Source organism: Pantoea sp. AS-PWVM4 (assembly GCF_000468095.1).
GTDB lineage: Bacteria > Pseudomonadota > Gammaproteobacteria > Enterobacterales > Enterobacteriaceae > Pantoea > Pantoea phytobeneficialis.
This window is the reverse complement of sequence record NZ_ASZC01000017.1, coordinates 57672-115342: the sequence shown is the minus strand read 5'-3', so window position 1 is coordinate 115342 and position 57671 is coordinate 57672. Positions and strand designations below refer to the sequence as shown.

Annotated in this window: 58 protein-coding genes and 3 tRNA genes (2 of these 61 cut by a window edge); 38 read left to right on the top strand and 23 right to left on the bottom strand. The window is 50.5% G+C overall.

The features are described from left to right. From sufD to L579_RS16105, 4 genes are all read left to right on the top strand, one after another. On the top strand, positions 1 to 1200 hold the 3' portion of the coding sequence (sufD, locus tag L579_RS16120; protein ID WP_021185256.1) for a Fe-S cluster assembly protein SufD. The gene continues 78 nt to the left of window position 1, outside the view; only the last 1200 of its 1278 coding nucleotides appear in the window; its start codon lies beyond the left edge, outside the window; it ends in the stop codon at positions 1198 to 1200. Next, a complete protein-coding gene (gene sufS, locus L579_RS16115; protein WP_021185255.1) occupies positions 1197 to 2420 on the top strand; it encodes a cysteine desulfurase SufS in 1224 nt (407 codons plus the stop codon). The genes sufD and sufS overlap by 4 nt, the downstream gene beginning before the upstream one ends. 19 nt (positions 2421 to 2439) lie before the next feature. Further along, complete coding sequence (sufE, locus tag L579_RS16110; protein ID WP_021185254.1) at positions 2440 to 2856, top strand: cysteine desulfuration protein SufE; 417 nt, start codon at positions 2440 to 2442, stop codon at positions 2854 to 2856. Between the two features lie 65 nt (positions 2857 to 2921). After that, a complete protein-coding gene (locus tag L579_RS16105) occupies positions 2922 to 3956 on the top strand; it encodes a L,D-transpeptidase family protein (protein ID WP_036626935.1) in 1035 nt (344 codons plus the stop codon). Positions 3957 to 4016: 60 nt separating this feature from the next. On the opposite strand, the gene L579_RS16100 is transcribed toward L579_RS16105, so the two are convergent. From L579_RS16100 to L579_RS16075, 6 genes are all read right to left on the bottom strand, one after another. Next, on the bottom strand, positions 4017 to 4253 hold the full coding sequence (locus L579_RS16100) for a major outer membrane lipoprotein (protein ID WP_007374746.1): 237 nt from the start codon (positions 4251 to 4253) through the stop codon (positions 4017 to 4019). A gap of 304 nt (positions 4254 to 4557) precedes the next feature. Beyond that, positions 4558 to 5970, bottom strand: coding sequence for a pyruvate kinase PykF (gene pykF, locus L579_RS16095; RefSeq protein ID WP_021185252.1), 1413 nt, complete (start codon positions 5968 to 5970; stop codon positions 4558 to 4560). A gap of 342 nt (positions 5971 to 6312) precedes the next feature. Beyond that, positions 6313 to 6389 (bottom strand) — tRNA-Val (locus L579_RS16090). A gap of 31 nt (positions 6390 to 6420) precedes the next feature. Next, positions 6421 to 6497: transfer RNA gene (locus tag L579_RS16085), tRNA-Val, on the bottom strand. 3 nt (positions 6498 to 6500) lie between these two features. Then, positions 6501 to 6577, bottom strand: a tRNA-Val gene (locus L579_RS16080). Positions 6578 to 6730: 153 nt separating this feature from the next. Then, positions 6731 to 8104, bottom strand: a complete 1374-nt coding sequence (locus tag L579_RS16075; RefSeq protein WP_021185251.1) for an MATE family efflux transporter — start codon at positions 8102 to 8104, stop codon at positions 6731 to 6733. 202 nt (positions 8105 to 8306) lie between these two features. Between L579_RS16075 and L579_RS16070 the strand changes: the two genes are divergently transcribed. After that, positions 8307 to 8957 (top strand): riboflavin synthase, encoded by a 651-nt coding sequence (locus tag L579_RS16070; RefSeq protein WP_021185250.1) that lies wholly within the window; start codon positions 8307 to 8309, stop codon positions 8955 to 8957. 76 nt (positions 8958 to 9033) lie between these two features. On the opposite strand, the gene cfa is transcribed toward L579_RS16070, so the two are convergent. Together cfa and punC are read right to left on the bottom strand one after the other, a co-directional pair. Then, positions 9034 to 10182: a cyclopropane fatty acyl phospholipid synthase gene (gene cfa / locus L579_RS16065; protein WP_021185249.1), complete on the bottom strand. Its 1149-nt coding sequence runs from the start codon at positions 10180 to 10182 to the stop codon at positions 9034 to 9036. A gap of 308 nt (positions 10183 to 10490) precedes the next feature. Then, positions 10491 to 11693, bottom strand: coding sequence for a purine nucleoside transporter PunC (punC, locus tag L579_RS16060; protein ID WP_021185248.1), 1203 nt, complete (start codon positions 11691 to 11693; stop codon positions 10491 to 10493). A 108-nt stretch (positions 11694 to 11801) separates the two neighbouring features. Between punC and punR the strand changes: the two genes are divergently transcribed. Beyond that, a complete protein-coding gene (gene punR, locus L579_RS16055; RefSeq protein ID WP_021185247.1) occupies positions 11802 to 12713 on the top strand; it encodes a DNA-binding transcriptional activator PunR in 912 nt (303 codons plus the stop codon). Here punR and purR read toward each other — a convergent pair. Then, a complete protein-coding gene (gene purR, locus L579_RS16050) occupies positions 12710 to 13735 on the bottom strand; it encodes an HTH-type transcriptional repressor PurR (RefSeq protein WP_021185246.1) in 1026 nt (341 codons plus the stop codon). The two genes, punR and purR, sit on opposite strands and share 4 nt — an antisense overlap. A 285-nt stretch (positions 13736 to 14020) precedes the next feature. Between purR and L579_RS23825 the strand changes: the two genes are divergently transcribed. Further along, the gene (locus L579_RS23825; RefSeq protein ID WP_150105780.1) at positions 14021 to 14110 is read left to right on the top strand and encodes a cytochrome bd-I oxidase subunit CydH; all 90 of its coding nucleotides are present in this window, start codon (positions 14021 to 14023) and stop codon (positions 14108 to 14110) included. Between the two features lie 62 nt (positions 14111 to 14172). Here the strand turns inward: L579_RS23825 and L579_RS16045 are convergent, their stop codons facing one another. Next, the gene (locus L579_RS16045) at positions 14173 to 14958 is read right to left on the bottom strand and encodes a C40 family peptidase (RefSeq protein WP_021185245.1); all 786 of its coding nucleotides are present in this window, start codon (positions 14956 to 14958) and stop codon (positions 14173 to 14175) included. Between the two features lie 363 nt (positions 14959 to 15321). Between L579_RS16045 and L579_RS16040 the strand changes: the two genes are divergently transcribed. After that, a complete protein-coding gene (locus L579_RS16040; RefSeq protein ID WP_021185244.1) occupies positions 15322 to 15654 on the top strand; it encodes a Grx4 family monothiol glutaredoxin in 333 nt (110 codons plus the stop codon). 35 nt (positions 15655 to 15689) lie between these two features. Here the strand turns inward: L579_RS16040 and rnt are convergent, their stop codons facing one another. The 5 genes from rnt to eptA all read right to left on the bottom strand — a co-directional run bounded on the left by rnt (position 15690) and on the right by eptA (position 20392). Next, a complete protein-coding gene (rnt, locus tag L579_RS16035) occupies positions 15690 to 16358 on the bottom strand; it encodes a ribonuclease T (protein WP_021185243.1) in 669 nt (222 codons plus the stop codon). A gap of 111 nt (positions 16359 to 16469) precedes the next feature. Further along, on the bottom strand, positions 16470 to 16877 hold the full coding sequence (gene gloA, locus L579_RS16030) for a lactoylglutathione lyase (RefSeq protein ID WP_021185242.1): 408 nt from the start codon (positions 16875 to 16877) through the stop codon (positions 16470 to 16472). 95 nt (positions 16878 to 16972) lie between these two features. Beyond that, the gene (locus L579_RS16025) at positions 16973 to 18070 is read right to left on the bottom strand and encodes an alkene reductase (protein WP_021185241.1); all 1098 of its coding nucleotides are present in this window, start codon (positions 18068 to 18070) and stop codon (positions 16973 to 16975) included. A 48-nt stretch (positions 18071 to 18118) separates the two neighbouring features. After that, the gene (locus L579_RS16020) at positions 18119 to 18715 is read right to left on the bottom strand and encodes a TetR/AcrR family transcriptional regulator (protein WP_021185240.1); all 597 of its coding nucleotides are present in this window, start codon (positions 18713 to 18715) and stop codon (positions 18119 to 18121) included. A 39-nt stretch (positions 18716 to 18754) separates the two neighbouring features. After that, positions 18755 to 20392, bottom strand: coding sequence for a phosphoethanolamine transferase EptA (gene eptA / locus L579_RS16015; protein ID WP_021185239.1), 1638 nt, complete (start codon positions 20390 to 20392; stop codon positions 18755 to 18757). Positions 20393 to 20593: 201 nt separating this feature from the next. On the opposite strand from eptA, the gene L579_RS16010 reads away from it, so the two are divergent. The 4 genes from L579_RS16010 to L579_RS15995 all read left to right on the top strand — a co-directional run bounded on the left by L579_RS16010 (position 20594) and on the right by L579_RS15995 (position 23027). Further along, positions 20594 to 20863: a DUF1289 domain-containing protein gene (locus tag L579_RS16010; RefSeq protein WP_021185238.1), complete on the top strand. Its 270-nt coding sequence runs from the start codon at positions 20594 to 20596 to the stop codon at positions 20861 to 20863. A gap of 72 nt (positions 20864 to 20935) precedes the next feature. Continuing rightward, positions 20936 to 21832: an aldo/keto reductase gene (locus L579_RS16005; RefSeq protein ID WP_021185237.1), complete on the top strand. Its 897-nt coding sequence runs from the start codon at positions 20936 to 20938 to the stop codon at positions 21830 to 21832. An 80-nt stretch (positions 21833 to 21912) separates the two neighbouring features. After that, positions 21913 to 22431, top strand: a complete 519-nt coding sequence (gene sodC / locus L579_RS16000) for a superoxide dismutase family protein (RefSeq protein WP_021185236.1) — start codon at positions 21913 to 21915, stop codon at positions 22429 to 22431. Positions 22432 to 22559: 128 nt separating this feature from the next. Next, complete coding sequence (locus L579_RS15995; protein ID WP_036626931.1) at positions 22560 to 23027, top strand: hypothetical protein; 468 nt, start codon at positions 22560 to 22562, stop codon at positions 23025 to 23027. Here the strand turns inward: L579_RS15995 and L579_RS15990 are convergent, their stop codons facing one another. Genes L579_RS15990 through L579_RS15980 form a run of 3 tightly spaced genes read right to left on the bottom strand, consistent with a single transcriptional unit; the run spans position 23028 to position 26137 of the window. After that, positions 23028 to 25028, bottom strand: a complete 2001-nt coding sequence (locus tag L579_RS15990) for an FUSC family protein (protein WP_021185234.1) — start codon at positions 25026 to 25028, stop codon at positions 23028 to 23030. An 8-nt stretch (positions 25029 to 25036) separates the two neighbouring features. Continuing rightward, on the bottom strand, positions 25037 to 25894 hold the full coding sequence (locus L579_RS15985) for an efflux RND transporter periplasmic adaptor subunit (protein ID WP_021185233.1): 858 nt from the start codon (positions 25892 to 25894) through the stop codon (positions 25037 to 25039). Positions 25895 to 25900: 6 nt separating this feature from the next. Then, positions 25901 to 26137, bottom strand: a complete 237-nt coding sequence (locus tag L579_RS15980; RefSeq protein ID WP_021185232.1) for a DUF1656 domain-containing protein — start codon at positions 26135 to 26137, stop codon at positions 25901 to 25903. 152 nt (positions 26138 to 26289) lie between these two features. Between L579_RS15980 and slyA the strand changes: the two genes are divergently transcribed. After that, positions 26290 to 26727 (top strand): transcriptional regulator SlyA, encoded by a 438-nt coding sequence (slyA, locus tag L579_RS15975; RefSeq protein WP_021185231.1) that lies wholly within the window; start codon positions 26290 to 26292, stop codon positions 26725 to 26727. Between the two features lie 45 nt (positions 26728 to 26772). Here the strand turns inward: slyA and L579_RS15970 are convergent, their stop codons facing one another. Continuing rightward, entirely contained in the window at positions 26773 to 27375 is a 603-nt protein-coding gene (locus L579_RS15970; protein WP_152521894.1) for a response regulator transcription factor, read from the bottom strand. Between the two features lie 1007 nt (positions 27376 to 28382). Between L579_RS15970 and L579_RS15965 the strand changes: the two genes are divergently transcribed. The 18 genes from L579_RS15965 (at position 28383) to L579_RS15880 (ending at position 48149) form a co-directional block, all read left to right on the top strand. Beyond that, positions 28383 to 30926, top strand: a complete 2544-nt coding sequence (locus L579_RS15965; protein ID WP_051337981.1) for a two-partner secretion domain-containing protein — start codon at positions 28383 to 28385, stop codon at positions 30924 to 30926. Between the two features lie 55 nt (positions 30927 to 30981). Continuing rightward, complete coding sequence (locus L579_RS15960) at positions 30982 to 32640, top strand: ShlB/FhaC/HecB family hemolysin secretion/activation protein (protein ID WP_021185228.1); 1659 nt, start codon at positions 30982 to 30984, stop codon at positions 32638 to 32640. Positions 32641 to 32656: 16 nt separating this feature from the next. After that, complete coding sequence (gene acpS / locus L579_RS15955) at positions 32657 to 33025, top strand: holo-ACP synthase (RefSeq protein WP_021185227.1); 369 nt, start codon at positions 32657 to 32659, stop codon at positions 33023 to 33025. A gap of 21 nt (positions 33026 to 33046) precedes the next feature. Continuing rightward, on the top strand, positions 33047 to 33802 hold the full coding sequence (locus L579_RS15950) for an SDR family oxidoreductase (protein WP_021185226.1): 756 nt from the start codon (positions 33047 to 33049) through the stop codon (positions 33800 to 33802). 3 nt (positions 33803 to 33805) lie between these two features. Then, positions 33806 to 34354, top strand: coding sequence for a 3-hydroxyacyl-ACP dehydratase FabZ family protein (locus L579_RS15945; RefSeq protein WP_036626930.1), 549 nt, complete (start codon positions 33806 to 33808; stop codon positions 34352 to 34354). Between the two features lie 19 nt (positions 34355 to 34373). Continuing rightward, positions 34374 to 34658: a phosphopantetheine-binding protein gene (locus L579_RS15940; RefSeq protein ID WP_036626927.1), complete on the top strand. Its 285-nt coding sequence runs from the start codon at positions 34374 to 34376 to the stop codon at positions 34656 to 34658. A gap of 30 nt (positions 34659 to 34688) precedes the next feature. After that, positions 34689 to 35864 carry an aminomethyltransferase family protein gene (locus L579_RS15935; RefSeq protein WP_021185223.1) on the top strand — a complete coding sequence of 392 codons (1176 nt, stop codon included), beginning with the start codon at positions 34689 to 34691 and terminating at the stop codon, positions 35862 to 35864. 10 nt (positions 35865 to 35874) lie between these two features. After that, entirely contained in the window at positions 35875 to 38394 is a 2520-nt protein-coding gene (locus tag L579_RS15930; RefSeq protein WP_071783597.1) for a beta-ketoacyl-[acyl-carrier-protein] synthase family protein, read from the top strand. Positions 38395 to 38398: 4 nt separating this feature from the next. Then, on the top strand, positions 38399 to 39616 hold the full coding sequence (locus L579_RS15925; RefSeq protein WP_036626922.1) for a beta-ketoacyl synthase N-terminal-like domain-containing protein: 1218 nt from the start codon (positions 38399 to 38401) through the stop codon (positions 39614 to 39616). Positions 39617 to 39634: 18 nt separating this feature from the next. After that, positions 39635 to 40615, top strand: coding sequence for a hypothetical protein (locus L579_RS15920; RefSeq protein ID WP_021185220.1), 981 nt, complete (start codon positions 39635 to 39637; stop codon positions 40613 to 40615). A 22-nt stretch (positions 40616 to 40637) separates the two neighbouring features. After that, complete coding sequence (locus L579_RS15915) at positions 40638 to 41345, top strand: ABC transporter ATP-binding protein (protein ID WP_021185219.1); 708 nt, start codon at positions 40638 to 40640, stop codon at positions 41343 to 41345. Continuing rightward, positions 41329 to 41982, top strand: a complete 654-nt coding sequence (locus tag L579_RS15910; RefSeq protein WP_021185218.1) for a hypothetical protein — start codon at positions 41329 to 41331, stop codon at positions 41980 to 41982. Before L579_RS15915 ends, L579_RS15910 begins: the two co-directional genes overlap by 17 nt. After that, positions 41983 to 43302, top strand: a complete 1320-nt coding sequence (locus L579_RS15905; RefSeq protein ID WP_021185217.1) for an ABC transporter permease — start codon at positions 41983 to 41985, stop codon at positions 43300 to 43302. A gap of 4 nt (positions 43303 to 43306) precedes the next feature. Then, a complete protein-coding gene (locus L579_RS15900) occupies positions 43307 to 44071 on the top strand; it encodes an outer membrane lipoprotein-sorting protein (RefSeq protein ID WP_021185216.1) in 765 nt (254 codons plus the stop codon). Continuing rightward, positions 44071 to 45438 (top strand): hypothetical protein, encoded by a 1368-nt coding sequence (locus tag L579_RS15895; protein WP_021185215.1) that lies wholly within the window; start codon positions 44071 to 44073, stop codon positions 45436 to 45438. Before L579_RS15900 ends, L579_RS15895 begins: the two co-directional genes overlap by 1 nt. Before the next feature lie 9 nt (positions 45439 to 45447). Beyond that, positions 45448 to 46380, top strand: coding sequence for an ACP S-malonyltransferase (locus L579_RS15890; RefSeq protein ID WP_021185214.1), 933 nt, complete (start codon positions 45448 to 45450; stop codon positions 46378 to 46380). Next, positions 46377 to 47372 (top strand): hypothetical protein, encoded by a 996-nt coding sequence (locus L579_RS15885; protein WP_021185213.1) that lies wholly within the window; start codon positions 46377 to 46379, stop codon positions 47370 to 47372. Before L579_RS15890 ends, L579_RS15885 begins: the two co-directional genes overlap by 4 nt. A gap of 213 nt (positions 47373 to 47585) precedes the next feature. Then, the gene (locus L579_RS15880) at positions 47586 to 48149 is read left to right on the top strand and encodes a helix-turn-helix transcriptional regulator (RefSeq protein WP_161628642.1); all 564 of its coding nucleotides are present in this window, start codon (positions 47586 to 47588) and stop codon (positions 48147 to 48149) included. An 84-nt stretch (positions 48150 to 48233) separates the two neighbouring features. Here the strand turns inward: L579_RS15880 and slyB are convergent, their stop codons facing one another. Next, positions 48234 to 48701, bottom strand: coding sequence for an outer membrane lipoprotein SlyB (gene slyB / locus L579_RS15875; RefSeq protein WP_013508888.1), 468 nt, complete (start codon positions 48699 to 48701; stop codon positions 48234 to 48236). A 284-nt stretch (positions 48702 to 48985) separates the two neighbouring features. Between slyB and anmK the strand changes: the two genes are divergently transcribed. From anmK to pdxY, 5 genes are all read left to right on the top strand, one after another. Further along, the gene (anmK, locus tag L579_RS15870; RefSeq protein WP_021185211.1) at positions 48986 to 50107 is read left to right on the top strand and encodes an anhydro-N-acetylmuramic acid kinase; all 1122 of its coding nucleotides are present in this window, start codon (positions 48986 to 48988) and stop codon (positions 50105 to 50107) included. 9 nt (positions 50108 to 50116) lie between these two features. Beyond that, positions 50117 to 50443 carry an MliC family protein gene (locus L579_RS15865; RefSeq protein ID WP_021185210.1) on the top strand — a complete coding sequence of 109 codons (327 nt, stop codon included), beginning with the start codon at positions 50117 to 50119 and terminating at the stop codon, positions 50441 to 50443. 23 nt (positions 50444 to 50466) lie between these two features. After that, positions 50467 to 51123, top strand: coding sequence for a pyridoxamine 5'-phosphate oxidase (gene pdxH, locus L579_RS15860; RefSeq protein WP_021185209.1), 657 nt, complete (start codon positions 50467 to 50469; stop codon positions 51121 to 51123). 139 nt (positions 51124 to 51262) lie between these two features. Beyond that, positions 51263 to 52537 (top strand): tyrosine--tRNA ligase, encoded by a 1275-nt coding sequence (gene tyrS / locus L579_RS15855; RefSeq protein WP_021185208.1) that lies wholly within the window; start codon positions 51263 to 51265, stop codon positions 52535 to 52537. Between the two features lie 52 nt (positions 52538 to 52589). After that, entirely contained in the window at positions 52590 to 53453 is an 864-nt protein-coding gene (gene pdxY, locus L579_RS15850; protein WP_200864673.1) for a pyridoxal kinase PdxY, read from the top strand. A 37-nt stretch (positions 53454 to 53490) separates the two neighbouring features. Here the strand turns inward: pdxY and gstA are convergent, their stop codons facing one another. Both gstA and L579_RS15840 read right to left on the bottom strand, forming a co-directional pair. Beyond that, the gene (gene gstA / locus L579_RS15845; RefSeq protein WP_036626969.1) at positions 53491 to 54096 is read right to left on the bottom strand and encodes a glutathione transferase GstA; all 606 of its coding nucleotides are present in this window, start codon (positions 54094 to 54096) and stop codon (positions 53491 to 53493) included. A gap of 71 nt (positions 54097 to 54167) precedes the next feature. Next, positions 54168 to 55076 (bottom strand): LysR family transcriptional regulator, encoded by a 909-nt coding sequence (locus L579_RS15840; protein WP_021185205.1) that lies wholly within the window; start codon positions 55074 to 55076, stop codon positions 54168 to 54170. A gap of 91 nt (positions 55077 to 55167) precedes the next feature. Between L579_RS15840 and L579_RS15835 the strand changes: the two genes are divergently transcribed. Both L579_RS15835 and L579_RS15830 read left to right on the top strand, forming a co-directional pair. Further along, a complete protein-coding gene (locus L579_RS15835) occupies positions 55168 to 55794 on the top strand; it encodes a glutathione S-transferase family protein (protein WP_021185204.1) in 627 nt (208 codons plus the stop codon). After that, positions 55778 to 56626 (top strand): pyridoxamine 5'-phosphate oxidase family protein, encoded by an 849-nt coding sequence (locus L579_RS15830; protein ID WP_021185203.1) that lies wholly within the window; start codon positions 55778 to 55780, stop codon positions 56624 to 56626. The genes L579_RS15835 and L579_RS15830 overlap by 17 nt, the downstream gene beginning before the upstream one ends. A 58-nt stretch (positions 56627 to 56684) precedes the next feature. Here L579_RS15830 and dtpA read toward each other — a convergent pair whose 3' ends face one another. Beyond that, positions 56685 to 57671, bottom strand: the 3' portion of a protein-coding gene (gene dtpA, locus L579_RS15825) for a dipeptide/tripeptide permease DtpA (protein ID WP_021185202.1). 519 nt of this gene lie beyond the right edge of the window; the window shows 987 of its 1506 coding nt (coding positions 520-1506); the start codon falls outside the window, past its right edge — the gene reads right to left on this strand; the stop codon is at positions 56685 to 56687.

Genomic DNA, 57671 nt, shown 5'->3' with positions numbered 1-57671 from the left:
TCTTTGCAGGCACAGCAGCACTGGCAGCAACTGATGCGTCTCGGCTTGCCGACGCGCAAGCATGAAAACTGGAAATACACCCCGCTGGAAGGTCTGCTGGGGCAGCAGTTTGTGCTGCCGCAACCGCAGGAAGTGACGGCGGAGCAGGTGGAAGCCCTGGCGCTGCCGATCGAAGCGGTACGTCTGGTGTATGTGGATGGTCGTTTCCAGGCCTCGCTCAGCAGCCGTGACACTGGCCTGTTTGAGATCCAGCATTCGCAGGCCGCTGAACGTCGTCCGTTGCCGGCCCCGATTCAGCCGGAAGTGTTCCTGCACCTGACGGAAAGCCTGGCAGAAGAAGCAACCAGCATCCGTCTGGCGCGCGGTAAAGCGGCGGCATTGCCAATGTATTTGCTGCACATTACCAGCGGCCAGGACGCGGGTATGAATACCGTACATCACCGCCACCATCTGCAACTGGAAGCCAGCGCAGAGGCGGAAGTGATTGAGCATTACGTCACCCTGAATGATGTCGCCCATTTCACCGGCGCACGTTTCACCTTTGACGTGGCTGAGAATGCCAAACTGTCGCATATCAAACTGTCGTTTGAGAGCGATAAGAGCTACCACTTCGCCCATAACGATGTGGTGATCGGCCGTGATGCGCAGGTCAGTACCACCAGCTTCCTGCTGGGTGCCGGGTTGTCACGTCACAACACCAGTGCACAGTTGAACGGTGAGAACACCAACCTTGCTATGAATAGCCTGGCGTTGCCGATTAACCAGGAAGTGTGCGATACGCGCAGCTACCTGGAACACAACAAAGGCTACTGCATGAGCCGTCAGATGCACAAAACCATCGTGCGTGACAAAGGCCGTGCGGTGTTCAACGGCATGATTAAAGTGGCTCAGCATGCGCTGAAAACTGACGGACAGATGACCAACAACAACCTGTTGATGGGGCGTCTGGCGGAAGTGGACACCAAGCCGCAACTGGAAATCTATGCTGATGACGTCAAGTGCAGCCACGGAGCTACCGTGGGCCGTATTGATGATGAGCAGATGTTCTACCTGCGTTCGCGTGGTATTGAAGAGTCTGCGGCTCAGCGTATGATTATCCATGCCTTTGCCGCTGAGTTGACTGAAAAGTTAGAGAATCCGGTTCTACGTCAGGCGGTGTTGCAGCGCATTGCTGCGCGCATCCCGGGAGTTGAGTCATGAGTTTCGATCTCGAACGAATCAGAGCGGAATTTCCGATTCTGAAACGCGAGGTCAACGGTCATCCGCTGGCTTATCTGGATAGTGCGGCCAGCGCACAGCGTCCGCTGGCCGTCATTAATGCGGAAAGTCATTTCTACCAGCACGGCTATGCGGCCGTGCACCGCGGCATTCACTCGCTGAGTGCCCAGGCCACTACCGATATGGAAAACGTGCGCACTCAGGCCGCGCGTTTTCTTAATGCCTCCTCCCCGGAAGAGATTGTTTTCGTCAAAGGCACCACTGAGGGGATCAACCTGGTGGCTAACAGCTGGGGTGGCAGTCAGCTGCAACCGGGCGACAACATCATCATCACCGAGATGGAGCATCACGCCAACATCGTGCCCTGGCAGATGGTTGCTGCGCGCACCGGTGCGGAAATCCGTGTGCTGCCCCTCAATGAGCAAGGTGAGCTGGCGCTGGAACAACTGGCAGGGCTAATCGACAGCCGTACCCGTTTGCTGGCGGTGACCCACGTTTCTAACGTATTGGGCACGGTCAACCCGGTGAAAGCCATTGTTGCCCAGGCGAAAGCGGCGGGTGTGGTGACGCTGGTGGATGGCGCCCAGGCGGTGATGCATCATGCGGTTGACGTGCAGGATATCGGTTGCGATTTCTACGTCTTCTCAGGGCATAAGATCTACGGTCCGACCGGGATTGGCGTGCTGTATGGCCGCAAAGCGCTGCTCGATATCATGCCTCCGTGGGAAGGTGGCGGTTCAATGATCGATCAGGTGCTGTTGCCCACCGGCACCACCTGGAATACCGCGCCCTGGCGTTTTGAGGCGGGGACTCCCAATACGGGTGGGATCATTGGTCTGGGTGCAGCCTTGAAATGGATCACCGATCTCGGGCTGGACACCATTCAGCAGCGTGAGTCGATGCTGATGCGTTATGCGCTGGATAAGCTGGCCTCGGTGCCGGATCTGACCATTTATGGTCCGGTCGAACGCAGCGGCGTGGTGGCGTTTAATCTTGGTAAGCACCATGCATTTGATGTGGGAAGCTTCCTTGACCAGTACGGCATCGCCATCCGCACTGGCCACCATTGCGCAATGCCGCTGATGCGTCATTATGCGGTACCCGCCATGTGCCGTGCCTCTTTTGCGCTGTATAACAGCGAAGAAGAAGCCGACCGTCTGGCGGCAGGTCTGACGCGAATTCATCGTCTGCTGGGCGGTTGAGCAGATTCAGGAGTATCAAATGGCAAATTTGCCAGATAAAGAGAGACTGGTGCGCAACTTCAACCGTTGCGCTAACTGGGAAGAGAAGTACCTCTACATCATTGAACTCGGGGCAAAATTACCAGAATCGTCCGAAAGCTTATATCAGCCGGAAAATGTGATTTCCGGGTGTCAAAGCCAGGTGTGGATCACCATGACTCCACAAACGGATGGTACTATTGCTTTTGAGGGCGACAGCGATGCCGCCATTGTTAAGGGCTTGATCGCCGTGGTATTTAGCCTGTATCAGGGGCTGAAAGCGGCAGAAATCCTGGACCTTGATGTGCGCTACTGGTTTGAACAATTAGCGCTCACCCAACACCTTACCCCCTCACGTTCGCAGGGGCTGGAAGCGATGATTCGCGCTATCCGTCATAACGCTCAGACCCTCAGCTAAGATACACTCTCCAGACCCCGGCCAACCTGACCGGGGTCTGTTTCTTCCGACAAAGAGAAAATTGCATGAGACCAGCTTTACGTTTGGCCGGTGCATTGCTGTTGTCCTGCTGGGGACTCTCTGCACCTGCGCTTGCCACGGAATACCCTCTGCCCGAGGCGGGCAGCCGTTTAATTGGTGAAAATACCCTGACTGTGGTGCCGGATGATAAGCGGCCACTGGAAAGCATTGCCAGCCACTACAAGATTGGTTTGCTGGGGATGCTGGAAGCAAACCCTGGCGTTGATCCCTGGTTGCCGAAAGCCGGGACTCAGCTCACCGTCCCTTTGCAGATGCTGTTGCCAGACACGCCGCATGAAGGGATTGTGATAAACCTGGCTGAGTTACGTCTTTATTACTATCCCAAAGGGGAAGACCGGGTCATTGTCTATCCGATTGGCATTGGTCAGCTCGGCGCAGCGACGCCGGTAATGGTAACCAGCATCAGCCAAAAGATCCCCAATCCGACCTGGACACCCACACCCAATATCCGCAAACGCTACGCCAAAGAAGGCATTACCTTGCCGGGCGTGGTCCCTGCCGGGCCTGATAACCCTATGGGGCTGTTTGCCATGCGTCTGGCACGCGGTACCGGGCAATATCTGATTCACGGTACCAATGCGGATTTCGGCATTGGTATGCGCGTTAGCTCCGGCTGTATCCGCTTACGTCCGGAAGATATTGAAGCGTTATTCGCCAGCGTGCCGAAGGGGACGCGTGTGCAGGTGATCAATCAGCCGGTGAAATATGCCATCGAACCGGATGGTAAGCGCTATATCGAAGTGCATCAGCCGCTCTCTCGCACCGATAAAGACGATCCACAGACTATGCCGATTGCCTTAACTGCGCCGATGAAGACCTTCATTAATAGCCCGCAAAGCGATACTGCGTTGATTAAGGCTGCGCTGGAACGACGTTCAGGGATGCCGGTGCTGGTAAGCAGCGGTGAACCGGTGACGCAGGATACGGCGATGCCGCAGGTGGTGCAGTCTCAGCAGGGGAATGAAGCGGGGCGTGCGACCATCAGTGAGGCCAGCGGAACGACAGTGACCAAACCCTGACGGTGAATTCAGTACAAAAAAAATGGCGCCATAACGGCGCCATTTTTAGTACCAGAACTCTTACTTACGGTAAGAGTGAGCCTGGTTGTCCAGACGCTGGTTAGCACGAGCTGCGTCATCTTTAGCAGCCTGAACGTCAGAACGGATTGCGTTCACGTCGTTGCTCAGCTGGTCAACTTTAGCGTTCAGAGTCTGAACGTCTGAAGACAGCTGGTCGATTTTAGCGTTGCTTGAGCAACCAGCCAGCAGAGTTGAACCCAGGATTACCGCGCCCAGTACCAGTTTAGTACGATTCATTATTAATACCCTCTAGATTGAGTTAATCTCCATGTAGCGTTACAAGTATTACACAAAGCTTTTTGAGTTGAGAATAAATTTTTGCTGAGAACACGCTTAAACTTGATCGTTCGCTCAAAGAAGCATCGTTTAGCAGAAGATGATAAAAATATTTAGCTAAAACAGAGATATTTAATCGGATTAGCCTTAATTTTCTGGGTTTTTGAATAGTTATTATCGATTGGTAATTTCGTGCTTTTGTATTAGACCCGGAATAAAAAAAGCGCCCGAAAAGGGCGCTTTTTAATAAACATTCAAGCGAAAATCAGAGTACGTGTACTGATGCCGTGTTGGTGGTGCCGCTTGGAACCAGTGCACCAGAAACCATCACTACCACGTCGCCTTTTTGCGCATAACCGCTCTCAAGCGCCATTTCTTTGCCAATACGATAGAAATCGTCAGTTGAGGCAATTTCGTTAACCAGGTGGGTTTCAACGCCTTTGCTCAGAATCAACTGGCGTGCGGTGGTGGCATTGGTCGTCAAGGCCAGGATGGTCGCATCCGGGAAGTATTTTCTGATGGCTTTGGCTGATTTGCCGCCTTCAGTGGCGACGACGATCAGCGGAGCTTCCAGCTTTTCAGCGGTCTCAACGGCACCACGGCACACGGCTTCAGTGATCCGCAGTTTGCGTGAGTCCTGGAGCGAATCAATGCGTGATTTCATCACACGGTCGGTACGTTCACAGATGGTCGCCATAATAGTGACCGATTCCAGCGGATACTTACCTTTGGCGCTTTCACCAGACAGCATCACCGCATCGGTACCATCGAGGATGGCGTTCGCCACGTCGCCAGCTTCAGCACGGGTTGGGCGTGGGTTTTTGATCATGGAATCGAGCATCTGCGTGGCGGTAATCACCACTTTGCGTGCTTTGTTGCACTTCTTGATCATCATCTTCTGCGCGAAGATCACTTCTTCAACCGGGATCTCTACGCCGAGGTCGCCACGGGCCACCATGATGCCGTCAGACGCTTCGAGAATTTCGTCAAAGTTGTTCAAACCTTCCTGATTCTCGATTTTAGAGATGATTTGAATATGTTCGCCGCCGTGTTGTTTCAGATGCTCGCGAATTTCCAGCACATCAGAACGTTTACGGATAAAGGACGCGGCAACGAAATCGACACCCTGCTCGCAACCGAAAATCAGGTCACGCTTGTCTTTTTCCGCCAGAGCCGGCAGCTGAATGGAGACACCTGGCAGGTTAACGCCTTTATTCTCGCCGAGGTCACCGTTGTTCAGCACTTTACATACCACGGTGTTTTCAGTGACTTCGATAACTTCCATGCCAATCAGGCCATCATCAACCAGCACGGTGTTGCCGATTTTCAGATCTTCAGTGAAACCCGCATAGGTGACGGCGACGCGCTCGCTGTTGCCAATGACGGACTGGTCAGTGGTGAAGGTGAAGGTCTGGCCAGCTTTTAATGGGGCATCATTGCCGCCTTCCAGTTTCATGGTGCGGATTTCAGGACCTTTGGTGTCCAGCAGAATCGCAGCCTGACGACCGGTTTTTTCCATGACAGCACGCATGTTGGTAATGCGCTGACCATGTTCGGCATAATCCCCGTGAGAGAAGTTCAGGCGCATGACATTCATGCCTGCTTCCAGCAGTTGAGTCAGCATCTCTTCCGATTCGGTTTTCGGACCGATAGTACAAACGATCTTGGTCTTTTTCATGTCAGCTTATCTGTAAGTTGTGATGGATGATAAAGGTTGGGATTCGATGCGCAGGCACCGAAGTGGAAATTCGTTTGGTGTTGATAAGGGCAATACAGAGTAAGAATAGGAGACGATAGCTAAGCGTGCAGGGAAGTTGTGCGGTTCGCGAGAGAACCGACTAGGCGGTGTTGCGCAAATAATTTGAGTTCTCGCCATTAACACGTTAGCGCTGAAACCTTTCAAGTGGGACAACGCGGCATAGTATAGTCGCTAAGTATGCGAAAACCAATATGAAAGCAGTAAGATAAAACGATACAGATCAAGGAAGAGAGAGTTGCGCAACAGGAAACTGAAAAAGAGTGGTGCGCTCTAATGGACTCGAACCATCGACCCCCACCATGTCAAGGTGGTGCTCTAACCAACTGAGCTAAGAGCGCATTGTACCCGTGATACTTCAGGGTGAAGAAATGGTGCGTCCGAGTGGACTCGAACCACCGACCCCCACCATGTCAAGGTGGTGCTCTAACCAACTGAGCTACGGACGCACTTGGTGCGCTCTAATGGACTCGAACCATCGACCCCCACCATGTCAAGGTGGTGCTCTAACCAACTGAGCTAAGAGCGCAACACGCTGTCAGGGCGACAGCGGGGACGAATATTAACGGCAGGCAGATGAGCTGGCAAGGGGAAAAAGCGATTTTTCATCATGACTGACCAGCATCTGTGCTATGCGTCGTTTTTTTAGGCGTTGCGGGCCTTTTCCGGCCCGCTCAGCGACTTAGCGTGCTGCTCGCGTAAGAATCACCTGCGCAGGGAGGCGTTGCAAACGGCGAATGCGCCATAGCATCATCACTGCCGCCGAAGTCAGTCCGACAATAAAGCCACACCAAAAACCGGCAGGGCCAAGTCTTGGTACGACCAGATCGGTCAACGCCAGAATATAACCTACTGGCAGTCCCAGTACCCAGTAAGCGACGAGGGTAATAAAGAAGATAGAACGCGTATCTTTATAACCACGCAGGATACCGCTGCCAATCACCTGAATCGAATCAGAGAACTGGTAGATGGCTGCCAAGAGCATCAGTTGCGCCGCCAGGGTGATCACTTCCGGGTTCGCGGTATACAGCGCCGCGATATGATGGCGGAAGGTCACGGTAAACAACGCGGTGAGGGCCGCCATACTGATGCCGACCCCTTGCGCGGTCCAGGCCGCGACCCGCGCCTGTTCTGTGGAACCCTGACCCAGGCGATAACCGACGCGAATGGTGGTGGCTACCCCGAGCGACAGCGGCAGGACAAACATCAGTGAGCTGAAATTCAGCGCGATCTGATGCCCGGCGACTTTGACAATACCGAGTGGTGAAACCAGCAGCGCGACCACGGCAAACAACGTGACCTCAAAAAACAGCGCCAGTGCGACCGGCAGGCCAAGGCCAAACAGGCGTGACAGAATGACCCGCGACGGCGTGGAGAAGGCGGTACTCATACGGATATCGCGCATGCTGCCCATACGTTTCAGCCAGAAGCGCATCACGATAAACATCACCCAATAGACGCTGGCGGTGGCGACGCCACAGCCCACGCCACCCAGCGCTGGCATGCCAAAATGACCATAAATGAACACATAGTTGAGTGGAATATTGGTCAACAAACCGAGGAAACCCAGCACCATACCGGGTTTGGTTTTCGACAAACCTTCACACTGGTTACGCGCCACCTGAAAAAACAGGTAGCCAGGCGCACCGAACAGCAGGGCATGGAGATAGCCTTCGGCTTTGGCGGCCAGCAGCGGATCAATATCATGCATGGCATGAATCAGATAGCCTGCGTTCCACAGTACCACCATGATCAGCAGCGCGACAAAAAACGCCAGCCAGTAACCCTGACGGACTTGTTCCGCGATGCGCTCACGTCGTCCCGACCCATTGAGTTGCGCAACGGTAGGCGTCAATGCCAGCAGCAAACCATGACCAAACAGAATGGCGGGGAGCCAGATAGAGGTGCCCACCGCAACGGCGGCCATATCCGTGGCGCTTACCGCACCGGCCATAATGGTATCCACGAAACCCATTGCGGTCTGGGCAACCTGAGCAAGGATGACCGGGATCGCAAGGGCCAGCAATTGACGCGCTTCTGTTAAATACTTCTGCACGTATCACCTGCATTTTAATAATAAGAAGAGAACGGGGAGAAATCCCCAAAGAATGCGCGGCCTAGTCTACCGGTCTGTTGACGCTTAGCCAAACTTTGTTCGCATTTTGTTAAAACGATTGTGTAAATTTCACGCACCGCCAAATTAAACCCGAACGGGGCAGCTGTGATAAACTAGCGCAAACTTCGCAGAGGCTGAGATTATGTTTACTGGAATTGTACAAGGTACGGCAGAGATTGTTGCAATCGAAGAAAAAGAGTTGTTTCGCACCCATGTCGTGAAACTGCCGGAAGAGTTATTGCCGGGGCTGGCACTGGGCGCATCAGTGGCGAATAACGGCTGCTGCCTGACGGTGACAGCGATTGACGGTGACCAGGTCAGCTTTGACTTAATCAAAGAAACCTTACGGATTACCAACCTGGGCGAATTGCAGGTGGGTGATGTGGTGAATATTGAGCGCGCTGCAAAATTCAGTGACGAAATTGGCGGTCATTTAATGTCCGGCCATATTATGACCACCGCAGAAATCTGCAAAATTATTCAGTCAGAAAACAACCGTGAGGTGTGGTTTAAATTACAGGACCCGGCGCAGATGAAATATATTCTGCATAAAGGGTTTGTCGGTATTGATGGTATCAGCCTGACGGTGGGTGATGTGACCAGGAGTAAATTCTGTGTGCACCTGATCCCGGAAACGCTGGAGCGCACCACGCTTGGCGCGAAGAAGTTAGGTCACAAGGTGAATATCGAGATTGATCCGCATACCCAGGCCATTGTCGAAACCGTTGAGCGCGTATTGGCACAACGTGAAGCAGCCGCTCTGGCGCAGCAGCAGTCCGACGAGAGTGAATAACCTGGCATTCGTAGCGGCGCGATTTATCGCGCTGTTTTAAAAGCGCGTGATTAGTCACGCCGCTACAAACGGGAGGTTAACGCGCGACGCGCAGGCCGCCCTCAGCTCCACGGCTGAAAACCACTTGCCACAGCTGAATATCACGCGCGCGGAATGCACCAGCGCAGGCATTGAGATAATAGCTGAACATGCGTTTAAAACGATCACCGTATTTTTCTGCCAGCTGCGGCCAGGCGTCAAGAAAACGCGCATGCCAGGCCATTAGCGTGGTGTCATAATCCGCGCCGAAATTGTGCCAGTCTTCCATCACAAAATGTGACTCACTGGCATTAGCAATCTGGCGTACGGAGGGCAGGCAACCATTCGGGAAGATATATTTGTCGATCCAGGGGTCAACATTCATATCGGTTTTAATTGCCCCAATGGTATGCAGCAGGAAAATACCGTCCGGCTTCAAATTACGATCGGCCACCTCAAAATAGGTCGCGTAATTTTTGGGACCGACATGTTCGAACATGCCGACCGAGACGATACGATCAACTTGCAGATTCAGGTCGCGATAATCCTGCAACAGAATGGTGACGTCCAGGCCGGCACAACGCTCCTGTGCCATCTTCTGTTGTTCTGCCGAAATGGTGACACCATGCACTTTCACGCCATAATTGCGTGCGGCAAACTCTGCCAGTCCACCCCAACCACAACCAATATCAAGCAATGTCATGCCGGGTTTCAGTTGCAGCTTGCGGCAAATCATATCGAGTTTGTCTTGTTGCGCCTGTTCCAGCGTCTCGGCCTCTTTCCAGTAACCACAGGAGTACTGCATAAAGGGATCAAGCATCAGAGAAAACAGGTCGTTTCCAAGATCGTAATGCTCTTTACCGACAATCCAGGCGCGTTTTTTCGATTGTAAATTGGTCAGACGCGCGGCTGCGATACGCAACGTGTCTTTAAAATGATGCGGTAATTGTTGATCCAGGTGGTGCTTCAGTACGCGGTGGAAAAACATGTCGAGATTTTCACAGTCCCACCAACCGTCCATATAGCTTTCACCTAAGCCCAATGAACCTTCTTGCAGGACCCGTTTAAAAAAATCCGGATGCTTAACCTGAATATCCCAGGGGCGAGTGCCATTAATGGCAATATCAGCCCGTTCCAGTAATTCATGGGCGATACGAAACCAGTGGTTTTCTTCAAGGCTCACTTCTTCTATACACGATGAACTCATAGCTTCTCCATCACCTTTCCGATTTCAACCTGAGAAAAGAATAGTCAATTTCTCCAGGCTTGTGAGAGAACTCACGGAAAATCCGTGCGCCAGATATCCGACGTTTTACAGAGGTATGAATCTGAATAGAAATGTCTGGCACAACACAGGCGAGAATATCGTGCAGACGCCATCCCAGCGACAGAGTCGCTTAATAGTAATACATTTATGTTATTGATTTGTTACAGAATTGCTGACCCACGCAGTATATGCTTACGTGGGTCAATATTCAACGACTTATCGTTAGGATGCTAACTAAAGTTGTTGCGTCAGTGATTATCTTCGCAGGCTAAGGAGTTGTGAGCAACATCACTTTGTGCGTTTGCCGTACGTTGCCAACCGAAACCAGCCCAGGCGAGTGCAACGGTAGCGAGCATCACGAGGCTGGTGCTATGCAGCGCTTGTTGTAATCCAGCGGAAACGACCAGGCTGGCGACAAAACATAATCCGAGTTGTAGCAAATTTTGCAATGAAGCGGCTTTGCCTGTTGCCTGGGGGAAGGGCAGCAGGGCACTGGCGACCACAATCGGATAGATAGCACCATTTGCCAGCGCCATACCACAGAACGGCAACAGCAATGCCCACAGCGCGGGGGCGGAAAGCTGCGCAACCGCAAACAGGCTAAGAATGCTCAGGCTGTAGATCACCAGTAACCACGGCAGCAGTTGTTTCCCCTGAAAACGATTCAGCAGCGCGCGGCAGCCAAATCCACCGATCAGGAAGGCGATAGTTTGCGGCACATAACTCAGGCCAATATCTGCCGGTGATAAACCGGCATCCGCGAGGATAAAGGGCGAACCGGTCAACCAGGCAAAAAAGCTGGCGGAACAGGCAGAGTAGATCAATACGTTGCCGCTATAAGTACGCGATGCCAGCAGCGTCAGCCAGCCAGGCTGCGGCGCTCGCGTGGTGTCGGCTCGTACGGGATTCGCCAGACGCAGGGTGCCAATAAGCAACACCAGGGTTATCAGTGTCAGCAGCAGAAAGATACTACGCCAGTGAAAATGGCCCATCAGCCAGGCACCGAGTAACGGGGCGAGCGCCGGAGACAAGGCGACCAGCGGCATAATGGTTGCAAAAACTTTGTTGGCCTGGTTTTGCGGATAACGATCCACCACCAGCGCCTGCCAGCTAACGGCGGCAGCGCAAACACCCAGCGCCTGCACAAAGCGCAGCGCCAGCATCAAACGGACGTCGCTCACCCACAGCATGCCCAGACAACCCAGGGCAAAAATCGCTAATCCCGCCAGCAGAACCGGTTTACGTCCGAAGCGGTCCGACAGCGGTCCCCAGAAGACCTGCGCACAGGCAAAACCACCAAGGAACAGACTCAGACTGGCGCTGATGGTACCGGGTGCGGTAGCAAAATCCTGCTGCATGGCACCGAATGCCGGCAGGTACATATCCGTAGCAAGAAAGCCCAGCATGCTGAGTAAAGCAAGATAAGGCAGAAATCCTTTTGATGACAACATGGTAATTCTCTTTAGACAGGTAAACGCGGAGGAGTGTAAAAGCGTGCGCCAGGTTTTGTGAAACGCTAATATTTGCGCGGTGCTATCAAAAAATTTGCAGGCAAAAATATGTGGTCTGAATATGCGCTTGAAGTGGTAGATGCGGTGGCCCGCAGCGGTAGTTTTAGTGCGGCAGCACAAGAGTTACATCGGGTGCCTTCTGCCATCAGCTACACGGTACGGCAGCTCGAAACCTGGTTGGCGGTGCCGTTGTTCGAACGTCAGCATCGGGAAGTGGTGCTGACGGCGGCCGGGGAGCATTTTGTCCGGGAAGGGCGAGGTGTTATCAAAAAAATGCTGGCGACGCGGCGGCAGTGCCAGCAGTTGGCAAATGGCTGGCGTGGTCAGTTGAGTATCGCGGTGGATTGCATCGTTAAACCTCATCGCACCCGACAACTGGTGAAGGATTTCTACCGTCACTTTCCTGACATGGAGCTGATTATCAGTTATGAAGTGTTTAATGGTGTCTGGGATGCACTGGCCGATGGGCGGGTCGACGTAGCGATTGGGGCCACTCAGGCGATCCCGGTCGGTGGGCGTTTCGCCTTTCAGGATATGGGCGCGTTGAACTGGCGCTGCGTGGTCAGCCCCGATCATCCGTTGGCAAAAAGTACCTTGTTGGATGACGAGACGTTGCGGGCCTGGCCTTCTCTGGTGCTGGAAGACACTTCGCGGGCGTTGCCGCGGCGCATGACCTGGACGTTGGATAATCAACGCCGTCTGGTGGTGCCGGAATGGGAAACCGGTGTCGATTGCCTGCTGGCGGGACTCTGCGTAGGGATGGTGCCGGGCCATTTAGCCCGGCCATTGCTGGATAGCGGAGCATTAACCGAGTTACCGTTACCCACGCCGTTCCCGGATAGCCCATGCTGTGTCAGTTGGTCGGAACAACGTAATTCGCCGGCTCTGGGTTGGTTGCTGAGTTATCTCGGCGATGCCGAAACGCTCAACCATGAATGGTTGAGCGAAACGGAAACTTAGCGGCGGTAGTCGCGGAACGGGCCGTCAGCGACTGAACGGCGTTCAATCAGCGTTGGCTGAACTTCAATGGTTTGCGGTTCTTCACGTTTGCTGGTGATACGATCCAGCAGCATTTCCAACGCTTTTTCGCCTAACTGAGCTTTAGGTTGATGAACAGTGGTCAGCGCCGGCGTGAAATAACGCGCGTTGCGCACGTTGTCATAGCCGATCACGGAGATATCCTGCGGGACCCGCAGGCCCATTTCATCCGCAGCACAGATCGCGCCCATCGCCATGATATCGCCACCGCAGAACACGGCAGTCGGGCGTTGCTTCTGATTGAGGATCTGCTGCATCGCCTGATAACCGGATTCCGGTTCAAAATCGCCCTGCACAATCCACTCGGGCCGCACGGTGATGCCTGCCTCATTCAGCGCCTGCATGAAACCGGCATGGCGGCCACCGCCGGTGTTGCGCTCCATTTGTCCGGGGATGGCACCAATGTCGCGATGACCGCGTTCAATCAGGTAACGCCCGGCGAGATAGCCGCCCTGAAACGCATTGTCCTGCACCGTATCGGTAAAATCGCCACGCGATGCGCCCCAGTCCATCACCACCATCGGGATATTACGGTTCTCTTCCAGCATGGTCAGCAGGTCGTCGGGGTATTCAGAACACATCACCAACAGGCCATCGACACGCTTCTGCGCCATCATCGACAGATATGCGCGCTGTTTTTGCAGGTCGTTATGCGCATTGCCCAGGATCAGCGTGTAGCCGCGATCGAAACAGTGGTTTTCCACCGCCTCGATAATCTCGGCGAAATAGGGGGCTTCACTGGAGGTGGCCAGCAACCCCAGCGTTTTGGTGTGGTTGACTTTCAGGCTGCGCGCCACGGCGCTGGGCGAGTAATGCAGCTCTTTGATCGCTTCCCATACGGCGTTACGCGTCTCTTCCGCAACAAAACGCGTCTTGTTGATGACATGCGAAACCGTGGTGGTGGAGACACCGGCGCGTTTCGCCACATCTTTAATTGTTGCCATGAAAATGGTACTCCCGGGCTTATCGCAACTAACTGATAAGTATATTGTTAAACGTTTGCGTCTGCTAATGGTTTTGCGCCCCGATTTTCGGGGCGAATGGCGAAGAAAAAGACATTAACACCTGGTCAATAACACTTTAACTTGCCGCAAACACAGCGTGCGCAAAATCTGTTGCGCAACGAAAGGCGGCGATTCTAGCAAGCTGGCGCGGATAAGACGAGATTTTTGCCGGAGGCTGTGAGAAAATTACGATAACCCTTCATTTATTGTGACTAAGGAGTTGTGATGAGTACAGACCTGAAACTGGCGCTGTTTACCACTGTGGGCGCGCTACTAATGATTATCGTGTTCAGCTTCACCGCGATCCTTCATTAATAAAAAAGCCGGACCTGAAAATCAGGGTCCGGCTTGTTGTTTTATCGGGTATCGGGCGTTTTTTAGCGGATAGTTTTGGGGGTCATCATACGGCGTGCCCCGACGTAGTGTTTCAGCCAGTAATCCTCACCCAACGCACTGATTTGAATATCTTTACCGGTACGAGGCGACTGGATAAATTTGCCATTGCCAAGATAAACACCGACATGATCGGCAGTGCCGCGATTATTGATGCGGAAGAACACCAAATCCCCTTTCTCCAGCATATCGCGCTTAATCGGTGCCGCATCCCGCAGGTGATACATTTCGTTGGCGGTGCGCGGGAATTTATATTTGACCAGGTCTTTGTAGGCGTACCACACCAGACCGCTGCAATCGAAACCGGTATGCGGTGAAGTGCCACCCCATTGGTATGGTTTACCAATCTGCCCCATCAGCTTGTTCATCGCGGTTTCGCGTGCTTTCTGATAGCGCTGACGGTGAGAATTGCTCATTTTGATGGTGGTCAAATCGCGGTCATCGTCCTGCTTCGCACTTCTCTTGGCCAGACGTTGGTGACCATATTTTTTTGACGGTGATTTCAGCAGGGCTTTCTTGCTGCGGGTTTTATGCAGCGCCGTTTCCATTTTCGGCTGTTTTTTCAGCTTTAGCTTCTGAACACTGGTAGCAAGACGGGATTTTTTGGTGCTGGTTTTTACCGGACGTCGCTTGCGACGCTCATCTTCGCGCGCACTTTTTTTCTCAGCGTTATGCAAACTGGCATTGATGGGCGCATGCGGTGACGCAGAAGCCACATTAAAAAACAGTTGGGCGAAAGCCAGCATAAAAAGCGTAATGAGTAAACGCATAGTCCGGTACAGGTTAAGCAGTCTGAAGAAACAGCCCGCAGCTATGTTAGAAAAATCTGATCAACGATCAGCACCGAGATGATTCTAATCCAGTTTTTTTCTAAAAGGTAAGGCATTTTTCTATTAATGTGTTAGCAGAGTTGATATGGGGCAAAAATGAGCGATTTCAGCTGGTTAACCCAGCAGATATATTGCTAATTATTAATCGGTTCATGCTTAATCATGATATGAAAATGTTATTTATGGCACCGGAACTTAACAAACATGGCGATTGATGCGCCTGAACCGCAAAATCCCGTTTTAGTGCGGGGGTGAAATCGCTACAATAAACAAACACGAAGTGAGGAATTAAGGAAGGCAAAAATGAGTACTGTTGAGAAAATCCAGCGCCAGATCGCAGAAAACCCGATCCTGCTGTACATGAAAGGTTCGCCGAAACTGCCAAGCTGCGGTTTCTCTGCACAAGCGGTACAGGCTCTGTCTGCCTGTGGTGAGCGCTTCGCGTATGTTGATATCCTGCAAAACCCGGATATTCGTGCCGAATTGCCAAAATATGCCAACTGGCCGACCTTCCCACAGTTGTGGGTTGATGGCGAGCTGGTCGGTGGTTGCGACATCATCGTCGAGATGTTCCAGCGTGGTGAACTTCAGCCGCTGATTAAAGAAACTGCTGAGAAGTATAAAGAAGCAGAATAAGCGTTAAGGCCGACAGTCGTCGGCCTTTCTTTTGGTCACTCGGCGGAGTCTTCTTCCGACAGTTCGTCACTGAACGCCAGTGGCCAGCCCCCCAGACGTTTCCAACGGTTCACCAACTCGCAAAACAGGATGGCGGTTTGTTCGGTATCGTACAGGGCGGAATGCGCCTGGGTGCTATCAAAATCCATCCCTGCCGCTTTACAGGCTTTTGCCAGCACCGTCTGACCCAATACCAATCCACTTAATGCCGCAGTGTCGAAAGTGGCAAAGGGATGGAATGGATTACGCTTCAGACTCACGCGTTCCGCAGCAGCCATCAGGAAGTTGTGATCAAAGGTGGCATTGTGCGCCACGATAATCGCACGATTACAATGACTGTCTTTCATCCCTTTGCGCACCATCTTAAAAATGGCATGCAGCGCATCATACTCGCTCACTGCACCACGCAACGGGTTGCTGGGATCAATCCCGGTAAATGCCAGTGCTTCCGGGTTAAGAATCGCGCCTTCAAAAGGTTCAACGTTGAAATGAAGCGTCTCATCACAATGCAGCCAGCCGTCATCATCCATCTTCAGAGTGGTGGCGGCAATTTCTAACAGGGCATCGGTTTTGGCATTAAAACCGGCAGTTTCGACGTCGATCACCACGGGATAAAAGCCGCGAAAGCGTTGATGGAGAGCGTTTAAGGCGTTCGATTCAGACATCAGGATCTCATAGCAATAAATGGGGCAGCGCGCATTATGGCAAAAATCGCGGGAGGGTGCAGCAGGAGAGGTGGGTCAGCCGGTAAAAGTACAGGCTGACCTGGCAACAGGTTAGTTGCCGATGCCGTGTCCGGCATGTTTGTTTTCGATCAGCTCGATTTTATAACCATCGGGATCTTCAACAAACGCAATAACCGTGGTGCCGCCTTTAACCGGACCGGCTTCACGCGTCACTTTGCCACCGGCATGACGGATTTGGTCACAGGTGGCAGCAACATCATCAACACCCAGCGCAATATGACCGTAGGCGTTACCAAGGTCATAGCTATCCACGCCCCAGTTGTAGGTCAGTTCAATCACCGCACCTTCGCTCTCTTCGGTGTAACCGACAAACGCCAACGTGTATTTGTATTCCGTGTTCTCGCTCTTGCGCAGCAGACGCATACCCAGCACCTGGGTATAAAACTCGATTGAACGTTCCAGATCGCCAACGCGTAACATAGTGTGAAGTAAACGCATAACATCCTCTTTTAAAAAGCACAAAAGCTAAGTATAGCGAGTTAACGCTACGAAAAAACAGCGCTGCCGCACATTGGGGCGGCAGCGGGGAGATTTTACAGAGTAGGGTAGTCGGTATAGCCTTCCGCACCACCGCCGTAGAAACTTTCCGGGCGTTGTGGGTTAAGCGGCGCATCGTGTTGCAGGCGCGCAACCAGGTCCGGGTTGGCGATAAAATCGCGGCCAAACGCGACGGCATCGATCAGACCACGCTGAATCAGGTCATCTGCTTTCTCAACGCTATAGGCACCGGCACCAATGATCACCCCTGGGAACAGGGCGCGAACTTTCTCGCGGAAAGCATCGCTGTAGGGCTGACCGCCAGCCCAGTCCGGTTCTGACAGATGCAGATACGCCAGCTTGCGTTTACCCAGTTCGGAGATGTACCACAGCGCGGCGGCTTCTTCATCCGGACCGTTTTCCAGGTTCTGGAAGGCACCAATCGGCGAAATGCGGATACCAATACGGTCGGCTGACCAGTTGGCAATAGCCGCATCCACAACTTCCAGCGCGAACCGACCACGCTTCGCAATCGAACCGCCGTATTCATCAGTACGTTGGTTCGAACCAGGGGCGAGGAACTGGTGCATCAAATAACCGTGCGCAGAGTGCAATTCCAGCAGATCAAAATCGGCTTCGCGCGCATTGGCTGCTGCCTGACCAAAATCAGCCACAATCTGCTTAATTTCTGCCACGCTCAGTTCGCGCGGCAGCGAGGTATCTTCACGATAGACGCTGCCATCAGCGTGGCGTAACGACGTACGCGTACCGGCGGCCAGGGCGGAAGGAGCGACGGGTGCCAGACCGTTTGGCTGCACACTATGATGAGAGATGCGGCCGGTGTGCCATAGCTGCACGGCACTGTGACCTCCTGCGCCATGAATGGCTTCGTTAATTGCTTTCCACGCGGCGATTTGCTGCTGCGTATGCAGCCCCGGCGCACCTGCATAACCTTTCGCCTGGAAAGAAATTTGCGTTGCTTCGGTGATAATCAGACCCGCGCTGGCGCGTTGCTGATAATACTCAGCCATGAGCGGAGTCGGAATGTCGCCTGGCTCAATGCTACGCAGACGCGTCAGCGGGGCCATGAAAACGCGGTTAGGTACGGTAATCGCACCCACTTTCAGTGGGGAGAACAGCTGTTTACTCGCCATGTTGACTCCTGTATTAGACCGGTCGTCTAGGAATTGCGGTTTTTAAAATCAGTGGCTATTCAGCCACTGCTCAATGGTTTCGAGCGCCAGGCTGATGGGGCCAGGTTCTCGTGATATTTTGCTTTGCAGGCTGGCACCCAGCCAGAGCAAATAACAACGCTGCGCCAACTGTTGCGGGCTCTGACCATAAGGCAGCGCCTGCTCTGTTGCCACGTCTTGCAGGCAGCGAGCGTAAGCGCCTATTACAGCATTCGCGCCCTGTTGCAGTGCATCGCGCATCGGCTCAGAGAGATCGCACACTTCGGCAGAGAGTTTCACGCCCAGGCAACCCATAATATGGCCCTGCTCGATAAATACGTGTTCAGCGCTACGGAAGTGTTGCAGGAAGCGCTCTCGTGCTGTTGTGCCTGGTTGACTCAGCTGGCGCTCAATCATCTGCAAATGGTGGACAAAATAGCGCTCCAGCAGGGCGACGCCAAAGGCTTCCTTTGAGCGGAAGTAATGATAAAACGAGCCTTTCGGTACTTCCGCCAGCGTCAGCATCTCGCTGAGGCCCATGCCGGTGAAACCACGTTGCAGACAAACCTGCTCGCCAGTCGCGAGCAGGTGTTCTCGGGTTTCGTTGCGTTGTTGAGTCTTGTTCATGTGTCGCAGAGTAGTAGACCAGTCAGTCTAATGCAATCTTTAACTCAGCGTCTGGCACGATCTGATCATGTCCAGCCTGGGTTGATATTCGCCGGTCTGGATGTTGAACATGCCCAGCAGGGTATGGAACAGGTTATCCTGTGATACCGGAATCTCCGCTGCCTGTTGACGTAAACACCCCTGATTAACGTGATACGCGGCGGCGTAACCGGGTGACATCCACATCAACAATGGGATATGTGTTTGCTGTGAAGGAGCAAACATATAGGGTGCACCGTGCAGATACATGCCGTGTTCACCCAGCGATTCACCATGATCGGAGAGATAAACCATCGCCACGTTGAAACGGTCACTTAACGCTTTCAGTTTGTCGATAGTACGACTCAGCATGTCGTCGGTGTAGAGCAGCGAATTATCATAGGTATTGACCAGGGCCTGATGATCGCAATCCTGAATCTGATTGCTGTCGCAGGTTGGCGTAAAGCGGCGGAATTGGCTGGGATAGCGCTGATAATAAGCCGGACCGTGGCTACCCATTTGATGGAGCACGATGATCCCGTCGTTGTGCAGACTGGCGGTATAGTTATCGAGGTTATGCAGCAACACATCGTCGAGACAAAAACCGTCGTGGCAATATTGTGTCAGATTCCACATTGTCATGTCGGTATGGGGCACACGGTCGCAGGCACCTTTACATCCGCCGTCGTTTTCGCGCCACAGCACGCTCACCCCGGCATGCGCCAGCACATCGAGTAGGCCTTCCTGATGGTGTGCCAGATTGGCGTCGTATTTTTCGCGCGGCATCTTGGAAAACATGCAAGGTACGGAAACGGCGGTTTCAGTGCCACAAGAAGTAGCTTGCGGATAATAAATAACTTGCTGTTGTTTTAACTGCGGGTTGGTGTCGCGTTGATAACCGCCGAGGGAAAAGTCTTCCGCACGGCCGGTTTCACCCACCACCAGCACGACCAGGGTTTTTTTCTGTTCAGCCGCGATTAACGGGCCTTTGTGTGCATCCTGGCCAATTTTGACCAGTTGCTGGCTACCCTGTAACCAACGTTGATCGACATAGTGGCCGGTGCCGCTAACGATATTCGCCGGAGTGATCATTTTAACCAGGCCTTTGTTGTTGCGGATCAACGAGGCATAGTCTTTATAAAACAGCACGGCCATCAGCAAAATGATCAGCAGTGCGCCAAGTGCACCCGCCAAACGTTGCAGCAAACTCCACCACCAACGTTGCCCATTCTGAATACGAATGCTGCTGATAACGGCGACTGGCAGAATGCCCATCAATAGCATCCAGACCACCCAGGTTCGGCTGATTAATGCACCGGCTTCTTGTGCATTCGACTCAAACACGTTTTCGATCATGTTGGTGTCAATGACCGTACCAAAGCTATGCATAAAGTAGTTGGCAGCGGCACTGGTCAGTACCAGTACGATCAACAGAGGTTTACGGATAAATGGCCAGGCGATCAGGCTAAAAATAAAGTAGAACGCCGAAATCAGTACCACAGGGATACTGGCGGCAAACAGATAATCATGCAGTCGATCGTAGGTAATAATTTGCCAGGCGCGGAAGACAAACAGGCCATTTAAGACGATGGCAAAGAAGAGCGCAGCACCAAAATTAAACCAGGTCGAGTGACGCTGTAACTTATTCGGGGATTTCATGGAAACTCTATCAGAAAACGGAATGGTGCCAGAGTAGAGACAAAATATGAGGAAAACCTTAACGGAAGCTCAATGCAGTTACCGGCGGTACGACCTGTTTGGTAAACAGGAGTTACCCAATCTGGGTACGAATAATTAATTGCGTGGAATGTAGACCAGGGGCGTTTACTCTTTGCACAATGCCACTAAGCTGTTATCAATATGCTGCAAACCCATGACGTCGGAGTTGAAGTGGCCGAGCAACTTGAGTTTTTTCCCGTCCCCAGTCCCTGTCGCGGCATTTGCCAGAGCGATGAACGCGGCTATTGTCGTGGTTGCCTGCGCAGTCGTGAAGAGCGGTTTAACTGGATGCAATACAGCGATGCGCAGAAACGTGATGTGCTGCGTTTGTGTCGCCAGCGTTGGTTGCGCTTACAACGTAGCCAGAAGAGTGAACAACCTGACGAACCGCAACAACCCTCACTGTTCTGAGCGTCTCACCAGGTTACTTTCCGTTATACTGCCGATTCATCATTCGGAATTGTGTTTTAAGGGAGAACCTTGATGCTACAACCGCAACAGATTGCCCCGCAGGGACCGACGTTTTCACCGCTGATCATGGGTTACTGGCGTTTAATGGAGTGGGGTATGACGGCCCAGCAATGCGTACAATTTATTGAGCACCATTTGTCGCTGGGGATCACTACCGTTGACCACGCTGATATTTATGGTGATTACCGTTGTGAAGCCACGTTTGGTGAAGCACTAAAACTGGCGCCAGGCTTGCGCGAAAAACTGCAAATCGTCACCAAGTGTGGCATCGCTACGCGTGCCAAAGCGGAACATCAGATTGGTCATTACATCACCGAAGCGCGGCATATTTTGCAAAGTGCGCAAAACTCGCTGCGGCACTTCGGTACTGATTACCTTGATCTGTTGTTGATTCACCGTCCTGACCCTTTGATGGATGCGGATGAAGTGGCTGAAGCCTTTCTTGCTTTACATCAGAGCGGCAAGGTACGTCACTTTGGCGTCTCCAATTTCACACCGACGCAGTTTACGCTGTTGCAGTCGCGGCTCCCTTTTACTCTGGCGACGAACCAACTGGAAATTTCGCCTCTCGAGCAGGCGACCTTGCTGGATGGAACCCTGGATCAATGCCAGCAGTTACGCATGCGACCAATGGCCTGGTCGTGTCTTGGCGGCGGTCGTCTCTTTAACGATCCGCATTACCAGCCGCTGCGGGATGAGCTTCATCAGATACAGCAGGAAATCGGTGCCAGCAATATTGAACAGGTGGTTTATGCCTGGGTCATGAAACTGCCAAGTCATCCCTTGCCCATTATTGGTTCCGGCAAAACGGCCCGTGTCAGCGATGCGGTCGCCGCCTGTCAACTTACGCTCGATCGCCAGCAGTGGTTCCGCATTCGCAAGGCGGCGTTGGGTTACGATGTGCCCTGAAGCGTAAAAAAGCGTCAAAACCCGGCAGCCAGAACAAAAAGCGTCCAGGCTTACAGGGAAGCTAACCATAAGGAGATGTTATGAATAGAATCCTGATTGCTGTTCTGGCGGTGTTAACGAGCGGCGTTGCGCAAGCAGCGTCAGAACAGGTGACGCTGCATACGGTTACCGAGCAAGGTATTGGTGCGGCTATAGGGAAAGTCACTCTCAGTGAAACGCCCTGGGGGCTGGAGTTTACCCCCGAACTGACGGGTCTGGCACCGGGTGTGCATGGTTTTCACATCCACGCAAAAGGCAGTTGTGAACCGGGAGAGTCGGGAGGTAAAACGGTAGCGGCGGGTGCAGCAGGTGGGCATTTTGACCCGGGCAACACCGGGAAACACCTCGGACCCTATGCCAACGGTCATCTCGGCGATCTGCCGGCATTATTCGTCACCGATAATGGCAAAGCTGACTACCCGGTATTGGCTCCGCGCATCAAATCCCTGAATGAAATCAAAGGGAAGGCATTGATGGTGCATGTTGGAGGCGATAATCACGCCGATCATCCCCTGCCGCTGGGTGGCGGTGGCGCGCGTTTTGCCTGCGGTGTGATTTAACACGGTGGCGGCAATTTCCCTGCCGCCCTGATTTGCGTAACCAGACGTTTCTTCATCGATTTTTGTATTGTTCCCGTGGATTTTTCCCGCCTATGATACATAACAGGGAAAAAAGCGCAGGGGCAGGAATGAAAACCAGTGGGATCATGTTGTTATGTGCGTTGCTGGTCGGCTGTGACCAGCCTAATGATACGCAATTGCGGCTCGATGCCAGTCGACAATTGCAACGTGTGATTGACCGCAACCCATTACGTGCCAGTTGTGAAAACATTGCCCGAGGGCGCGAATGGCTGACACAACGAACGCTGGAAAAGCTGGAAGAAAAAGGCTGCCAGGAGGTGTTGCGTAGTGCGACCGAGACGGATTTCATCCACGCTGAGACTTTCCACCACAATCTGACGATGGTATGCGGCGCGATTGAGGGCAAAAGTTTTACCGGCACGGAACTGACGCGGCGCTTTATCTATTCGCCCGAGGAGAAAGCGCTGGTGGTTGAACCCATGTCGGAGCAGGATAAAACCCGTTTCGAAGGGCGAAAAACCCTGCAACAATTGCAGGCTGATTTCAATCGCCAGCAGCAGCAATATTGCCAGTAATCACCCTGGCACCGCTTGTTTCAATTGTGCCAGCGAGCAACGCAAACGCCACAAAATGCCGGCCAGCGTGTTGGCCTCGCTATCCTGTTCAACCGGAAGCTGCACAATCATCGCCTCCAGTTCATCCAGCGTCGCCTGCAAGGGCATATGACGCACGCCCCGTATACTCATGATGCGTTGTAAATCCTCCAGACTGCTGTCGCGCATCGCTGCCAGCGTCTGAGAGCCAGGCTGCCACTCACGCAACTGCCAGACAATATGCGAACAATTGAGCAGCACCACACCCCAGCGTAGCAGCCACACGCGTGCCTGCTCATCACGGCTATTACTTAACTGGCTGATATGATGATAAATCTGTGACTCGAAACGGCTTTCGCTCAGTTGGGGATGACGTCGCAGTTGATCAAGGAAGGCATGACGCAGGGCACGGATATGGCGACGGCTACGCCGGGCATCGGAACTGGGACGCAGTACCTGAAAGGCCAGCCATGCCAGCATCACGCCGCAGACCTTGGCCAGATTATCGTTGAGGAAACTCTGATAATCCCAGTCTGGCGGGTTGCTGACCGCAATAAAAGATCCCATAAACACGATAAATTGCCCCCACATACCCGCGCGGGTTTTCTGCTGCAACTTGAACAGTTGAAGGGTAGTCAGCAAAGGGAACAGCACCAGCAAAAATTGCCACAGTGCGCTGATTTGGACCATCAGGCCGAACTGCAACATAAAACTAAACACCGACAGCCACAGCAGGGTTTTCAGCAGCAGCGAGATGCTGCCCGTTGGCGAGGGGGCGGAAGAGTAAAGCACACAGGCGATTGCGGTCAGTGTCAAAGCCGCTGCACCGGAATCCCATTGCGTAGCAATCCAGAACGCACATCCCAACATAATCACGCTGAAGGTGCGAAGTGCGCTCCATCCTGCTTCGGCGCTATCGCTTTCGCGTGCCAGTGACGGAACGCGTGGGGGCTGAAATCGGGTATCCGCATCTGCTCGCTCGATCAACCTGATCCAGCGCTGGACATTAAGATACACCCAGCAAAAGTAGCGCAGGCGCTGCACAAAGGCGCGTTGGCGGTAATCGCCCGCTGCGGCCGGGGTAATGCCGCGCAGAATCAGCGCCAACTGATATTTATCACATTCCGGCTGTGCCAGTTCGTGCAACAGTTTTTGCATGGCATCAAACAGCGACTGCGGTGCCTCTGGCCAGTTCAGTAACATGCGTCGCAGGCTGGAGAGCACGCTGGTCAGGCGCAACTGTTGATGCAACACATAATTCAGGACGTTATTTTGCCGCCGAAAGCGGTAGTGGCTCCAGAACGCCTGAATACGTAGCAGATTCATGGTCAGGATCTGACTGATCACCGTCTCATGCGCACTACGAACATTGTCAGTGCTCCCTTGCTGCAACAGCAGCACGGCGTGTTCGAGCAATCTGGCATGCATCTGGCGTAGCGACTTCATCAGCGCATGCCCATCTGAAGTACTGGGCAGAACCATCATCATTAATCCGGCACATAAAATACCGGAAATCACTTCACAAACGCGTGCCTGGGTAATGGTCCATAACTCGCTGATATCGGTGATATTGACGCTGCTGAAGGCAATAATCGCTGCGGTATAACCGGCAAGCGAAAAAGCATAGGCCACATTGTTTTGATAGTGGTTGGCAATCCAGGTACATAGCGCCAGCCAGCCTGCCATAAAAAAGGCAAACAGCCAGGGTTCATTCAGCGTGTGTCCGGCAATCAGTAAAGCAGCAGTGGCACCCAGCAAACTGCCGACGATACGTCCCAGACTTTTGCTGATGGCACCCCCGACGGTAGGAAAACTGACCACGGCTGCGGAAGTCATGGCCCAGTAAGGCTGATCCAGTTGCAAGGCGTAGGCCACCGTTAGCGCCAGGCACATGGCGATTGCATTGCGCAAGGCATAGCGCCATTCACCCTGGGTGGCTTTGATCCACGGCAGATTGCGCCACGCCAACCACTGTAAATTCATCCGTGGCCTCAGCGCACAATCGAAATGGTACAGGTGGTGCCCGCCACCAGCGGGATATCCTGTGGAATGGCATCCAGATGAATACGCACCGGAACCCGTTGTGCCAGCCGCACCCAGGGGACATTGGGTTTGATATCCGGCACCAGGCCGCTGTCACTGTCGACACTCTGGTCGTAAATCGCCCGCCCGATGCTTTCCACTCTGCCTTGCAGGCGTTGACCGTTGCTGTACAGCACAATATTCGCGAGGGCACCGGGCTGGATGTGACGCAGTTTGGTTTCTTCGAAATACCCCATCACATACCATGAATGACTGTCCACCAGTGAGAACAACGGTGTGCCCGCTGTGGCGTAATTACCTGGGCGCAGCGTCAGATTACTGATCCAACCCTCCGTGGGGGCGCTGATTTTGGTCTGTTGCAGATTCCAGCGTGCCTGGTCGAGTGTCGCCTGGGCTGCTTTGGTACTCGCTGCGGCAGCATTGGCGGTCAGATGCGCTGCATCAAGATCCTCCGCTGAAATCACATTGCGGGGTAGATTGCTGCGCCGGTTCAATTCATGCTGGGCTTTCTGCTCATCCGACTGTGCTTTTGCCAGCTGTGCCTCAGCATTATCCAGGGCGATCTGCCAGGGTACCGGGTCGAGCGTCAACAACGTATCGCCTTTGTGAACAAACTGATTATCTCGCACCGCCAGCGCAACAATGCGGCCAGAAACCTGGGGGGTGATATCAACCAGTTCGGCACGGACCTTGCCATCACGCGTCCAGGGCGATTGCATGTAGTAATTCCACATCCACCAGCCCGCCAATAAAGCCAGGGCAAACACCACCAGTGTGGAAAAATATTTAAAGGGATTGAATTTCATGGCGATTTATCCGAGGCTCAGTAACCAGAGTGCGGCGCTGACGCACAGCACAAACAAGGAAAGATCCATTAATGTGGGATGCCAGATATCACCGGAATACATCCAGCCACGCAGCAACGGATGGATCAGTAGCCAGAAAAAGAAACCCAGCAGTACCGCTTTGAACAGCGGTGGGAAGAACAGAGATGCACCAAAGACCAGGTCAGTGAGTGGCGCGTTAGCGGTCAGGGGGAAAACAGACACTTGTCATCATCCTTAGTAAACCCAGATTCTCTCAATGAAGCGTAGATGAGTGCGTGTGTCAGCTGGCCTGGGATTTGTTTTTTGTCCTGTAAACTCGCAGAATAGTGTAAAATCTGGCTTGATAGCTAGCAAGCTAATTATAAGGAGATGAAATGGATACGACACTCGGAACAGATCTGTCTCGACTGGTGCGCATCTGGCGTGCCTTGATCGATCAGCGTCTGAAGCCGCTTGAGTTGACGCAAACACATTGGGTGACGTTGCATAATATTCATCAACTCCCGCCAGAGCAGTCGCAGATTCAGCTGGCGAAAGCTATTGGTATTGAGCAACCCTCTCTGGTACGCACGCTCGATCAACTGGAAGAAAAGGGATTAATCACCCGTTCAACCTGTGCAAATGACCGCCGTGCAAAACGCATCAAGCTAACCCGGCAGGCTGAGCCTATCATCGAGCAGGTCGAGAATGTGATTGATGCGACCCGTGATGACATTCTTAGCGGTATCAGCCTGGAAGAGGTAAACCAGATGGTGACGCTGATTGCCCGGCTGGAGAAGAATATTCTCGAGTTACAAAATCGCGAGAAGTAAAAACCCGCCCCTTTTGGGGCGGTGTCATTTTGAAGTCAGGCAGCCTTAAAACAGAAAAAGTTTGTTGATTTCACCGTTCAATTTTCTCTGCAAAGAAAATCGGATGTTATAAAGCTTTTTCCTGTCGATTCCCAACGAGTCGGCGATATCCTTCAGGGTGTATTCCCGCGACAGCAGATTCAAGACTTCGACCTCCAGGGTTGTCAGACTGCCAGGTTTGACACCGTTACCCCACCGGCCAATGAGAACATCTTTAATTTTTTTTGTGATGGTCTGTTTGCAATCACTGGAGTAGATCACGGTGGCAATGCGCTGGTTGTTCTTCCACCACCAGGACGCGAGATTATCCATCCTGTAATCAGATAACAATATCAATCCACTTCCGCTTTTGACTAAGTGGGATATCCAGTGCGGATCAGAAAACAGTTTGATGTTGTAGTGTGAAAAATCAACAAAGATGAAATTGAAATTCAGATGATTATGTTGTTTATCGAGCAACGCAGCCTGAATCCCAACGCGTAGATAATAATTTCTGTCAGGCCAAATGCTGTATTTAATGCCAGATGAATTCTGCATTTCCAACAGCCATTCGGAGATCGTTATCACCTCACCATCATCCTTGAGGTTTTTATTCTGTTCATTTTGCATTGGAATCAACAATCCCTGTTTCATTTCCATTGTGAAGTCTAACCAGGGGGCATGATACAAATCATGAAAAAATACAGCAAGACAGAAGTATGATACCGAAAAATTTCATTCACTGGATAAAATCCTAATGGAGATGGATGATGTAATAAAGATGAGGGAAGGGATACGTATTGTTTTCCACAGGATAATGACATATCTAAAGTTATAGTGCAGTCAGGAAAATAAGAATATGTCCTGATTTTAAGTGTTTGCCACGATGATTCTTGCGAATAAAACACGTAAAATTAGCACGAAAAGCTAAATGCACCAGGGGTGGTCGAATGTGGCAAAAGGCAGTGTTACTTATATGTTTCTTATGTGCTAATTAATAACGGTAAATATCATCATCTCATCGGTCCAGACCAGGCAGGAAGGGTTCTTTTCTCTTTCCATTCCAGAACTTAATTTTCAGCTGATAAAGAGTTTTAAGATTATTTAAAGTAGATACTAAGATAGTGGACTGTTTTTATCTTATCAATGCCAGTGATGTTGTTGTTCGTGAAGGAGCTTTTTTCATTAACGTGTTGTGTAACGGTTTAATCCAGAGCTAAATGGGTAAAGGTTTTCTTAAAGGAAGTGGTAATAATCTCAATTACCTCGCAATATCTGAGATTGCAACGAATAAGTTATAACTTTAAATAAGTTCCCGTTGCGTCATATACTTATTTTACATCTTGAAATTTTCAGTTACCCTTCGCTTGACATTCTTTTTTAAAAGATGAAAAGTAACGCCACGACCGGGTAACTTTGTAAGTAATAAAACCATAAAGCATATAAATCTTGATAGAGAATAGGATAAACCCCTTGGCTGAATGCCAATGAAAATTTAGTAATACTCTTACAACACCAGGATGTAATCTGATAATTAATTTCAGAGGCATGTTTTTGCTTGCTCAATAATATGAGCAATCCGCAGGCACACACCTTTTTGACGTTAATAGTCACACTCACTTATACAGTAGGTAAAAATGAAGATTCAGACAGGCTTAATGAAGTTCAGCCCATTGGCCTCAGCGATTTTGCTGGCCCTGCCAGTTATGGTGAATGCTGCCGACCTCAGCATGCCCAATGGTAACATCAACATGGCTAATGGGGTGCCGGTAGTCAATATCAATGGGGCTAACGGCAATGGCATATCGCATAACATTTATGACAAGTTGAATGTTGGCAAAGAAGGTTTGATTTTCAACAATAGCCAGAATGGTGCGAACACTTCTCTGGCAGGTCAGATTGCCGGGAACAGCAACTTAGCCTCAGGAACAGCCAAAGTCATTCTGAATGAAGTCACATCAAAGAATAAAAGTAATCTGAATGGCCAGATGGAAGTTGCCGGAGATAAAGCCCATCTGATCATTGCTAACCCAAATGGCATTAGTTGTGATAGCTGCGGTTTTATCAATACCGATAAAGTCACCATGACAACCGGCAAAGCAGACCTTAATAACAGTGAATTACACGGATACTCTGTCAATGGTGGTCTTATTACGACAAACGGTTTAACCAGTGATTCGCCAACGGCGATACTGGCGCGTTCCATCGTAGTTAATGGTGATATTAATGCATCAGGCCAGGAACTCACATTGATTGCGGGTAATAACTACATCGATACGTCGAATAAGGTAACGGGCACAGTGAATGCCAGCGGCGGAAGAAATAGTTATGGTATTGATGTCGCTAAACTTGGTGGTATGTACGCCAATAAGATTAACTTAATCAGCACCGAAAATGGCATCGGTGTGCGTAACGCAGGTGTGCTGGCTGCGGGGAGTGGCGGCATTCAGATTGATACGAATGGCCGTCTGATCAACAATTCAGCTCAGATTAAATCAACGGGAGCCATCGCGGTAAAAACCAAAGGTGCGCTTGAAAATGTTACCGGTAAAATCGTCAGTGATAAAACGATATCGATAGATACCAATAAAAACGGGATTAACAACAGCCGGGCGGGCAATATTATGTCTGGTGCTGATGTATATATCAGTAGCGGTGAGTTTAACAATGTTAATGGTAAGGTCGCGGCGGCTGGAACTCTGGCAATGAACACCAATAATGCGACCCTGACCAACTATGGTAAAGGTAATAGCGTTGGGATCGAAGCGGGTGTTGTCGTATTGCAAACCGGTACATTAAACAACAACAATGGCCAAATTAAAGGCTTTTACGTAGGTTCCGAATCATCCAATCTTAGTAATAATAACGGTATGATTGAGTCATACAGCGATGTGGATATTTCTACCAGCGGTTCGGTAAATAACACGTCGGGTTTGATTCGTGGTGCGAACGGCCATGTCAAAATTGATGCCTCAAAGGGCACACTCACTAACAGTGGCACCAAATCTGCGGATGCCGCAAGCTCAGATTCACTGGGGATTATTGCGGGTGATGGGGGCATTCAGATTTCGGTTGCTGCCCTTAATAACAGTAATGGCCAGATTGCATCAGCAGGGGATATTGGTTTCCTGACTAAGTCTAATGTTAACAATGTTAATGGTAAGATTGCGACTAAGAAAAGTGTGTCAATTAAGGCGGCTTCTCTTACCAATGCACAATCCAGCATTGTTGGTCAGACAGGGGTTGATATTGATTTGACCGGCGATGTTACTAACCACATTGGTATCATTTCATCTGAATATGGTGATGTGAATATCCGGGCACGGCATGTGAATAACAGTGGCGGCTTGCTGTTGGGACAGAATATCAGTCTGGATGCGGTTCATGATGTGAACAATGATACTTCACTTATCGTGGCGCAAAAGAAACTGACCATAAACGCGGGTGGCACTGTTGCCAATCAGAACGGCAACAATTTTGGTGACGTCTGGGGCCTCTATTTTGGCATGCCAAACCAGAAAGGTGGGATGATCGGTAATGGTGGTGTAGAAATCACTGCCAATACTTTAAACAATAACAACAGCCGTATTATTGCGCAGCATGCCCCTCTGACACTGGCGATAACCGGTGCGCTGTATAATGACCGCAGTATGCTGATTGGCGCGGGTGCATCAAGTATTAAAGCTGGAAGTCTGAGCAGCAATTACTCGACCATCCATTCAACAGGCGATTTATCTATCGATACCCGTAGTCTGTCTTTAGCCAGCAGCGGTAGCATCATCGATAATGATGCAACCGGTATCATTGCTGCGGATGGCGCACTGACGTTGAATGTAGCCAATAATTTTACCAATTACGGTTGGATCACCGGTAAGCAGAAAGTCAGCGTTAACACTGCGGGTGTGTTGTACAACAGGAATACCATTTATTCAGATAACGAAACCCAGGTTTACGCTAAATCCGCCGTATACAACTTTAAAGACATGGTGGCTGGGTCAAAACTAACGGTTAGTGCTACCGATACGGTTTATAACTCCGGCAATATGTTTACTGAAGGCCTTGCCAGCATTACAGGTAAACGCGTTCATAATGAAGGCAATTCAGCAGTAATGGGTGGTCGTCAGGGACTGGAACTGGAAACGGACACTCTTATTAACAGCGGGAAAGTCGTAGGGCTGTAATCATTAAGCCGGATAGAAGCAGCAGAAATGCTGCTTCTATCCCGAAAAAAATGTTATGAAAAATACCCTCAGACCATTACTGACGTCTCTTATTTTGGGCGTGAGCGAGCAGGTGGCAGCAGAAGTAGATTTAAATCGCCTGGTCAAAACGCAGCAAGATCTTGAAAATAGCACCCGTCAGGAGAATAAACTGGTAAAAAAAGACGTTTATTCAAAAGTGGAAGGTTCTGACATCAAAAGTATAGATTTTCCTGCGGAGGAAAACTGTGTAGAACTGGATGCTTTAATTATAAATAATGATTTTCTCGATGATGCCAACATTAAAAAAATAAAATCGCAGATTGCAGGGCGTTGCCTGGGAGCAGCAGGGATTGAGACGCTGGCAAATACATTGCAGGATTATTATATTAACGCGGGCTATGTGACTACGCGTATACAGATTCCCAGTCAGGATCTGGCAACCAGGAAGTTAGTCGTCGATGTGGTGCCCGGAAGGATTGAAAACATCCTGATAAAAGATAACGATATCAGAAAATGGATATTACCCTTTACATCGGGGCAAATCCTTAATGTCAGGGACATCGAGCAGGGTGTTGAAGTTCTACAAAAAGTTCCTGGGTTAAACATCGAAATCAATATCGAACCTGGTAGTAAGGCAGGTTACAGTAATGTGGTGATGAGCACCGGGCGCTTGACAAACTGGAACGCACGAACCTGGATAAATAACTGGGGTGATAAGGCAACAGGAAAATATTTACTCGGTGGTGCAGGTTATCTTTACAACCTCAGTAAAATGAATGATGTGTTCTGGTTGTCAGGCACCACAAATGCGGATCGTAAATCGGGGCGATATAACAGCATTAGTTCATATTACTCTATACCTTATGGTTATTGGGATTATGAGATTTTTTACAGCAACAGCCATTCCCGGCAACTGATTAATATTGGTCCATATGGATTCAATTATATTGGCGATAGCGAGAGCCTGAGTTTAAAGGCCACACGAACCGTTTACCGTGATCGGGATAAGAAGGTGGCGCTGAGCGCTGAACTATTGCGCAGGAAAGTGGCTTATAAGTTAGAAGATGTTGAGTTGGCGTTGCAAAAGCGCAATATGACCAACCTGCGTTTAGGAATTAATTTTAAGAGAAATATGCCAGGTGCGATACTTGATACCACCTTGTCTTATCAGCGGTTTTTCCCGTGGTTGGGTGCCGAGGAAACGCCTGATATGCAATCCGGTGATGTCAGTAAACAAAGCAATGTTCTGAATCTGGATATTAATTATACGTGGTTAGTTAATGTGTTATGGACTGACGCCTATTATGAACTTCGGTTAGGTGCACAGTATTCTCCAGATGCATTAACTTTGCAGGACCAGTTTAGCGTAGGCGACCGTTGGAATGTGCGCGGATTCGAAAATAGTGCCGGGCTTTACAGCGATAAGGGTATCTATAGCCAAAATACGCTCAACTTTATTACGGGATTCTCAAACCTGGAATGGTATCTGGGTACGGACTTTGGTGCTATTTTCAAAGGAAACAACCAACGTGACGGGATTGATTATCAACAGTTATTGGGTGCGACAGTCGGCTTGAAAGGCAGTATTAAAGCGTTGGGTTATGATGTGTCATTATCTAAACCTTTACTCTATCCACAGTCTGTCAATGCCGACAAAGTAAATTTTAATCTTAATATTTCTTATCAGTTTTAATTATCAAGGAATGATCATGTCTGTTGGTACGGATATCGTTGAAGTTGAACGGATTAAGAATGCTATTTTGCGTACAGAAATGGCTTTTCTGAAACGTGTTTTTACTGATGAGGAAATTGCACAAATCGGCGTTGAGTATCCTGATTATGAAAGAGCATCAGGGTTTTGGGCCGCAAAAGAATCCATTGTCAAAGCGACGGGGTTAGGTTTTCGCAATGGAGTTTGTTTTCATGATGCCGAAATTAGTCACGATGAAAATGGCGCGCCTTACTTCAAGCTGCATGGCCGATTAAAGGAAGTTATTACTGAAAAAGGATTTACAAACATAACCTTGAGTATTTCGCATTGTCGCTTGTACGCGATTGCCGTGACAATTTTGACTTAATTTATAAACTGAATTCCAGCTATGTATAAATATCATGATCTTATCAACAAGAACGTCTTAATAACCGGTGCCAGCGGTGATATCGGTTTGAGCATTTGCGCCGGTTTTTTGCAGCAGCAATGCCATGTCTATGCGTTGTATAAATCCAACGCAGCAGATCTACAACAGCTCAAAGAGACGCATCCACAGGGAGAACGCCTGCATATTCTCCAGTGTGACCTTGCGAATCAGGAAGCAGTGAAGCAGTTATGCCAGTATCTAAGTTCACAAGCCAGCAAACTGGACGTGCTGGTGAATAACGCCGGTATTGTGCGAGACGCACTTTTCGCAGCAATGGGTAATGATGATTTTAATACCGTGATTGATACCAATTTAATCAATACTTTTGTTCTGACGAAAGAAGCGCTTTTGTTATTAAGAGCTGCTGAGACTGCGACAATTGTCAATGTTGCCTCTATTGCTGGACTTATTCCGAGCGTCGGGCAGAGCAATTACAGTGCATCAAAAGCTGCACTGCTTGGCTTTACCCGTACGTTGGCTGCGGAGCTGGCACCCAGAGGGGTCAGAGTCAACGCAGTAGCGCCAGGTATGATTGAATCTAAAATGGTAAAAAAAGTATCACGTACTGTGGTGCGCGATGTCACGGCCTCCGTCCCCCTAAGGCGCCTGGGGAGGTGTGAGGAGGTGGCAAATACCATTATCTACTTAAGCTCCTCAGCATCCAGTTATATTGTTGGCCAGACCATCGTTATCGATGGTGGCCTGGTGATGCGGTGACTTATGTCGAAATATACTATTCCTTCACAGATATTTCTCGAGATGGGTGGCTGGCGTCAGCCACTTATCATGGTCGACAGGATCGATGATTACAAGCATGGTGAAAGTGGTTACATCAAAATAATAAAACATGTGACCTTTAATGAACCTTATATCGCAGGGCACTTCCCGGAAGACCCTATTATGCCAGGGGTGCTTATTGCAGAAATATTCGGCCAGGCCAGTGAGTACTTCTCTTTTTTGACCGACATTTGCGATATCTGGCAAGAGAGATATCAGCAAGAAATGAGAACGTTACGAGATATTCATGCAAAAATCACAGACGAAAATTTGCGTTCAATCATCCGTACACGGCGTTGTCAGGTGCGAGGTGTACTCGCTGCACAAAATTTGAAATTTAAAGATATTGCCCGGCCTGGGGATACGATTGAGGTCATCAGTAAACTTTCATTTTCAGACAGCAATGGCTTCAGACACTATGCGGTTTCTGCTCATGTTGGCAAGAAACTAATTAGCCAGGGCGTAATTATTAACTATCGGGAAGTAAAATAAATCATTACGGTGAACACAGATGAATACGATGCAAGAAAATATTGAAGAGCGTAAAGCCGTTTTACTCACCATTAAAACCGAGATCATTCAACGTCTGCATATACCAAAAAATGTGGCGCAAATTGATGACGACACCCCTTTATTCGGCAACGGACTAAAACTGGACTCAGTCGACGCTACCGAAATCTTGGTGTTATTGGATAAAAACTTCGGCATTCGACCAGGTGAAGGTGAAGACCCGTCTTATATGCGTAGCATTAACAGTCTGGCTTCATTTGTATTGCAGCAGAAACAGCATCACTAATTTTCTTACTTAATTAATGCGGGTTATTTTATGAGCGCTCTTTATAAAATGCATTTAGCGAAGAACGCCGTAATGGGCGTTTACAATGGTAAATCGGTGCCATTATCTTACACCTCCCAGGTGGAGGCTTATAAGGCAGTACGGGAAAACGCCTTACTGGTAGATTATTCACATATGTCGATTGTGCGTGTCGTGGGTGATGATGCATGGTCGCTGGTCAACCATCTGGCCTCGGCAGATGTCTCTGTCATACGCGATGAACAGGGTCTTTATTCCTTGCTGTTGAATGAAGATGGCACTGTTTGGGGCGACGCTTACATTCTTTGTACTGATGAAGGGTACTATATTCTCTCTGAGTCACTTTCTGTTGGCGATATCATTGAACGGCTCAATGTAATTTTAGAATACAGAGTCGATCTGGATATTCAGGACGTGCCAGAAATCACTGCGATGGACACTCAAGAGTGGGGCGCTGTTTTGTTGGAAGGCCCCTACGCCTGGGAACTGCTCGCTGAAATCTATGGCTTTGACATTATTGGTTTGCCCTACCACGAATATATGAACACTGATGATGGCTTAATCACTTTCCGCTGTGGCAGACATGGTGAGTATGGCTATCTGCTGGTCGGTGAGCAACTGCAACTGGTTGAAGTTTGGCAACAATTGCTTGATAAAGGTGACAAGTACCAACTGAAGATTGCCGGCCTGGACTATCAGCAGCTGGTGCGTATTGAAAATCCTTGTTGGGATGCATCCATTTATCAAAACTATAGCTGCAACCCGCTGGAATTACAGATGCAGTGGGCGATTCAATACGATAAAGAAAATTTCATTGGTAAATCGGCTGTTGAAGAATTGTCCCGTAGGGGGGCGGAACGGAAATTAGTAGGTATGATGCCGCTCGTTGAGGGTGGTGATATTAAGGCCGACGATAAGGTGGTGGCCGATGCTGTAGTGGTCGGGGTAATTATAAAAGGGGGTTATTCACCGGCAAGAAAATCTCATATTGCGCTGGCATTGATTGATAGCGATTATGCCTGGTCAGATATTGCCGGCTTTGCTATTCGCACGCCGCATGGCGATATTGCTGCCACTACACATAATCTCCCTTTCTTATATAACTTCAGTATGTTGGTTAATCCAACTGAACACAGTTTTATCGACACAACCAAGCCCAAGAGCGCGCTGTCAGGCATAAAAGTTTAGTGAATTCATGATGAAGACAAACAGAAAAAGAGTGGTCATCACCGGGATGGGTATATTGTCATCCCTGGCCGATAATATTGCCGATTTCAGGCAGGCATTGCTGAATAAGCAATGTGGCGTTACTGACAGCCTGCGTTTTGCGCAATGGTTTGAAAACGCCCGTGCGGCGGAAATTCTCCATGCCATCGATTATTCCTCGATCCCGGACGATATCCTGGAGACACAGGATAACGCTTCATTATGGGCGTGGAAGGTCAGCAAAGATGCATTAACACAAGCCGGACTGGTTAATGATCAAACCCACCTGGACAACACCGGATTAGTGATTGGTGTCTCCTCCGCTGGAACCGAGGCGTTTTTACCGCTGTTTGAACAGCGCATGCATGATTTCTCGCTAAAGAAAGCCATTTACTCCGGTGGTTTCTCTTCATGCTGCGCCAGCGTGGCAACGCTACTCGGCCTGAAAGGGGGCTCGGAACTGGTTGCCACCGCTTGCACGGCCAGCCCTAATGCCATTGGTATCGCCTTTGATCTTATTCAAAATGGCAAAAATAAAACCATGTTGGCAGTGGGCACTGAGCCGATTTATCTGCCAACGTTTGCCGGATTTTATGCTCTGAACGTCATGCATCCTGAGTCTTGTTCGCCTTTTTCTGGCCGTTCGGGTATGTCGATCGGTGAGGGCGCGGGAGCCATTGTCCTCGAGGAGTATGAGCACGCACTGGCCCGAGGGGCCACGATCTACGGTGAAATTCTCTCTTATGCCACCTCCTGCGACGCTTACCACGAAACCGGCCCGGACCCGCGCGCCAGCGGAGCAGTTCAGGTGATGAACAAAGCGTTGCAGAACGCCGGTATCACCGCCGATGAGATCGATTATGTGAACCTGCACGGTACCGGGACCGAAGCCAACGATCGCATCGAAACGCTGGCGATGAAGAAGGTGTTTCCGCGCATTGAGCAACTACCGGTCAGTTCGACCAAATCTTTCCTTGGCCATAATATCGGGGCTGCCGGAATTGTTGAATTGATCGCATGTCTGGTGACGTTGCCACAAGGAAATCTGTTACCGACCCTGAATTTCACTGCACCGCGAGCCAACTGTGATCTGAATTATGTGCCGAACGAATTCAGAGAAAAAGACGTGACGATTTTCATGAAAAACAATTATGCCTTTGGTGGTAATAACTGCTGCATGATTGTCAGTACTCGGGCGGGGACGACGCCGGTGACCTCATATCAGGCGAAACGCGTTGCTATTACAGGCATCGGTGCAGTTTCAGCCATCGGCCATAGCATCAACGAAATTCTTGAGCATTGCTGGACGCAGGAAAAAGCCGTCAAGTTAAGCCCGGTGGCTTTTTATGACGATACGCTGGCCGAAGCCAGAGAGTTATTGGATGTTCTTCACGAAACCGGCCAGTTTACTGCACCGCAAAACGAACCCAATTTTAAAACTTTTCAGGTACAAAACCTGGAACCGCGTAAGCATCTTCGCCGCTTCGATGCCCGCAAAGCGACGCGCGCCGGTACTTTCGCGCTCATCGCTCTGACTGAGGCGTTGAATCAGGCACAACGCAAGATCAAACGTGACGGTGAGGCGTTGGGATTGGTGATGGGGATGTCGCGTGGTCCACAGGAGACAACCTACAAGTATTTGCAGAGTCTGAAGCCGGACCCTCGTAAAGTGCGCACGTCTGAGTTCCCTGGATCGTTGATGAATGCGATCACCACCTTCTGTGGCATCTCCGAAGGTATCAAGGGCTATACCACCACGTTGGCCAATGGACAAAACGCCGCGCTGGGTGCCCTGGCGTATGGCTACGAGATGGTCCGTCAGCAGTTGCAGGCACAGGTGCTGGTCGGTGGGGCTGACGAATATTTCCCTTCTATGTCGCTTTATATGGATGCGGTGACTGAGAAAATTCAGATGAAGTCACAAGCCTGTGAATACCAGATCTACGGCGATAATCCGCAAGGTTTTGTCCCCGGAGAAGGGGCATGCATGCTGCTATTAGAAGATCTCGATGCGGCTTTGGCACGTCATGTCGGCGTTCAGGCAGAAATCATTGGCTACGGGAAATCTAACGGCAACAGCTATTTTGACCCGCAGCAGACAGATGAGAAGGCCGATGCTATGGCTCTAGCTATTCAACGGGCATTTTCTGATGCCGGGGTGTCAGCGGGAGAGATTGACCTGGTTTGCGGTACCTCAAATGGCGCAGCGGAGAGCGTTCAGGTGGAACTCAACGCAATTGAACGCATTTTCCGCCATGATAAACCGCAGGTGCCAGTGGTTAACTACAATGCTTTCTTTGGTTTTGTTGAGTCTTGTGCAGCATTATTGAATCTGGCGGTGATTGTCGACTGTATTAAAAAGCAAGCGGTCCCGGCAATTCCCTATACAGAAACGTTCTGTGATGAGCGTATTAACTTTGTTCGTACCCCGTTGCAGCAAAAGATTGGTCTGGTGCTGCTGGTAGGTGCTAATGAAGGTGGCAACTTCACAGCGTTTATCATTAAGGGATAATATTTTGGATAATTCCACCATTATCTCTGGCTATAGTGCAAGGCTGGCATTTGCGGAGAACAGCAAAGAATTAATTGAGAAGCTCAGGCAGGGGAAATGTGCGGCTAAGACAAATTGGTTCGCGACTCAGCAGGCTGCTATGAGATGTGGAATAAAAGAAAATAAGTCAGTTGCCCGGCTGGCATCGAATCCTCTCAGTCTGACTGAGCAGTTATGTCAATTAATTGAGCAAGCACTGGAACACGCCATGCTCGATACGCATTGTCTGTCAGGGGATAACGTCAGAGTCTATCTGACTGGACTGGGACCGCGGGTTGATGTGATCGATTATAAAACCTTTTATGATCACAACGATATTGAAGACGTGACGCTCAATAAATCCATCACACATTTACATGTGGCTGAGATTTGTCAGGACAAACTGGCACATGAGATCGCAAAGAAATATCGTCTTAAATTCAGCCCGCCCAATTTGCAGTGCACCAGCAACTCGTCACTGGCGGCGGTGCACCTGGCGATTCAGGCGATTGCGAGTGGCGATATTGACCTGGTAGTGGTAGTGAATAGTTCGCAGATTACGACGCAGGACATCGCTTTTCTTGCCGGTCAGTCGATGCTGGAAAGTGAGGAAGCACAACCTTTTGGGGAAGCCAGCAAAAGTGTGTTATTTGCCGAAGGGCAAAGCGGCATCGTTCTGGAAAGCGTCAGGCACCGGCATGCGCGTGGGCTGACCGGAGGTGTTCGCTTGACGTCTGATTATGCACAAATCACTTCAGGCAGAGGGAATGACGCCGGGCAACTCAGCGTTAACCTGATGAAAGTCATGAATAAGGTGATGGAACAGGCCGGAATTCGTTACGAACAGTTATGCGCGATTCTGCCGCACGGCAATGGTTCGGAGGGGACGGATAAAGCCGAAGCGCAGGCCCTCGCTACTTTGTTGGCGGAACATGCGCTTCCTGTCCTCGCCTATAAAGGACAGATAGGTTATAACCCAACCGGTTCGGGCATTATCGATTTAATTATCGGCCACTATAGTTTATGTAGCGGCGAGTTAATTTCGCCAACAGGTAAGTCAGTCATACGCGAAAATATGGTGCAACATGTGTGGCTGAATAAAGGTACGGTAAAACATAATAAACATCATCTGCTGAAAACGGGACTGGGTGTCGATGGCTCAATTATCGCGCTGGTGATGTCAATGTGTGATATGGACGCGTAATAAGAGACAGGATGTCGTATGTATTTATCTTCTTTCTCTATGCTGGAACCACAGGGCGATATATATATTTACTATCCTTGCTGGTTAAACGTATGGGAATCTCATCTGTATAAACAGGCGCTGAAGTCAACCGGTTCACACGCATGGGGGTTCAGACGCTTTGGTACGCATAAAGATGCCTATATTAGAGAAATGATCAGAACGCCGCCTTACAAAGCTTATATCGATGCTATGGAGCAGGTTTCTGAAGCAGCATTGCAGAAATTAACGGCTCGGGAGCGCATGTTATTACTCAAGTCACGCACGGCGTTTATTTATGTCGATAGCTGGGGAGAATCGGCACCCTTTGAAGATATTTCCAGTGCATTACATACGGCAACGATCGATACATTACCAAAAAACTTAGTGAAAAAGTTTTCGGTGACGGATTTCACTTGCAAAATCAGAGGGGAAAAACAGTCTCTGGTACAAGCAATGCAGGTTGCAGAGGATTATCTCAACTGGCAGGTATTTGATTATGTAGTGATCTGCGCGGCCTATCGGGCAGTACCGGTGCTGGTGTTTTCTGAAGAAGATATGCGCTGCCCAGAAAAGGGAAAAAACAGACAGGAAAGCGGTGTAATGAATTTGTCGGTTGAGCGCGTGGGATGCTTTGTTTTTAGTCGTCGGGAAGCAGAATTGAGCGTTAATTGTGGTGGATACTCAATTCAAGATGATAACAGAAAACTGATCAGGCAATTGGTTGAAAATCATCAGGATATTAACCTGTTTACTTTTTCTGGGTTAAGGAAAGGGGCGGCGGAGCAGGAATTATTAAAAAATGGCAATAGCTCGGTTTTTGATGTCATTAATCTTATCGATACCTATGGCGGCAGCGGCTGCCTGTCGCCCGCATTAAGCTGGATATATCTTGAGCAGCAGGCAAGGGAGCACGGAAAAATGCGCACCCTGGTTCCCGATAATTTCGGTGGTTATAACTGGTTTGACACCCGTTACTAATCGACACCATCAGGGAATGATGATGAAAAATAATATAAGAGCCTTGCCAGCAATACAATTGATTGATGTGTGTAAAAGCTACGGATTTGCTGAAAACAAAGTTGACGCGCTAAAAAATATTAATCTTGAAATCAAAAAAGGGGAGTTCCTGGCGCTTTGTGGGCCTTCCGGTAGCGGCAAAAGCACGCTATTAAATGTTCTGTCGGGGATTGACAAGCCTGATGCCGGAATAACGCTATTTCTCAATAAATCGCTCAATGAACTGCATGAAAATCAACTCTCTTCGGTCAGAAGCAGGCATTTAGGATTCATCTTTCAATTTTTTAATCTAATTCCGGTGTTAAGTGCATTTGACAATGTCTATTACCCATTGATTCTTAATGGCCATTTCCCCAGGAAAACCGCGCAAGAACTGGCATGGCATTATCTCGATAGCGTAGGCATCCGCGCGTTAGGCGATCGTAAACCGGGGCAACTTTCTGGCGGTCAGCAGCAACGCGTGGCCATTGCCAGAGCGTTAGCAAACCAGCCGGATGTGGTGGTAGCCGATGAACCAACCGGAAATCTTGATATGGCAACCGGCGATGCAATTCTTGATCTGTTATTAAGGATTAACCAGGACACAGGCACCACATTTATTATCTCAACGCATTCAATGCAACTTAAAGACCGGGCCAAACGCGTTATAGAAATCGAGGATGGGGAGTTAGTCAGTGATTCCATTCGCTAAAGTTATGCCGTTTATTTTTGCCGGCTTATTAGTGGCTCAACCGGGAGGGGCAACCTCTGCTCCTGTGCGTATGGTGGAGAAGGTGATACAACAGGGCCTTCCCGATCAGCCTGATGCATTATTAGAAGTCAGCCGTGCTTTGTTCGATGACTATCAGCAGCATCACGAAGCGGTCGCACTGATTTTTCACTCTTATGCCCTGCTGCGGTTGGCAAATCATTTTGAAGCAGTCAACGATTATGTTAATGCCTCTGAATACGCCAAATTGGGTTTTTTTTACCTCGACGAAGCGGTAGACACACATGAAACAAACTTTCGTCTGCGGTATTTAAGAGCGAGAGTTGATGCGTATCTGCCAGCGAAACTTGGGCGCTGTGTAGTCACATTACAGGATACAGAGATACTACTGCGGCAAGCGAAAGCCTTCGATGCCGCAATTCAGGCGCAAATTAATGTTATGCGTTATCGGGCATTATCCAGTTGCCGCGATCATACACGCGCCAATGCGCTGTTGACCGCTATGCAGAATGGCACCCTGAGTGAGCGAAAGTTATTGGCACTGGGCACTGACAGCACACCGGAGTGGGATGCTCATGAACTGGCTCAGATTTTAATGCCTTTGGTGAAAGGTGAATAAATGAATATGGCTATGATCTTGACCAGTGCGGTTATTTTGATGGTGTTCAGTTTTGTCATATATAGTCTTATTTTCACCCTGCAAGATGCAAAATTCGCGTTCTTAAATATTTTAAGACATAAAAGGCGGTCATTCTCGACGCTGTTTGCTATCACGTTGGGTGGTGTAGCAATATTTCTTTATGGTGGTTTTATTGATTACGCCTTCTGGATTTTACAACAGCAAACAGTGCGTACAAATATTGGTCATGTTCAGATCTACGACAAAACATATTTTTCCTCGTCGAACAAAAGCAAAAGTATCATTGAAAATTATCAAGGGTTGAAGGCTGGAATTTTGCAGGATAATGAGTTGTCAAAGTATATTGCGACTATTGCCGGTCAACTGGAGTTTTCCGGTGTCGTCTCGCAATATGAACACCAGACATCCAGTTACTTTTCTGCATTTGGCCTGGAACCTCTCCCTGCCGTAAAACTGGGTTCTTTTGATACATTGATCTCCGGCAGCGATCTTTCACGCATTAAAAATGACGAGATTACGCTGGGCAGTGGTCTGGCAACGTCTCTTAATGCGGGTTACGCAGATTGGGTGGATATGTTGACGGTGAATAGCCACGGTGGGCAAGGGGCATTATCACTTAAGGTACGTGGCGTATTCTCCTCGGGCATTAAAGATTATGATGATGTCGCGTTAAAAATACCGCTAACCACAGCACAACGATTAATAGATACGGATGGCGTTAGCAAAATTGTTATTCTCCTGAAAGATGAACGTCACCTTGCCGAGTTCAGTCGTCAGCTGGAAAAATACATTAATGATCATCATTTACCGTTGATTGTTAAAGACTGGAAATCGCTGTCGTTATTTTATCAGCAGGTGGAAGGATTATTATCGGGTATTTATTTCTTTATCAAGCTCATTGTTGGCCTGATCGTTATATTTATGATCAGCAATACGATGACCATGAACATTCTTGAAAGAACACGGGAAATTACCACCTTAAGGGCGATGGGACTCAGGCCGTTTCATATCACCCGTTTGTTCTTACTGGAAGGAACCTTTATGGGGGGGATCGGAGCAATATTTAGCCTGCTTATCGGGTTTATGTTGGCGGGCATGATTAATCTACAAGGGATTGCCATGCCTCCGTCACCGGGTCAGACGCAAGGCTACAACGCCTTTATTAAAACCGACAATGTCGAGTTGATCTGGATTACGTTGGTGCTGCCAATATTGACGGCATCACTGGCAACGTTATTACCGGCGTTGAGAGCATCACGACTCAATATTGCTGATGCATTTAAATCAGCTCAAGGATGATTGTATGAAAGGTTGTACCGCTTTATCGCTGCTGTTTTTTATATCGACTGCCACATGGGGAGAGTCTGCACAGGATATTATCCGGCAGTCAGATGCTATCCGTTCACCGGATAAACCCTTTCGTTACACGGTGACGGTACTGGAATACCCTTCAGGGAGCTCCGAACCCAGAAATAAGCAGATTCTGGATATATCCATGCGCTTTCTGAAACCTGAGGGTAATCGTCAGGCTGAAGCGCGGTCGCTGGTGCGTTTTATCTTTCCAGCGCGCGATAAAGGCAAAGTGATGCTGTCGGACTGGTATGATCTATGGTTCTACACGCCGGAATTGCGTCGTCCTGTTCCGATCTCCCGACAGCAAAGGTTATTAGGGCAGATTTCAAATGGCGATGTCATTGTCACTAACTTTGAAGATGCTTATAACGCAAGGCTGCTGGATGAACAGCCTTGCGGTGCTCATGTTTGCTACCAATTGGATCTGCAACGTAAGTCATCGCAAGTGACCTGGCCGAAAGTGAAATACCTGGTCGAAAAGGGGAGCTATCGTCCGTATAAAGCCTCTTATTACTCGCTTGATGACAAACTGATGAAAGAGGTGGAGTACCGCGACTATAAACCGTTGTTGGGCAAAGTGCGGCCGGCACAAATTGTCGTTACTGATACCCGTCATGGCAACGGTTATTCGGTTATGGAATACAGCGATCTCAGGTACGAATCGTTGCCAGCGTCACATTTCACCCGTGAGTCTATTCAGCGAGGGGATCTTTGATGTCTTCTCTGCGCTGGTTGGTGCTCCCTCTCGCGATGCTGCCTGGAGAAAGGGTGTCAGCCTGTCTGTCTGACGCCGATATGGCGTTATTCGGTCAGATGTCTGCGGTGCGCAAAAGACCCGCGAGCTGGCAGATTGGCGGGAACGATCCCTGGCGCACTGACAATGGTTACACCGACCTGGTGGTGAAATACAGCAATCGCTGTTTATTCGTGGACGAGCAAATAAGGCTGAATGTTGCACTGTATGGGCTGACTTATTATCCAGTCAGGGATGGCGGGGCCTTTGAGCAAGATGATCACCGCGCGAGATTACTGTTTGACCGATTAAGCCTGACCTATAACCTGTCTGATACCGTCAGGCTGGAGGCGGGAAAAATAAGTAACAAGGGCGGCTTATTTTACCTTAAATCTCCAGCTAATCTGTTAAGTAATTACGGTGGTGGATTCAAATCGACACGAATATACCATCCGGCATTGAATCAGGTCTGGGCGGAATCATCCTGGGGATTTGAGCTGTCTGAGACGAACGAAAATAATTCGCTGTCACTCACCATCGCGCCAAAATTGGCGCAGGCGGGTAAAACGTATGAGTCTTCTGGTAACTGGTCAGCAACCCAACGTTCAAACAGCCGTGATCGTTATTTGTTGACCTATACCGATTACCGTTTTGCTGATCACACGCCGTCGGCCAGCCTGATGTTCGGTGATGCAAACGCGATTGCATTGGCAAACAGTTATAATTTATCTCAACAACTCACCTTCAATAGCGAACTGGCTTTGCACAGTAAACAGCGATGGCGACATCTGGATGAGGCAAAGGCTGAGCAGTTACAAAATTATGTTTTTCCAGATGCACTTTATCACACCAGAGAAAAGCAAGGTTGGGAGCTGGCGCTGGGAGTCCAATATACCACGGAGCGTTTTAACCATTTTGGCATTGGCTATTATTTTCAGAGCGAAGGCTATTCGGCACGGCAATGGAAAAAACAGACTGATGTGATCAATTTTCTTAGTCAGAAAACGCCCTATCCTTCACTGGAGAGGGCATTTGACGCCTATAAATATTTAATGGCTTCCGAGATCTATAACGCCAGCAGTAGCGGTAACCTCCTGGGGAAACATTATATCAACAGCTATGCCACTATTCTTCTTAATGAGCAAGAGCGTCTACAGCCCTGGTCGGCCATTAACCTGATGGATAAGAGTTCGATGACAGGGATCACTTATATCAGACAGCTTAAGTCATTAAATAACCAGATGGAGGTTTACACCGGGGTTTATATAATGGCTGGAAAAAACAACAGCGAATTCGGTCTGTTTGGCGAGACACTCGCAACCTATATCGGTTTTAATTATACATTTTAAGGTCTTATTATGGATGATAAACACGCGCCTGCTGTCGCGTTTATGTTTTCGGGGCAGGGTAATCCGGTTATCGGGATGGGGGCTGATTTATGGCATATCAATCAGCAAGCACGGCAGATTTGGGATTGTGCGAGCGATATTTCGCAGATGGATATTCGTCGTCTTTGCTTAAAAGGTCCAATGAATAAACTGGTGCAAACACCTTGCCAGCAAGTGGCGGTCACGGCGATAAATGTGACGCTGTATACTCTGTTGCTTGAAAAACTCAATGTCGAGACAGCAGTGGGTTGCTGCGGTCACAGTGTCGGCGAATACAGTGCGTTATATGCCGCGAAGGCTGTTTCCCTGGAGGACTTGTTTAAAATAATCCATTTCCGATCACAGTTGATGCACGAATTAAGCAAAGAAAATAATGGGACGATGTATGTCGTGAAGGGTATCGATTATCACACAATGACTGAACTGATTGCGCGTTCTGATATTGAGTTGGATGTCAGTTGCGACAACAGTCCCCATCAACAGGTTATTGGCGGGACATCCGCTGCGCTCACGGCATTTGTCCCGCTATTGGCCCGGCATGGCTTTGATGCTTTCAAACCCGGCGTGAGTGGAGCCTGGCATACCCGTTTAATGGCGCAAGGGGTAAAGCAAATGTGCAATTTTTTAGCGACGGTGGAGATTAAACGCCCGGATTTCGACGTGTTGATGAATGTGACGGGTTGTGCGGAATACGAACCGGAGAAGATTAAACACAATCTGGCGCTGCATTTAACCCATACCGTAAAGTGGACCGATTCGATGGCACGCTTATTAAGCCATCCATTAACACCGGTACTGATTGAGGTCAGTAACAAGGCCTACCTCGGCCATATGCTGAAGGATTTTCCCGGTTTTACATCGGAAATGACGCAACATTGTCGAACCATTACTGGTGCCTTATGATTCCAGATTATCAGAAATTTATCTCTTTTCAGGATAAGAGAGTTATTCCATTTTTCTCCGCAGTGATTCTGGTCGTTGTGGGTTTTTACTGGAAGAATAATGATTATCAATTAACGCAGCACAATGTTTGGCCGGTCAGCGCATTATTGGCTATCGTGCTGTTTAATCTCATTTATGACCTCAAGGCTTTTTGGGCGTATAGCTGTGTTATTGGTCGTGTCGATGTAAGTGTTTTCTCTGAGAAGCCTTGTGGTAAGTTGCTGAATGTTGTCTCCCGTCCCGTAATCATCAGTACGCTTATGCTATGGATGTTCTGGATTATTGCAACTGGCTGGCTGTCATTGCCTGCAACGATGTATTCGGTTCTTTGTTTTTATATTACTTCATCTTGCATTGTTTACCTGGTATTCAGATGGCTCAGACCAGTGTATATTCGTCAGGTGCTGACTTCTGCTGCACCAGGTGTGAAATACCGACACCTTTATCAGTATGTTAGTGTCTGTCTCTTCACTGTCACGTTACTGAATGTCATCTCAGTTAGCCCTTTAGCACAGCAGGAAGGCTTTTCCTTGCGGGAGGGTTTCTTGTCCATAAGACTGATGGTGGCTATGCTGATTCTTTGTACTATTGTCCTGGCGATAAATTTAGCATTCGCTCGTATATCCAAAAGATATGTATTTTTGGGACGTATCTTCTTAAAAGAAATCGACTTCTTCTTTTCAAAATCGGTTCCGTTCAGTCGTTTATCCTCGCGGCCATTAATCATCAGAATTATTATAGTGTTGTTCATTCTGGCGGTATGGATTGTTGCGGTAAGCACAGTACTTAGCCTGTTGCAGTGGCAAATCCGTTTTGAGTGGTACTTTTTGTTCTGTTTTCTACCTTGTATGGGTTATTGCTTTTTGCATACCTGGTGGCAATACCATCATGAGTTTATGATGGCTTGTGATATGTACTTTCGCTATGAAGCGTTTAACAAACGTAATCTTTGATCCTGATCAGCAGAAGTAGGTAATTCTATCTGCGAAATCTTTAAAAAGGTAAATAAAAATATTCTGAGAGGAATCTTATTTCTCAACAGTCACCACTCTGCGTAATTTACCCCGGTGAACAGGAGCGGCGGTAACACAAGGATGAGGTGAGCCTTTTTGGAACATAGGATAGTTGACGCGCTGAGCTGCATGGGATGTCGGCTTGGTTGTCGTGTGCATCACGACGAAACATTTAAAGTAGAGTTTTGTACGGATAAAAAGTTAGTACTTTGGCCTGAAGGCAATGATTATTTAAAACTGGCATTACATGAGTTAGTTTTTAAAAGTAATGGCTGTGAGCTGAGTGAGGACACTCTGATTGTTGATTTCTCACTGAGACATCTCGGTTTATTCATTAATGATGAGTGGCTAACGGTTTTCTCTGCGTGTGGCATGGAAATTGTTCTGATCCCTGACAGAAGAATGATGGCGATTGCGCATTATTGGTGGCGAAAATCAGCCAGTATCAAAGCTGTTATTCCTACCGATGCGGGGTTGGATTGTTTTATGGCAGATTTGAAAAACCGGCTCTGTGGCAGCAGGACTAAGCGGATTAAAGCTCCGGCAGCAACTGAACGAGAAATGCATGTGTTAAAGATGATATACGACGGCAGTACTGTGAACGAAATAGCCACCTTACTGGGTTGTAGCGTGAAAAGTGTTTATATCCATAAATCGACGTTAAAGAAAAAAATGGGTAGTGACATTATCTTTCATATGCTGCCGCAGCGGCACTAGTGTCAACCTTACGGGCATAAAAAATCCGGAAATGAAGTCCATTTCCGGATTCTGGCAGGGTGTCTTGATCGACTACGCGCGGGTTTAGCGCGGTGACACGGTGACCTGGCTGCCGTTAGATGCCATCACAACACGCTGGCCGACAGAGAAACGGGTGGCGGCCTGTTTCTGCACCACCATGATGGTGTTGCCGTCATCTTTACGGATTTCCAGTTCGACACCGTCACTCTTATTCAGGGTGCTCTGCACGCCCTGGCCTGCGACGCCGCCGAGAACGGCACCGCCTGCGGTTGCCAGGCTACGGCCGCTTCCGCCGCCAATGGTGTTACCGAGGAAGCCACCTAATACGGCACCACCGATGGCACCAATAACATTGTTTTCGTCACCGCCCTGAATCTTGACCGGGCGAACGGAAACCAGCGTACCGTAAGAAACGCTCTGTACTTGTTTCGCTTCACTGGCACTGTAGACATCACCAGAAAGGGTGTCGTTACTCACACAACCTGCCAGCGTTAAGCCGGCAAGGGAGACGACCAGAAAACGCTTAATCATCAGAAAGCTCCTTCATGCAAAAATGTGCCGTGTTCTCATCCTGTTCTGCACAGAGTATAAGACACAAAACTGGCAATTGACTCTTCGTCCGGATAATACGCGGTTGGAGGCGAAGCATAGACCATTGCATCTCAACAAAAATTCAATTGAACACGAAATATTTTAACCTGGAATGCGCTACGCAATGTGCTTAAAAAGCGGAATTTAATCATAGAATTAGCCTGCGTAATTTGCCAGGCTACTCAAAGATGAATCATTTGCTCGTGGGCGAGTAAGGAAAAGTTATGAAATCAGGACGCTATATCGGGGTGATGTCCGGTACCAGTCTTGACGGTGTCGATGTGGTGCTGGCGGCGATCGATGAACATATGGTGGCGCAGCAGGCGAGCTACTGTCATCCGATACCACAAGATTTGCGGCAGCAGGTGCTGGCGATCTGTCAGGGACAATCTCTGACCTTGTCGCAATTGGGGCAGCTCGATAACCGTCTGGGTAAGCTGTTCGCAGACGCGGTATTAACCCTGATGCGCCAGCAGTCGCTGGAGGCCAGCGATATCATGGCAATAGGTTGCCACGGACAAACGGTGTGGCATGAGCCGTTAAGTGATGCGCCTAACACCTTACAGATTGGTGACAATAACCAAATTGTTGCTGCCACCGGCGTGACCGTGGTCGGGGATTTTCGCCGCCGCGATATGGCGTTGGGCGGGCAGGGTGCTCCGTTAGTACCGGCGTTTCACCAGGCTTTATTAATGGACAGTGTTGAGCGGCGCATGGTGTTGAACATCGGCGGGATTGCCAACCTCTCGTTGTTACTGCCAGGCCATGCGGTGCGCGGCTTTGACACCGGGCCGGGTAATATGTTGATTGATGCGTGGATTTGGCGTCACAAAGGCCAGCCCTACGACAAAGATGCCGCCTGGGCGCGCAGTGGGCAGGTGGTCCCGGCGCTGCTTGATCAGATGCTGGCCGATCCCTGGTTCGCGTTACCACCGCCAAAAAGCACCGGACGCGAATATTTCAACCTCGGATGGGTCGAGCAACAATTGCAACGCTTCCCGGCACTGGCTGCGCAAGATGTACAGGCGACACTGACCGAACTCACCGCGCTGACCATTACGCAGCAGGTACAACTGAATGATGGCTGCGATCGCCTGTTAGTGTGCGGTGGCGGCAGCCGTAACCCGCTGTTGATGGCCCGTCTGGCGGCACTGCTGCCCGGTACGGAGGTCAATACCACTGACCAGGCCGGTATCAGCGGCGATGATATGGAAGCGCTGGCCTTTGCCTGGCTGGCTTTCCGCACCTTGTCCGGCTTACCGGGCAATTTACCGGCGGTGACTGGCGCGCGCGAAATGAGCGTGCTGGGTGCCATCTATCCGGCCAATTCCCGGCAGACACGTTAAGGAGTCAGGATGAAAAAGGCGATTTTAGTGGGCGGCGTACTGCTGCTGAGCGGTTGTGGTTTAATGCATAAACCCGCCGAAGCACCGCAAAAGTTGCATTACCGTTGCGGCACGTTGCCGCTAACCGTAACCCTGGATAACCCGCGTCAGCAGGTCAGTTTTATTCTTGATGGCAAAGCGCTGACCTTGACCCAGACCGTTGCCGCTTCCGGTACGCGCTACAGTGACGGCACTTACGTCTTCTGGTCGAAAGGGAATGGCGCTTTTATCGAGCGTAACGATAAAATTGTGATTAATGACTGCGAATTGCAGAATGCGGATGGTTCCGCCCAGTAATCGTTAAAGAAAGAGTAAACAGCATGAGCGACAGTGACAGTTTGCAAAATATTGCCCACCTGCGTCGTGAATACACCCGTGGTGGTTTGCGGCGTAAAGATCTGCCAGAGGATCCTCTGGCGCTGTTTGAACAGTGGCTACAACAGGCGTGTGCCGCGCAACTGCCCGATCCCACCGCCATGACGGTGGCGACGGTAGACAGCAGCGGCCAGCCCTATCAGCGCATCGTGTTGCTCAAGCACTACGATGACAAAGGAATGGTGTTTTACACCAATCTCGGTAGCCGTAAGGCGTTGCAGCTGGCGGACAATCCGCGCATCTCGCTGCACTTCCCGTGGCACTATCTTGAACGTCAGGTGATGGTGCTGGGCGAAGTTGAGAAACTGTCGGCACTGGAGGTGTTGAAGTATTTCCATAGCCGTCCGCGTGACAGCCAGATTGGTGCCTGGGTTTCGAAGCAGTCGAGCCGCATTTCCGCTCGTGGCGTGCTGGAAGGCAAGTTCCTCGAATTGAAGCAGAAGTTCCAGCAAGGTGAAGTGCCCCTGCCGAGTTTCTGGGGCGGATTCCGGGTTAAATTCCACACGATGGAGTTCTGGCAAGGGGGAGAGCATCGGCTGCACGATCGCTTCCTCTATCAACGTCAGGACAATGGCTGGTCAATCGACCGTCTCGCCCCGTAAAACTGCGTTTTAACCCCTTTCAACGCTGGCGCAGTTGGCGTCAGCGCTTTATGCTATAGCCCTCATTTTTTTCACTTCCGCAAATCAGCGGAAAGCTGTGTACCAGCATAGGTGCAGTCTGATCAATTTGGAGTCAGTGATGACCAGCAGTAACCTGATACAACAATTGCAAGAGAGGGGCTTGATTGCCCAGGTAACGGACGAGGAAGCGTTAGCAGAGCGACTGGCGCAAGGGCCAATTGCACTCTATTGCGGCTTTGATCCCACCGCTGATAGCTTGCACTTGGGCCATCTGGTGCCGCTGCTCTGCCTGAAACGTTTTCAGGATGCCGGACATAAACCGGTCGCGCTGGTGGGTGGTGCCACCGGTCTGATTGGCGATCCCAGCTTTAAAGCAGCAGAACGTAAACTGAATACCACTGAAACCGTGGGCGAGTGGGTGGAGAAAATCCGCCATCAGGTCGCGCCATTCCTCAGTTTCGATTGTGGCGACAACAGCGCCATCGCCGCCAATAACTATGACTGGTTTGGTGGCATGAATGTGCTGACCTTCCTGCGTGATATCGGTAAACACTTCTCTGTGAACCAGATGATCAACAAAGAAGCGGTCAAACAGCGTCTTAACCGTGACGATCAGGGCATCTCCTACACCGAATTCTCCTACAACCTGTTGCAGGGTTATGACTTTGCCGAGTTGAACAAGCGTTATGGTGTGGTGCTGCAAATTGGCGGTTCCGACCAGTGGGGCAACATCACCTCCGGTATCGATTTAACCCGTCGCCTGCACCAGCAGCAGACCTGGGGTCTGACCGTGCCGTTGATCACCAAGTCTGACGGTACCAAGTTCGGTAAAACCGAAGGCGGCGCGGTGTGGCTTGATGCGAAGAAAACCAGTCCGTATAAGTTCTACCAGTTCTGGATCAACACCGCGGATGCGGATGTGTATCGCTTCCTGAAATTCTTCACCTTCATGAGCATTGAAGAGATCAATGCGCTGGAAGAAGCCGACAAAAACAGCGGTACCGCACCTCGCGCGCAGTACGTGTTGGCCGAGCAGGTGACACGACTGGTGCATGGCGATGCGGGCCTGACTGCGGCCAAACGCATCACCGAGAGCCTGTTCTCTGGCAGCCTGAGCGATATGACCGAAGCAGATTTCGAGCAGCTGGCACAGGACGGTATGCCGACCATCAACCTGACCGCCGAAGATGACCTGCAACAGGCGCTGGTCAAAGCGGAGCTGGTGCCTTCACGCGGCCAGGCACGTACCATGATCGGTTCCAACGCGGTTTCTCTGAACGGTGAAAAACAATCTGACGCCGAATACCGTTTCAGCGACAGCGACAAACTGTTTGGGCGCTTCACGCTGCTGCGTCGCGGCAAAAAACACTACTGCCTGATTAACTGGCAGTAAGCGATTCAGGGCCGGTTTCCGGCCCTTTTTTATGGCAAGGCAGTACAGGGCAATAATGAAAAATATTCTCGCAATCCAGTCTCATGTTGTTTACGGCCACGCTGGCAACAGCGCGGCAGAGTTTCCCATGCGTCGTATGGGTGCCAACGTCTGGCCGCTGAATACCGTGCAGTTCTCCAACCACACGCAGTATGGCCACTGGACCGGCACCGTGATGCCAGCCACCCATCTGACCGATATTGTGCAGGGCATCGCCGCTATCGATCGATTGAAGACCTGTGATGCGGTGCTGAGTGGCTATCTGGGTTCCGCCGAGCAGGGTGAGCAGATCCTGGAGATTGTGCGCCAGGTAAAAGCCGCTAACCCGAATGCCTGGTACTTCTGTGATCCGGTCATGGGGCACCCGGAAAAAGGCTGCATTGTTGCGCCGGGTGTGGCGGAGTTTCATTGCAAAATGGCGCTTCCGGCCAGCGATATTATTGCTCCGAACCTGCTGGAGCTGGAGATGCTGAGCGGGCACAGCATTGCCAATGTTGAACAGGCGGTGGTTGCGGCTCGTGAGCTGATTGCTCAGGGGCCAAAAGTGGTGCTGGTGAAACATCTGGCGCGTGCCGGACGTCGCAGCGACCGTTTTGAGATGTTGCTGGTCACTGCCGATGAATGCTGGCATATCGACCGTCCACTGGTCGATTTTGGCGTACGTCAGCCGGTCGGCGTTGGTGATCTCACCAGCGGGCTGCTGCTGGTCGATCTGCTGCACGGCAAGTCGCTGCGTGATGCGCTGGAGCACGTCACGGCAGCGGTGTATGAAGTCATGCTGAAAACCCATGAAATGGGCGAGTACGAACTGCAACTGGTGGCGGCACAGGATGCGATTGCGCAACCGACGCAGCATTTCGCGGCGGAAAAACTGTAACAGCCCGTCGCGGCGCGATAAATCGCGCCGCGACGCATCAGATCAGACCTTCCGCTTTCAGCGCCGCCTGTACTGCCGGGCGTTCTGCCACCCGATCAAACCAGCTATTCAGCGCCGTAAACCCACTCAAATCCAGTTGTAACGCATGCGCCCAGCGCGTCACCACAAACAGATAGGCATCCGCCACGGTAAAACGCAGCCCCATCAGCCACTGTTTATCCTGTAACGCCTGATTTGCGATGGCGAATTTTTTGATTAGCTGCTCACGCACCAGCTCTTTGTATTCTGCGGGGGTGTCCTTGCGGAACAAGGGGCTGAAGCCTTTGTGCAATTCAGTACCGATAAAACTGAGCCACTCCAGCGTGTGATAACGGGTGAGACTCCCGGTCGGCGCCAGAAGGTGGCGATCGGGTTTTTGATCGGCCAGATACTGCACAATCGCCGTACCCTCCGTCAGTAACGTGCCATCATCAAACTGTAAAGCCGGTACCTGTCCTTTCGGGTTTATCTGCCAGTAATCCTCTCCTCGCTCGGTACGTTTCAGTTGCAGGTCGACATTAACCTGTGTGAAGTCCAACCCGCATTCGCGCATCACGATGTGTGGCGATAGCGAGCAGGCACCGGGCTTACAATAGAGTTTCATCATGGCCTCTCCTCGGTTTGTTGTGATCAAACCAGCATAATTCGGCGAAAAAGATTTGCCAGTGATACCGATCAGGAATCGTGGCTGATAGCGTAATTTTCTTCATGAAAGCAGGCGAGTGCGGGCAAACGCGTCAGTGCAAAATCCCAGAACTGACGGACTTTCGGTGTCATGTTCCTTACTCGTTGCGTCACCAACTGTACCGGCAAGGCGGCAGGTTCCCACTCCGGCAATAAACGGATCAATGTTCCCGCGTGCAGATCGTCCAGCACCTGATAGGAGAGTAGACGCCCAATCCCCTGGTGGCTGCGTAATGCCAGCAGCTGACTCTCCACTTCATTCACGCGCAGTCGAGGGGTAATACGCACCCGCACATCACGCGCAAATCGCCATTCTCGTGTCTGCCGTATCCCGGCAATCAGCGCATGTTCGCTCAGTGTGGAGGGATGCTGCGGAATACCTGCGCGTTGTAGATAATCCGGGCTGGCAATCAGCATACTGCGTACCTCGCCGACCCGACGTGCCACCATCGAGGAATCCTGAAGTTCACCGATGCGTAGCGCGATATCCAGCCCGTTATCGATCAAGTCCTGATAGCTGTCGCTCAGCACCAATTCCAGCTGAATTTCCGGATGAAGCGCCAGGAAGGCGTTCACCAACGGCATCACATGGCGGCGGCCAAACTGAACCGGGGCAGTGACGCGCAGCAGTCCTTGCAATCCGCTATGGTGGGCGCTGTCCATTGCGGCCTGATAGTCGGTCAGCAACTGGCGCGCCTGCTCAAATAGCTGCCAACCGGCTTCGGTAGGGGCCAGTTGGCGCGTGGTGCGTTCAATTAAGGTGGTGCCGAAGCGCTGCTCCAGCGCCGCCAGAGTACGGGTGATGACCGGCGGTGAACGCTGTAAACGACGGGCGGCTGCCGCCAGGCTACCCTGTTGAATGACGGTGACGAACACCTGTAGCTCATCGAATCTGTCCATCATTATTCCTTATTTGGTAACAGTCTCTTGTCGTAACCCGATCTTCATTACGTAAATCACAAGAGTAAGCTAAGCAAAAAAGGAGATCATCATGAAACTGTACAGCACACCGTTATCTGGCCATGCGCACCGTGTCCGACTATTACTGAATATGCTGCAACTGGATTATCAATGTATTGAAGCGGCGGCGGCTTTGCGCCAGCAAGCTGAATTTCGGCAGTTGAATCCGTGGCAGCAAATTCCGGTGCTGGTGGATGACGAGGTCGTGATTTACGACAGTAACGCCATTCTGGTGTATCTGGTGCGCCGCTATGCACCGGACAGCCACTGGCTGCCGGATGAGCCGGTGGCTGCCGCCCAGGTGCAGCTGTGGCTGGGGAAAGCGGCGGGAGAGATTCGTTACGGCGTTGGATCCGCGCGTTTAATTAAACAATTTCACACCCCGGAAGACTACGCCTCGGCGTGCAGCGTGGCGGCGCGTTTTCTGCCACAGATGGAAGCGCATTTAAGCACGCAACGCTGGCTGGCAGGTGAGCTGCCGACCATCGCCGACCTGGCCTGTTACGCGTACGTGGCTTGTGCCCCCGAGGGCGGCATTTCATTACAACCGTGGCCCGCTATTCGTCAGTGGCTGGCCCAGGTCGAGGCGCTATCCGGCTTTGAGTCGCTACCGCCATTACCCCTTCCCGAGGAAAGCGAAAATGTTCCATCCCGGTGAACAACGCGCCCAGCAACTGGCAGGTTTTAGCCATGTACGGGCCGCAATTTACGATCAGATGCCGTTGCAGCACCAGATGTTCTTTGCGCAATTGCCCTATCTGCTACTGGCGCAACGCGCTAGCCAGGGCTGGCCGCTGGCGCATTTATTGATGGCTGAACCCGGTTTCATCCAGCCGCTGGATGAGCACTACCTGGCGATCAGCACCCACGCGCTCCAGCGTGCAGCGCTATTACAACCGTTGGCGGAAGGCGATGCACTGGCCATCCTCGGCATTGATTTCGCCACGCGGCGCCGCAACCGCGCCAGTGGGGAAGTTGCAGCAATCGGGCCAGAACATCTGGTGATGCGAATTCACGAGAGCTTTGGCAACTGTCCGCAATATATCCATCAATATCCGTGGCATTTTCCGGCGGAGCAACAGGTCGAGATTGAACAGGCCACATCCTTAAATGTTGAGGACCGGCAGCATCTCAGTCGCAGCCAAACGTTTTTTATCGCCAGCGGTTCTCCGTCCGGCAGTATGGATATTTCACATCGCGGTGGTCCTGCCGGTTTTCTGCGCTGGCATGACTCTGGGTTACTGTCGTTCGATGATTTTCCCGGTAACCGTTATATGAATACCCTGGGCAATTTGCTGCTGGATGCGCGCTGTGCGTTGTTGATCCCGGACTGGCAATTGGGTACCGCGCTGCATTTGCAGGGTGAGATGACCATCGATTGGGCCGCGAACAACGCAGAAGGGAAGGTTATCCGGCGTTTGTGGTTTACGCCGCAGCAGGTGATGCGGTTAGGCGTGGGTGCCTGCTGGCAAGCAGACACCGCCGCATAAAAAAACCGCCATCCCAGGGGATGACGGCTTGATCGTTTTTCCGGACTGAACCGCAGAATCAGGAATTGGCGTTGGCGCGCTGCAATTCAGTCTGGGTATCGTCCTGTGTCATGCGGTTCAGCAGCGGGGCGGTGATCAGCATCAGGATAGCAATCACCCCGGTCGCGATACCAATCTGCTGGAACACATGGCTGTACACCGCCAGCGACGTGTGCGGATCGGTCACATCACTCGGCACGGCCATCAGGTTAGCCACTTTACCGGCGATCATCGCAGCACCTGCGGTGGTCAGGAACCATGAACCCATGATAAAGCCCATCAGACGCTGTGGAACCAGCTGTGCCACCATCGCCAGGCCAAGGCCAGAAATCATCAGCTCGCCCACGCTCTGCAATGCATAGCTGAGAATCAGCCAGTTGACCGACACGATGCCCGCTTCGTTCGCGAATTTGGCACCAAACGGCAGCACCAGGAAGGCACCAGAACACAGCACCATACCGATGGCAAACTTGTGCGGCATTGGCAGTTTGTCGCCCATCTTGTTGTACACCGCTGCCAGAATCGGGCTGGCAAGCATGATCCAGAACGGGTTAAGCGCCTGGAACTGCTCCGGCTCGAAGGTGATGCCGAGAATGGCATGCTCAACGTTACGGATGGCGAAGAAGTTCAGCGAGGTCGGCATCTGCATGTACAGCACGAAGAACACGATGGCTTCAACCATCAGCAGGAAGGCGACGATCATTTTACGACGTGCTGCGCCCTGCAAAGCAAAGGCTTCTTTGGCAAACACCATCACGATACCAATGGCGATCACACCCAGCGCCATGCGCGCGATGCTCTGATGATGCAGCAGCCAGGTCGCCAGGGCGATCAATGCCACCACGCCAACCAGCGTCATCAGCAATTTGTTGATCTGCAACGGAGCGAAATCAGGTTTGGAACCGTAACCCTTCACCAGACGCTGACAGAACAGGAAGTTCAGCAGGGTGATCACCAGACCAACAACCGACAGCGAGAATGCCGCGCCCCAGCCATACTTCGCCGC

Excerpts from the sequence above, each read along its gene's own strand:
- L579_RS23825 (WP_150105780.1), top strand. The coding sequence starts at position 14,021 with ATGAGTACAGACCTGAAACTGGCGCTGTTTACCACTGTGGGCGCGCTA.
- L579_RS15905 (WP_021185217.1), top strand. The coding sequence starts at position 41,983 with ATGAATATGGCTATGATCTTGACCAGTGCGGTTATTTTGATGGTGTTC.
- L579_RS15830 (WP_021185203.1), top strand. The coding sequence starts at position 55,778 with ATGTTCCATCCCGGTGAACAACGCGCCCAGCAACTGGCAGGTTTTAGC.
- pykF (WP_021185252.1), bottom strand. The coding sequence starts at position 5,970 with ATGAAAAAGACCAAGATCGTTTGTACTATCGGTCCGAAAACCGAATCG.
- L579_RS15930 (WP_071783597.1), top strand. The coding sequence starts at position 35,875 with ATGAAGACAAACAGAAAAAGAGTGGTCATCACCGGGATGGGTATATTG.
- sodC (WP_021185236.1), top strand. The coding sequence starts at position 21,913 with ATGAATAGAATCCTGATTGCTGTTCTGGCGGTGTTAACGAGCGGCGTT.
- eptA (WP_021185239.1), bottom strand. The coding sequence starts at position 20,392 with ATGAAATCCCCGAATAAGTTACAGCGTCACTCGACCTGGTTTAATTTT.
- L579_RS15840 (WP_021185205.1), bottom strand. The coding sequence starts at position 55,076 with ATGGACAGATTCGATGAGCTACAGGTGTTCGTCACCGTCATTCAACAG.
- acpS (WP_021185227.1), top strand. The coding sequence starts at position 32,657 with ATGTCTGTTGGTACGGATATCGTTGAAGTTGAACGGATTAAGAATGCT.
- L579_RS15900 (WP_021185216.1), top strand. The coding sequence starts at position 43,307 with ATGAAAGGTTGTACCGCTTTATCGCTGCTGTTTTTTATATCGACTGCC.
- pdxH (WP_021185209.1), top strand. The coding sequence starts at position 50,467 with ATGAGCGACAGTGACAGTTTGCAAAATATTGCCCACCTGCGTCGTGAA.
- gstA (WP_036626969.1), bottom strand. The coding sequence starts at position 54,096 with ATGAAACTCTATTGTAAGCCCGGTGCCTGCTCGCTATCGCCACACATC.
- L579_RS15835 (WP_021185204.1), top strand. The coding sequence starts at position 55,168 with ATGAAACTGTACAGCACACCGTTATCTGGCCATGCGCACCGTGTCCGA.
- purR (WP_021185246.1), bottom strand. The coding sequence starts at position 13,735 with ATGGCAACAATTAAAGATGTGGCGAAACGCGCCGGTGTCTCCACCACC.
- L579_RS16070 (WP_021185250.1), top strand. The coding sequence starts at position 8,307 with ATGTTTACTGGAATTGTACAAGGTACGGCAGAGATTGTTGCAATCGAA.
- L579_RS15960 (WP_021185228.1), top strand. The coding sequence starts at position 30,982 with ATGAAAAATACCCTCAGACCATTACTGACGTCTCTTATTTTGGGCGTG.
- L579_RS16040 (WP_021185244.1), top strand. The coding sequence starts at position 15,322 with ATGAGTACTGTTGAGAAAATCCAGCGCCAGATCGCAGAAAACCCGATC.
- L579_RS15865 (WP_021185210.1), top strand. The coding sequence starts at position 50,117 with ATGAAAAAGGCGATTTTAGTGGGCGGCGTACTGCTGCTGAGCGGTTGT.
- punR (WP_021185247.1), top strand. The coding sequence starts at position 11,802 with ATGTGGTCTGAATATGCGCTTGAAGTGGTAGATGCGGTGGCCCGCAGC.
- slyA (WP_021185231.1), top strand. The coding sequence starts at position 26,290 with ATGGATACGACACTCGGAACAGATCTGTCTCGACTGGTGCGCATCTGG.
- L579_RS15950 (WP_021185226.1), top strand. The coding sequence starts at position 33,047 with ATGTATAAATATCATGATCTTATCAACAAGAACGTCTTAATAACCGGT.
- tyrS (WP_021185208.1), top strand. The coding sequence starts at position 51,263 with ATGACCAGCAGTAACCTGATACAACAATTGCAAGAGAGGGGCTTGATT.
- punC (WP_021185248.1), bottom strand. The coding sequence starts at position 11,693 with ATGTTGTCATCAAAAGGATTTCTGCCTTATCTTGCTTTACTCAGCATG.
- gloA (WP_021185242.1), bottom strand. The coding sequence starts at position 16,877 with ATGCGTTTACTTCACACTATGTTACGCGTTGGCGATCTGGAACGTTCA.
- sufS (WP_021185255.1), top strand. The coding sequence starts at position 1,197 with ATGAGTTTCGATCTCGAACGAATCAGAGCGGAATTTCCGATTCTGAAA.
- L579_RS16005 (WP_021185237.1), top strand. The coding sequence starts at position 20,936 with ATGCTACAACCGCAACAGATTGCCCCGCAGGGACCGACGTTTTCACCG.
- L579_RS15895 (WP_021185215.1), top strand. The coding sequence starts at position 44,071 with ATGTCTTCTCTGCGCTGGTTGGTGCTCCCTCTCGCGATGCTGCCTGGA.
- L579_RS16100 (WP_007374746.1), bottom strand. The coding sequence starts at position 4,253 with ATGAATCGTACTAAACTGGTACTGGGCGCGGTAATCCTGGGTTCAACT.
- cfa (WP_021185249.1), bottom strand. The coding sequence starts at position 10,182 with ATGAGTTCATCGTGTATAGAAGAAGTGAGCCTTGAAGAAAACCACTGG.
- L579_RS15920 (WP_021185220.1), top strand. The coding sequence starts at position 39,635 with ATGTATTTATCTTCTTTCTCTATGCTGGAACCACAGGGCGATATATAT.
- L579_RS16105 (WP_036626935.1), top strand. The coding sequence starts at position 2,922 with ATGAGACCAGCTTTACGTTTGGCCGGTGCATTGCTGTTGTCCTGCTGG.
- L579_RS15890 (WP_021185214.1), top strand. The coding sequence starts at position 45,448 with ATGGATGATAAACACGCGCCTGCTGTCGCGTTTATGTTTTCGGGGCAG.
- rnt (WP_021185243.1), bottom strand. The coding sequence starts at position 16,358 with ATGTCTGAATCGAACGCCTTAAACGCTCTCCATCAACGCTTTCGCGGC.
- L579_RS15935 (WP_021185223.1), top strand. The coding sequence starts at position 34,689 with ATGAGCGCTCTTTATAAAATGCATTTAGCGAAGAACGCCGTAATGGGC.
- L579_RS15885 (WP_021185213.1), top strand. The coding sequence starts at position 46,377 with ATGATTCCAGATTATCAGAAATTTATCTCTTTTCAGGATAAGAGAGTT.
- L579_RS16020 (WP_021185240.1), bottom strand. The coding sequence starts at position 18,715 with ATGAACAAGACTCAACAACGCAACGAAACCCGAGAACACCTGCTCGCG.
- slyB (WP_013508888.1), bottom strand. The coding sequence starts at position 48,701 with ATGATTAAGCGTTTTCTGGTCGTCTCCCTTGCCGGCTTAACGCTGGCA.
- sufE (WP_021185254.1), top strand. The coding sequence starts at position 2,440 with ATGGCAAATTTGCCAGATAAAGAGAGACTGGTGCGCAACTTCAACCGT.
- L579_RS16045 (WP_021185245.1), bottom strand. The coding sequence starts at position 14,958 with ATGCGTTTACTCATTACGCTTTTTATGCTGGCTTTCGCCCAACTGTTT.
- L579_RS16010 (WP_021185238.1), top strand. The coding sequence starts at position 20,594 with ATGCTGCAAACCCATGACGTCGGAGTTGAAGTGGCCGAGCAACTTGAG.
- L579_RS16025 (WP_021185241.1), bottom strand. The coding sequence starts at position 18,070 with ATGGCGAGTAAACAGCTGTTCTCCCCACTGAAAGTGGGTGCGATTACC.
- L579_RS15995 (WP_036626931.1), top strand. The coding sequence starts at position 22,560 with ATGAAAACCAGTGGGATCATGTTGTTATGTGCGTTGCTGGTCGGCTGT.
- L579_RS15990 (WP_021185234.1), bottom strand. The coding sequence starts at position 25,028 with ATGAATTTACAGTGGTTGGCGTGGCGCAATCTGCCGTGGATCAAAGCC.
- L579_RS15940 (WP_036626927.1), top strand. The coding sequence starts at position 34,374 with ATGAATACGATGCAAGAAAATATTGAAGAGCGTAAAGCCGTTTTACTC.
- L579_RS15965 (WP_051337981.1), top strand. The coding sequence starts at position 28,383 with ATGAAGATTCAGACAGGCTTAATGAAGTTCAGCCCATTGGCCTCAGCG.
- L579_RS15985 (WP_021185233.1), bottom strand. The coding sequence starts at position 25,894 with ATGAAATTCAATCCCTTTAAATATTTTTCCACACTGGTGGTGTTTGCC.
- L579_RS15970 (WP_152521894.1), bottom strand. The coding sequence starts at position 27,375 with ATGCAAAATGAACAGAATAAAAACCTCAAGGATGATGGTGAGGTGATA.
- L579_RS15915 (WP_021185219.1), top strand. The coding sequence starts at position 40,638 with ATGAAAAATAATATAAGAGCCTTGCCAGCAATACAATTGATTGATGTG.
- anmK (WP_021185211.1), top strand. The coding sequence starts at position 48,986 with ATGAAATCAGGACGCTATATCGGGGTGATGTCCGGTACCAGTCTTGAC.
- L579_RS15945 (WP_036626930.1), top strand. The coding sequence starts at position 33,806 with ATGTCGAAATATACTATTCCTTCACAGATATTTCTCGAGATGGGTGGC.